Raw genomic sequence first — 56,400 nt, forward strand, 5'->3', positions numbered from 1 at the left:
TCAATCCCATGCGCTCCGCCACGGTATGCATGTCCTTGTCGCCACGGCCCGACAGGTTGGCCAGCACGATCTGGTCTTTCGGCAAGGTGGCCGCCAGCTTGGCCGCGTAAGCCAGTGCGTGCGACGATTCCAGGGCCGGGATGATGCCTTCGATATGGCAGCAGTCGTGGAACGCCTGCAATGCCTCGTCATCCGTGATGGACACATACTGCGCGCGGCCCGAGTCTTTCAGCCACGCATGTTCCGGACCCACGCCCGGATAGTCGAGGCCGGCCGAGACGGAATGCGTCTCGATGATCTGGCCGTTGTCATCCTGCAGCAGATAGGTGCGGTTACCATGCAGCACGCCCGGGAAGCCGGCCGTCAGCGAAGCAGAATGCTTGCCGGTGTCCAGTCCTTCGCCAGCCGCTTCCACGCCGATCAGTTTTACATCTTTCTGGTCGATATACGGGTAAAAAATGCCCATGGCGTTCGAGCCGCCGCCGATGCAGGCCAGCACGTAATCGGGCTGGCGGCCCGTCATTTCCGGCATCTGCACCAGGCATTCCTCGCCGATCACGGACTGGAAGTCGCGCACCATCATCGGATACGGGTGTGGGCCGGCCACGGTGCCGATGATGTAAAAAGTGTTTTCAATGTTGGTGACCCAGTCGCGCATGGCTTCGTTCAGCGCATCCTTGAGGGTCTTGGAACCGGATTCGACGGGCACGACGGTGGCGCCCAGCAATTTCATGCGGTACACGTTCTGCGCCTGGCGCTTGACGTCTTCGCTGCCCATGTAGACCACGCATTCAAGACCGAAGCGGGCGCAGATGGTGGCCGTGGCCACGCCATGCTGGCCGGCGCCCGTCTCGGCGATGATGCGCGGCTTGCCCATGCGCTTGGCCAGCAAGGCCTGGCCGATGACGTTATTGATCTTGTGCGCGCCCGTGTGGTTCAAGTCTTCGCGTTTAAAGTAAATTTGCGCGCCGCCGGCCAGCTCGGACCAGCGCTTGGCGTGGTAGATCGGCGATGGACGGCCGACGAAGTGTTTCAGCTCGTAGCGGAATTCTTCGAGGAACTCCGGATCGACGCTGTAGCGGGCGTAGGCGTCTTTCAGCTCGGCCAGCGCGTGCGTGAGCGTTTCGGCAACGAAGGAGCCGCCGTAGGGGCCGAAGTGGCCGCGCAGGTCGGGAAACGGGTAATCGGTGGCGTGGAACAATGCGGCGGCTGCGCCGGGCGCTGTGGTGTGGTCATTCATGGTTGTTTCCTCTGGCAATGATGGCATCGGCATCCTGCACCGCGGCGATAAACGCGCGGACACGGGACGCGTCCTTGATGCCCTTGGACGCTTCGACACCACTGCTGATGTCGACGGCGTAAGGGCGCACGCGCACCACTGCGTCAGTCGCGTTTTGTACGCTCAAGCCACCACTTAAAACGACCCGAGGCGCGAGTTCTTTTGGAATGAGGGACCAATCAAATACCTTTCCTGCACCGCCATAGGCATCCACATAGGTATCGAGCAAGAGGCTGGAGAACAAGGGACTGGCGGCGCGATAGCGCTGTTCGTATTCTAGCAAATCTTCAAAGGAGGTGTCGGGTTTGACGCGGAACACTTGCGTAAACGGCGTATTCACGGCGCCAGCCAGCGCGGCGCTGTGTTCCGGCGTCTCGTCGCCATGAAATTGCAGCAGAGACAAAGGCGCCACGGCCTTCGTTGCCCGCACGTCTTCCACCGTGGCGTTGACGAACAGGCCCACCGTCGTCACGTAGGGAGGCACGGCGGCGATCAGGGCAGCTGCCTGTTCGGGCGTCACGTAGCGGGGACTTTTCGGATAGAACACGAAACCGATGGCGTCGGCGCCGGCCGCCACGACGGCCTGGATGTCTTCAACGCGGGTCAGGCCGCAAATCTTGATGCGTGTGCGAGGCATGGCAATCCTTTACTTGATTTGATGCAGATCAAAACCAGGGCAAAGCGCTGCTGCTGTCCTGCGGCAATGCCCATTTCGGATCGTAATCGATCTGCGCCAGGTACAGGCCGTCCGGCATGAAGGTGGGTGCGGCAGCGTGGCGGTCCTTGCTTTCCAGCAGATGCCCGAGCCAGTCCGGCTTTTCCCGTCCCGTACCGATGTAGACGAGCGAACCGACCAGGTTGCGCACCATGTGGTGCAGGAAGGCATTGGCCGTAATCGTAAAAATCACGCAATCGCCGCGCCGCTCGATGCGGATGTCATGCATGAGCTTGACAGGCGACTTGGCCTGGCATTGCGCGGCGCGGAAGGCCGTGAAATCGTGCCAGCCCAAGAGCGGCTGCACGGCCTGGCGCATCAGTTCCACGTCCAGCGGCCGAAAAAAGAAGCCGGCACGCCCTTCCACCAGCGGCGAACGGGTATCGTTGTTGTACAACACATAATGATAGGTGCGTGCGCGGGCGCTGAAACGGGCGTGGAAGAAGTCATTGACCGTCGGATCACCTTCGAGTTCCTTGGCCCAGCGCACGGCGATGGATTTCGGCAGGAAGGCGTTGACGCCGCGCACCCACGAGTGCACGTCGCGGTTCAGGTCCGTATCGAAATGCACGACTTGCTCGAGCGCATGCACGCCCGTATCCGTGCGGCCGGCGCAGGTGGTGGCCAGGCGCACGCGGGCAAATTGCTCCAGCGCGTTTTCCAGCTGGTCCTGCACCGTTTGCCCGTCTTCCTGCTTCTGGTATCCGTGCCAGGCCGTGCCGTCGTACTGCAGGCCGAGGACGATACGCTTGAGTGGCGTTGCTGTCGTAATATTTTGCATCGAAGCATTATACCGGCGCGGCAGCCTGCCGCGCCGGCGGGTATTGCTAGCTCAGCAAAGCGCGCATGGTATTCGCCTTTTTCACTTGCTCTTCGCTGCCGCCCTTGATGACCTCATCGATCAGCTCGCGCGCGCCTTCCTTGTCGCCGATTTCCTGGTAAGCGATCGCCAGATCCAGCTTGGTATCCATTTCCATGTGGATGGCCGACAGCGGGTCGTCCACGCCCACGCTGGCCGCCTTGCCATCGTTGAGGTCCAGGTCGATGCCGGACAGGTCGAACTCCTGTGCCGGCGGTATGGCTTCCGGCAAGGTGGCGGGCGTTTGCGCATCGTCGAACAGGTTGTCGATGGAAGGCTCGGCCGCCGCGACCGGCGCGGCAGCGGGCGCCACCGGCTCGTCGAGGTCGAAATGGGCCAGGTCGACATCTTTCAACGGATCAGGCAACGGCGTCAAGCCGGCACCCACGCCATTCACAGGACCGGCTGGCGGCTCCAGATCCAGGCCGAAATCCATGCTGGCGTCATACTGCGCATCGTGCGCGGCGGAGACGGGCTTGCTGTCCGGCCCCGGCATGACGATCGGATCGCTGGTGGAGACGGGCTCGAAATCGAGGCTGTCGAGGTCAAAATCGAGGGGATCGCGCGCATCGCGGGCCGCCACGGACGACACCGGCTCGGCCGGCGCCAGCTCGGCCAGCGGTGCGGGCGCAGGAGTCGACAAGTCGTCGGACAAGTCCATGCTCTGGCCGTGCAAATCGTCGCCAACACCCTTGCTCAGGCTGACGACGGCGTCGTCTTCCGTATCGCCATACAGGGGATTGGTGGGATCGAGCGCCAGGCCCAGCGCGGCCGCCTGCGGCCACTCTTCGCCCTGGCCGCGCGTCAGGCTGTACAGCTCGCTAGCCTGGTCTTCAAATGCGCGCACGTCGTTGCGGGCCGAATAGATTTCCAGCAACTTCAAACGGGCGGCATGGCGCTCCGGATGGATGCGCAAGGCTTCCTTGAGGATATCTTCCGCCTGGCCATCGCGGCCGTAGGCGATATACACGTCCGCTTCGGCGACCGGGTCCGTTTCATTCGCGTCGAGCATGCTGGCGCCCGCTGCGACGGCCACGCCGGCAGCGGCCGCACCCGTGCCGAACAGGTGGTTGCTCGCTTCGGACTGCTGGTCTTCCGGCGCCAGGCCGGTCGTCGGCGGCGCCACGGGCGCTTCCGGCTCCAGCACGGGGGCGATAGCTTCCGCGGGCGGCGGCGCGTCCTTGCGGCGGCGCGCAATCACCAGCGCGGCCACGGCGGCCAGCAGCGCGGCCAGGCCGATGCCGATGGCGCCCAAGTGGTCGTTGACCTTGTCGGCGAAGGTCGGTTCCAGCGGCGATGGTTTTTTCACCAGCGGCACGGGTTTCGCCTTTGGCACGGGCGGCTGGCCTTCGGCCGGTGCGCTGGCAACGGCGCTGGCAGGCGCGCTGACCGATGCGCTGGCAGCGGCCTCGGCCGGCTTGGCGGGCGCAGGCGCGCTCTTGTCCGCCATGGCCTTGCTCTTGACCGCCATCAACTTTTCCAGGTCGCTGACGTTCTTTTCCAGCTCCTTGACGCGGGCAGCCGCTTCATCGACCTGTTTCGCCTTGGCGATCTTGTCTTCCTCGCTGGCAACGGCGCTCTTGCCGGCCGACTTGGCCGCCGGCTCCGCCTTCGACAGTTTCAGCTTGTCTTGCGACTCGCTCACGGCCGTCGGCTTTTCCTGCACCTTCGTGGCGCCGATCTTGCCAGCCGTGCTTTGCGTCGCTTGCGCGGCCTTGGCCGGCTTGCTTTGCGACACCTGGCCCGCCAGCTTGTTGCGGTAGGCGTCGAAATCGATGGCGTGCGCCGTCACGATGCCCTTCGCTTCGGCCGCGCCAGTGGCGCGCACGGTGTCCGCGCCCGGCACGGCCAGGATGCGGCCGGCCTGCATGCGGTTCATGTTCTCGCCCTTGAAGGCGTCGGGATTGGCGCGGTACAGGGCGACGAGCATCATGTCGAGCGAAACGCCCGATGGTTTCAATTCGCTGGCGATGCGGCTCAGGGTGTCGCCCGCCTTGACCTTGTATTCACCTGCCGCCTTTTTCGCGGCCGGGGGCGCAGTATCGGCGGCAGCGGCGGCCGGCTTGGCCTTGCCCGGCTCGACTGGCGCCGTCACTTGCGCGCCGCGCGTCTGGCGCGCTTCGGGCGTGTCGAGCACGAACGCATATTCGCGCACCTGGCGGCCGCTCTTGCTGCTCAGTTCCAGCAGCAGGTCGACCATCGGCTCGGCCACCGGTTGCGCCGAACTGATGCGGATGAAAGACTTGCCGTTGCGGTTTTCCACGGCAAACGTCAAGGCGTTCAGGGCCGGATTGAATTCCACGTTGGCCTGGCGGTAGGCGTCAGGCGGCGCCAGCTTGGCCAGCAGGCTGGTCGCCTCGCCTGGCTTGACGGCCGATAATTCGACCTCGGCGCGCAGCGGCTGGCCGGCGGCGGACAGCACCGTGATCTTGCCCAGCTCGGCTGCGGATACCGCCGGTGACAATAACACCGCGCAGGCGACAGCGCTGCTGAGTGTTTGAATGGCAAGGGAGGCGACCCGGGGACGAGTGTGTACAGGCATAGTTGGCGGCATCTTAGTTGACATGGGAAAACTGTTACTTTTCCAGAGGTATCAACATATCATCATGCCCAGAGCTATGCAAGCTCCGCATGGTTGAGCCTTGACGGGCTCAGGACGAAAAAAAAGCCGGGAAAACAGCCCCGGCTTGATCTTGATCAGCAATTTGTGACGCTTACGCGTCGAGCAAAATACGCAACATGCGGCGCAGCGGCTCGGCCGCGCCCCACAGCAACTGGTCGCCCACGGTGAACGCGGACAGGTATTCGCCACCCATGCTCATCTTGCGCACGCGGCCGACAGGAATCGTCAGGCTGCCCGTGACGGCTGCCGGCGAAAGGTCGCGCACGGACGCTTCGCGCGTGTTCGGCACGAATTTCACCCATTCGTTGTTGCTCGCGATGATGTCGTTGATTTCATCGAGCGGCACGTCTTTTTTCAGCTTGATGGTTAAGGCTTGCGAATGGCAGCGCATGGCGCCGATGCGCACACACAGGCCGTCGACAGGAATTTCCTTGGTGCCAAAGTCGATGCCGCGACCGAGAATCTTGTTGGTTTCCGCGCCCGCTTTCCACTCTTCCTTCGACTGGCCATTGCCCAGGTCCTTGTCGATCCACGGGATCAGATTGCCGGCCAGCGGCGCGCCGAACTGCTTGATTTCATCCGGGGAATAGCCGTGCTGGGTGGCCAACACCTGGCGGTCGATTTCCAGAATGGCGGAAGCGGGGTTGTCCAGCAGCGCCTTGACGGAACCGTTGATGGTGCCAAATTGCGTCAGCAGTTCGCGCATGTGCTGCGCGCCGCCGCCCGATGCCGCCTGGTACGTCATCGACGTCATCCAGTCGATCAAATCGTGCTGGAACAGGCCGCCCAGGCCCATCATCATGCACGACACGGTGCAATTGCCGCCGATGTAATTTTTGACGCCCTTGCCCAGCGCATCCTTGATGACGTGCAGGTTGACGGGGTCGAGCACGATGACGGCGTCTTTTTCCATGCGCAAGGTCGAGGCCGCATCGATCCAGTAGCCATTCCAGCCCGCTGCGCGCAGCTGCGGGAAGACAGCGCTCGTATAGTCGCCACCCTGGCAGGAAATAATGATGTCGCACTTGGACAGTTCGGCGACGTTGTTGGCATCCTTGAGGATGGTTTCATTCTTCGCCATGGCCGGCGCCGAGCCGCCCGTGTTCGACGTCGTGAAAAACACCGGTTCAATGTGGGCGAAATCGCCCTCTTCCTGCATGCGCTGCATCAGGACCGAACCGACCATACCGCGCCAACCTACCAAGCCAACTAATTTCATTACCATTCCTCAAGATGAGACGGCGACTGCCGTCATTAGACTATTTTATCCCAGAGCTTTTACAACTGCATCACCCATGGCCTCGGTACCGACCAAAGTCGTGCCCGCCTCATGGATGTCGGCCGTGCGCAAGCCCTGCGCCAGTACGTGCTTGACGGCTGCCTCGATGCGGTTTGCCTGCTCTTCGCGGTTCAGCGAATAGCGCAGCATCATGGCGGCAGAAAGAATCGTCGCCAGCGGATTGGCGATGCCCTTGCCGGCGATATCGGGTGCCGAGCCGTGCGATGGCTCGTACAGGCCCTTGTTGTTGGCGTCCAGCGAGGCCGACGGCAGCATGCCGATCGAGCCCGTCAGCATGGCGGCCGCGTCCGACAAAATGTCGCCGAACATGTTGCCGGTCACCATGACGTCGAATTTCTTCGGCGCCCGCACCAGTTGCATGGCCGCGTTGTCGACATACATGTGGTCAAGGACCACGTCCGGGTATTCCTTGTGCACGTCGATGACGATGTCTTTCCAGAACTGGAAGGTTTCCAGCACGTTCGCCTTGTCCACGCTGGTGAGGCGCTTGTCGCGCTTTTGCGCGGCCTGGAAAGCCACATGGGCGATGCGGCGGATTTCGCCTTCCGCATAGCGCATGGTGTCAAAACCTTCGCGCTGGCCCTTGAACGGACCGTCCGGGCACTCGCGCACGCCGCGCGGCTGGCCAAAATAAATGTCGCCCGTCAATTCGCGGATGATCAAAATATCGAGGCCCGACACCACTTCCGGCTTCAGGGTCGAGGCGCCCGCCAGTTCCGGATACAGAATCGCGGGACGCAGGTTGGCGAACAGGCCCAGGTTCTTGCGCAAGCCCAAAATCGCCTGCTCGGGACGGAACTGGCGCTCCAGATTGTCATATTGGTAGTCGCCCACGGCGCCGAACAGCACGGCATCGGCCGCTTTCGCCAGGGCAAGAGTACCTTCGGGCAGCGGGTGACCATGGGCCGCATAGCCGGCGCCGCCCACGGGCGCCGTTTCCAGCTCGAACGATTCGCCCAGCACATTCAAGACCTTGACGGCTTGCGCGACGATTTCAGGACCGATCCCGTCGCCGGGTAAGATTGCAATTTTCATGGAATGATCTTTAGATAACGTTGGCCAGCCAAGGCTGATTGGTCAGATGCCGTTCTTCGAAGGCGCGGATATCGTCGGCGTGGCGCAGGGTCAGGCCGATATCGTCAAGGCCATTCATCAGGCAATATTTGCGGAAGGCGTCGATCTCGAACGGATACGACACAGAACCGTTGCTGGTGCGCACGCATTGCTGTTCCAGGTCCACCACCAGCTTGAAGCCGGGGAACGCCTTGACTTCATTGAACAGGTGCTCGACCTGGCTTTCCGACAGCACGATGGGCAGCAAGCCGTTCTTGTAGCAATTATTGAAGAAGATGTCGGCGAACGAAGGCGCGATGATGGCGCGGAAGCCATATTGATCGAGTGCCCACGGCGCGTGTTCGCGCGAGGAACCGCAGCCGAAGTTCTTGCGTGTCAGCAAGATCGACGCTCCCTGGTAGCGCGGCTCGTTGAGCACGAACTCCGGGTTCAGCGGGCGGCGGCTGTTGTCCTGGCCCGGTTCGCCATGGTCGAGATAGCGCCATTCGTCGAACAGGTTGGGGCCGAAACCGCTGCGGTGGATCGATTTCAGGAATTGCTTCGGGATAATCGCGTCGGTGTCGACGTTGGCGCGGTCCAGCGGGGCGACCAGGCCTTCGTAAATCGTAAATTTATCCATGCTGTTTCTACTCGGTAGGACGCGCGGCGCAGGGCGCCGGCACGTCGCGGTTTATTTTCCGCCGGCGCCAGTGACGACCTGGCCGACTTTCTGCACATCGCGGCCGATGCCGGAGACGGTGTTGCAGCCAGACAGGATCACGGTGGCGATGAGGAGGGCGAAGAGTTTTTTCATGATGAGTTCTCGATAAGAAAGATGGGACTGATACCGCTAGTGTAAACCAGCGGCGCCAGTCCCTGCCGTCATCGCAATCCCCGCACGTCGACAAAGTGGCCGGCGATACCCGCCGCGGCCGCCATCGCGGGCGACACCAGGTGGGTACGGCCGCCCTGGCCTTGCCGGCCTTCGAAGTTGCGGTTCGAGGTGGACGCGCAGCGTTCGCCCGGCTCCAGGCGGTCCGCATTCATGGCCAGGCACATGGAGCAACCGGGCTCGCGCCATTCGAAGCCGGCATCCTTGAAGATGCGGTCCAGGCCTTCGCGTTCGGCCTGGTCCTTGACGAGGCCGGAACCGGGCACCACCAGCGCCAGGGTCACGTTGGAGGCGCGGTACTTGCCGCGCACCACGGCGGCGGCCGCACGCAAATCCTCGATGCGCGAATTGGTGCAGGAGCCGATGAAGACCTTGTCGATACGCACATCGGTGATCGGCGTGTTCGGTTTGAGGGCCATGTAGACCAGGGCTTTTTCGATGGCGTCGCGCTTGACGCTGTCTTTTTCATTGTCCGGGTCTGGCACGCGGCCATCGATGCCGATGACCATTTCCGGCGACGTGCCCCACGTCACTTGCGGTTGAATTTCTTGCGCGTTGAGCGTGACGACGAGGTCGAAGCGGGCGCCAGGGTCCGAATGCAGGGTGCGCCAGTAGGCCACGGCCCGTTCCCAGTGTGGACCGGCCGGCGAAAACGGGCGGCCCTTGACATAATTGATGGTGGTGTCGTCCACGCCGATGATGCCGGCGCGCGCGCCCGCCTCGATGGCCATGTTGCACACCGTCATGCGACCTTCCATCGACAGCGCGCGGATGGCCGAGCCGCCGAACTCGATACAGTAGCCCGTGCCACCGGCCGTGCCGATCTTGCCGATGATGGCCAGCACGATATCTTTCGCCGTCACGCCGGCCGGCAAGGCGCCATCGACTTGCACCAGCATGGATTTGGATTTCTTTTGCAGCAAGGTTTGCGTGGCCAGCACGTGTTCCACTTCGGACGTGCCGATGCCGTGCGCCAGCGCACCGAAGGCGCCATGCGTGGACGTGTGCGAGTCGCCGCAGACGACCGTCATGCCGGGCAGGGTCGCGCCCTGTTCCGGGCCGATCACGTGCACGATACCCTGGCGCTTGTCGTTCATGTTGAAGTAGGTCAAGCCGTAGTGCTTGGCGTTCTTGTCCAGCGTTTCCACCTGCAGGCGCGAAACGGGGTCTGCAATGCCGTCGACCCGGCTGGTGGTCGGCACATTATGGTCGGCCACGGCCAGGTTGGCGGAAATACGCCACGGCTGACGGCCCGCCACGCTGAGGCCATCGAAGGCTTGCGGGCTGGTAACTTCGTGCAGCAGGTGCCGGTCGATATACAAAATTGTCGTGCCATCATCTTCGGCCCGAACAACGTGGGATTCCCAGAGTTTGTCGTAAAGCGTCTTTATCATGATATATGCAGCGTTGCCACAGCCTGTTTAAGTGATCTGTCGTACTGATCGAAGGGATCGGCAATGATTATGCCATATATTGTGCAATGCAGAACCAAAAGCCGCCCCAGCGTCGGATGGGCGATACAAAATTCGGTGCGCTTTGCGGATATGGCGAAAAAATTGCTGATACGAAAATCCGCCAAAATGCCGGCGGGGCGAATAAAAATCGAAAAAAGCTGAAAAAAAAGCCCGCTGCAGAGGTCTGCAGCGGGCTGGATGTGAACTGGCCTGTGTTGTTAGGCAGCCATGCGCACACTTCCCCTGCAACCATCCATCAGGAACGATAGGCCCACGACTAGCACCAGCTCGCCTTCGGCCGAGCGGGCAGTACCGGTAATGCCTTCCACGGTGATGGCCGTCATCGGCTTGATCACGAGGTCGGCCGTGCCATCGACGGCTTCCACGGCGAGAATGTACGGCTGTGGCGCAGCGACAACAATACCGACGCGTTCGCTGCACGATTCATAGCCCAACGAGCCGGCCAGCGAGCGCACGGGCAATGGACGGCCCTGGTCTTTCAGCACCGGCGCGCCGCCCACTTCCATGAAGGTTTCCGGCAATTCGACGACGCGCTGCACCACCGCCATCGGCAGCGCCAGCGCGGCGCCCGAGGTCGACACGAGCATGGTCGGCACGATCGACAGTTCGATCGGCAGGCGGATGGCAAATTTCGTGCCCTTGCCCAGCGTGGATTCGATGTGGATGGCGCCGCGGTTTTTCTCCACGGCCGTTTTCACCACGTCCATGCCCACGCCGCGTCCGGAAACGCTGGAAGCGACTTCCTTGGTCGAGAAGCCCGGCAGGAACACCAGCTGGAAGCATTCGTCGTTGCTCAACTGCGCGTTTTCGCTGATCAGGCCCTTTTGCTGGGCCTTGCTGCGCAGGAAGACCGGGTCCATGCCCTTGCCGTCATCCTGCAGCACGATCATGACGCTGTTCGCTTCCTGCCATGCTTTCAGTGAAATATACGACTTGGCGGGCTTGCCGGCGGCCAGACGCGCTTCCGGCGATTCGACGCCATGGTCGAGCGAGTTGCGCAGCATGTGCACGAGCGGATCGTACAGGCTGTCGACCACCACCCGGTCGACTTCCGTCTCCGCGCCTTCGATGGTCAGTTCGACATCCTTGCCCAGGTCTTTCGCCAGTTCGCGCACGAGGCGCGGGAATTTCTGGAACAGGCGGCCGACGGGCTGCATGCGCGTGGCCAGGGTGGCCCGCTGCAGTTCGGTCGAGTAGCGCGAAGCGCGTTCCAGGGTTTCCGCCAGGGTCGCCATCAGGGTGGCGGCTTGGCCTTCGAATTTGAATTGCAGCAAGCGTTCGAGCAGCACGGCAGCCTGGTTGGCGGCCTGCACGGATTCACCGGCCACTTCCAGCAGCGCGTCGAGCTTGACGGCGTCCACGCGGATGCTGTCTTCCTTGACGGGCGCGGCATGGCGCACTTCCGGACGCTCTTCGCGGCGTTCCGCGCCATCCCAGGCCTTGCCGGCCGGTTTGGCGGCGGCAGCGGCAGCAGGCGCGGCGGCCACGGCGGCAGGTGCGGCGGCGACGGCGGACACCGGCGCGGCAGCGATCTGGCTAGCGGCCGGCACGACGGCGTTGTACATGGCTTCCCAGTCCAGGCCATCGGCGCTGGCCGTGGACACGGCGGCGGCAGGCGCGGCCGCGACAACTTCGGCGGCCTGGGCGACCGGTGCAGCCACTTCCGCCACCACGGCGGCGGCAGGCGCATGCGCATCCATGCCCTTGCCTTCGATGGCGTTCGTCAGGATATGTTCCAGCTCTTCCGGCATGGCCGGCAAGCTTTCCGGCGCGGCGCCATTCGCCAGTTCCGTCAGCTGGTCGGCGACGAAACCGGACGCTTGCAGCGCCGCCTCGATGGCGATCGGCGTCACGGGCGCGGCGCCCGTGCGCAAGGCGTCAAACAGGTTTTCCGTCAGATGGCAGGCCGCCACCAGCGCGGGCAAGCCCATGAAGCCGGCGCCGCCCTTGATGGTGTGGAAGGAACGAAACACGGCATTCAGTGTTTCCTTGTTGTCAGGATCACGCTCGAGGCGCAATAAGTGCTCTTCAACATTAACCGCAAGATCCATCGCCTCAACGACGAAATCCTTGAGCATATCGTCCATTAGAATCCCAAATCCGCAAGAAGGTCGTCTACATTATCCTGGTCCAGCGCCACCGACGGCACGGACGGGCCCTGCATCAGCGGCACCGGCTTTTGCGCCAGCTTTTCGCGCACCTCGGCCGGCGCGTTGTCGCGCAGCAGCTGAGCCAGCTCGTTTTCCACCGTCTTGGTGATGTTGACCACTTTTTTGATCAGCTGGCCCGTGATGTCCTGGAAGTCCTGGGCCATCATGATTTCCAGCAAGCGTGCTTTTTCCGCTTCCGTCGCTTCGGCAACGGCTTGCGCGAACTGGCGCGAATCGCCGGCCAGGGCCTTGAATTCTTCCAGGCTCAGCTTGCCGTCGAACAGGGCCGTCCAGCGGCCGTCCATGTCCTTGGCTTTTTTCGACAGCACGTCCTGCGCCGGCATGCCTTCGTCGAGCGTGTTGAGTACCTTGTTGGCGGCCTGTTCCGTCAGGGTGGCGACATATTCCAGGCGGTCCTGGGCGTCGACGATCTGCGACGACGCTTCCGTCAACGCCTTGTCGTAGCCCAGTTCGCGCAGCGAATCGTGCAGCAGGCGCACGATGCCGCCCAGGCGCTCGAACATCGGCTTGTCGGACTGGTCGACCGGATCGGCCGCTTCGCCAGGCGCGTCGGCGCTGGCCACGGGGGCCGCAACCGGCTCGGCGGCCGCCGGCACGGCGGTGCTGGCCGACACGGAATCGAACAGCGCGTCAAAATCGTCATCCGCGATCACGGCGGGAGCAGGCGCGGCGGCAGGCGCCGGCGTGGCTGCGGCCGCGCTTTGCGCGGATACTTCATCGAATAATGCATCGAAATCATCAGCGGCGTTGGTCATATCCCTGCTTCTCCATAATTTGTCAAAATTCCGCCTGAACTGTGCGTTTTACAGACTGATACCCACAATTTCTCGATTAAGATGATTTGAGGCAATACCGCTGCGATGGTGCGAGTGTAGCAGGGCGCCGCCCTGTTGGTAAATCTCAAAACGCGCTTCCTGGTGCAAAGCAGGCCCACAAGAGCTTTTCCGCCAGGAAATAAGTGTTCCTGCTGTTGTATTTTGAAATACTACCATTGGCGTGCGTGCTAGACCACGCGCGACACAAGAAATCCTGCCTGCGGGCGCCTGCGCAACAGCCCTGCTCGGCCATCGTTGCAGCTAAACACGATCTTTCTGCCAATGTTGTCTATACTGAAGGTGCAGTAGTATTGATAATTATCAAGTCTTTACATGAATACAATGCTGCCGCCGCGTCTACAATAAGAGGCGTTGCGCGCGCTGAGTCACTGCCAAAGGACCTGCCATGTATAAGAAAATTCTGATCGCCACGGACGGCTCCACCGTCTCCAACTTGACGGCCTGTGCCGGCGTTGCCTTTGCCGAACAGATGCACGCCGACATCCTTGCCGTGTACGTGGCGCCCGAATACCAGTACCCTGTGTACATCGAAATCATTCCACCAAGCTATCCCAGCGAGGAGGAATACCGCATCGCCATGCGCAAGGCGGGCGCCGACCACTGGCAGCCCATCCTCGACGCGGCCGCCAAGCGGGGCCTGCAGGCGACAGGCCTGACGGCATTTTCCGACAGCCCCGCCCTGAAAATCGTGGAAGTGGCGCAACTGCAGCAATGCGACCTGATCTTCATGGGCTCGCATGGCCGCAGCGGCTGGGGTCAGTTGCTGCTGGGCAGCGTCACCAATAAAGTGCTGTCGCACTCGAAATTGCCCGTGCTCGTGCACAGGCTGATCAAGGAACCCGCGGCAAAATAAAAGGTCACATGGCCACGGGGCCAGCGCCATTGCCGGCACACCAAAAAAAAGGCAAAGGCGCGACCGCTTCAGTTAAAATGACAACGTTTCTCGTTTCTTAACATTTGATTGTCCGGTGACGGACAGAGCAGATTACACGCCACCAGATTGCCCGCCTATGATACGTATTGTGATTGCCGACGACCACACCATCATGCGTGAAGGATTAAAGCGCATCCTTGACGGCGCGCCGGATATCGACATCGTGGGTGAAGCCATCGACGGCTTTGAAGTCCTCAACCACGTGCGCCAGGGCGGCTTCGACCTGTTGCTGCTCGACCTGTCGATGCCGGGCCGCAGCGGCGTCGACCTGATCCGGCAAATCCGCAGCGAGGCGCCCAAGCTGTCGATCCTGATCCTCACCATGCACGAGGAAGAGCAATATGCGGTGCGCGCCATCCGCGCCGGCGCGCAAGGCTATCTGACCAAGGAAAGCGCGGGCACCCAGCTCGTGGGCGCCATCCACAAGGTGGCGTCCGGGCGCCCCTACATCAGCGCCGAGGTGGCGGAGCAACTCGTGCTCAACATCATGATGCCGAATGAAAGCTTGCTGCATAAACAGTTGTCGGACCGCGAATTCGAAGTTTTTTCCCTGCTGGTGGCAGGCAAGTCGATCACGGAAATTGCCAACAACCTGCACCTGAGCGTCAAAACGGTGAGTACGCACAAGACGCGCATCATGCAAAAGATGGGCATGAGTTCGCTATCCGAAATGGTCCAGTATGCCGTCGCGCACCGCCTGCTATCGCCCTTCAAGACGTGATCCTCCTGGCGCGCGCCCGCGCGCCAACTGTAGGAACAATCCTACCTCACCTACCACAGCTCCTACTGCCATATTCAGCCACTGCTGATATTAATTGCATACGGTTGTTGGCATACTGAAACCAGTAATCAAGTTGCTGGAAAGTTATTTCATCACACAGCAAGTCTTCAGCGAATTGAGCATTACCTGCCTGGACGCGCGCCGCCGACCCTTGCCTGCCCGCCGCCCCGTGCACCCCGTCATTCAACTCTGAACTACCTGTCACCAGGAGATGAACATGCTGTCCACGCAAACGCCCGACACCCGCGCTGCCTCACCATCGCTGGCCCCCTCTTCTCCAATGGAAGCGGGGCGCCAGCGCCAGGGCCGGCTCTGGTCGAACCTGAAGGAGGTGTGCGACCTGCTGCATATCTCCAGCGCCTGCACCATCGCCGCCGACGAACTGCTGTTCCAGCACGTGCAATTCAAGACGGGCCAGCGCGTGCACACGATCGGCCAGCCGTTCGACACCCTGTACATCGTCAATTCGGGCTTCCTGAAAACCGTGCTCATCGATGAATTCGGCAATGAACAGGTACTGAGCTTCCCCATGAAGGGCGACATGCTGGGCGTTGACGGCATCCACTCGCGCCATTACTCCTCGGAAGCGGTGGCCCTGTCCGACTGCGACCTGATCCTGCTGCCGTTCAAGAAGCTGACGGCGCTGGGCAGAGTCCACCTGGAACTGGAAAACGTCATGTACGGCGTGATGAGCCGCGAACTGGTGCGCGAGCAAGCCATGATCGGCATGCTGGGCGCACTCAGCGCCGAAGCCCGCGTGGCGCGCTTCCTCGTCTCGCTGGCCGACCGCTTCGCGCAGATGGGCTACTCGAGCAAACTGTTCAACCTGCGCATGACGCGCCATGAAATCGGCAGCTACCTGGGCCTGACCCTGGAAACGGTCAGCCGCACCTTGTCCGCCTTCAATGAAATCGGCCTGATCACGGTTGACCAGCGCACCATCGGCATCAAGGATCCGGACGCCCTGAAAACCCTGCGCCGCCTGCCGCCGTCGCGCTCGCGCGCCAAGCAACTGGCCGCCGCCAAGCTCAAGGCCGATACCACCGCCGCCGCCAGCGCCTCGGCGCAATTGCTGGCTACCATCTAGCTTCATCCCGATTTCCTCAAGCTTGGCACAGGCTTGACCCGGCCAAGGCGCACAACGCCTTGCCGGGTCTTTTTTGCCGCCCCCGCCTCCCGCGCCGCTCCTGCGGCCTGCTTTGCGCAGCACGATCGTCCACGCTGCCATGTCACCATAAAAAAGCGCGGATTCCGCACAAATAAGCCTTGCTTTTCGGGCCACATTCAACAATAATGCAAATACGAATCATTCTCAACTGAGATAAAGAAAGCCCAACATGCAAAGCTCAAAACCAGCCTTGATCCAGGATGCCGCTACCGCCCACGTCCGTCCTCCCGTCAGCATGGCCCAGCCGGCACGCCGCATCACCAGCGAAGCGCTGCTGCAGCAGGGACGCGAAGTGGAGATTGAGCACAGCGGCAAGATCTATCGCCTGCGCGTCACCCAATTGAACAAGCTGATCCTGACTGCCTGAAGCAGCACGGCAGCCAGTCACCACACTCGCCAGCCAGTCGCGCCCCGCGCGCGCAGCCAGCCAAACCACCGCACAGGAGTGTTTGATGGCGAACGACCGACCTTCCCCGATGTTTCCTTCTCCGCAAGGCCAGCAGCCTGAATTGCTGCTGTCGGCCGTGCTGCACCTGATGTCGCACTACCATGCGGGCAGTCCCTGCGAGAAACTGGCCGGTGTCATCGAACGCCATCTGCAAGTGCTGTCGGGTTCGCCCGGCCTGGGTCCCGTGCTGCAAGCAACTTGCCAGCAACTGTCGCAACAATGGGCCGCCCTGGTGGCGCTGCACAAGCCGGCACCGCCCAGGAGCACCTTGCTCGATCGCCTGGCACGCATGCTGAGCGCCAAGCGCCCTGCCTCGCCCCTGCCGCAATAATTTCTTTTCCATCCCCACCGTCCAACAGGATACCGCCATGTGTGACAAAGACCAGTCCCTGCCCGTCATCAGCAATTGTTCCAGCGACGGGGCCGAAACGGCCGCGCTCGCTTCGCGCCGCCGCCGGCTGTGGGAACTGTCGCACACCTGCCATTGCCCGCTGGTCGGCGTGGGCTTGCCCTTGGGCTACCTGCGCAAGCTGGTGGGCAAGATGACGGGCGGACGCGTGCTGGCCGACGACTATGAAGTGCACGTGGGCGCCGTGACGGAATGCGGCGCGCGCAACCGCCTGTCCGAAGCGCTGCAAAAGGAACTCGAACGCCGCTACGCCCCCGTGATCCTGCGCTTTCGCGGCGCCAAGACCACGGAGCAAGTGGCCGAACTGTGGCGCACGGCCGTCGCCAACGGCGACGTGTCGGGCGCTTTCTGGGCCGGCCTGACGCACCCGCGCTGCGATGCCGAACTGGAAGAGCAGATGTGCCGCGACTTGCACATGATCCAGCACCAGGCCGGTGCCTGCGTGCGCGCCGACATGGGCAAATTTACGGCCTTGCAGGAAGAAAACGCCCGCATGGCGCACGAACTGGCCAAGCTGCAACAACGCAGCCAGGCCGCACTGATGGAAAAAACAGGCGAGCTGGAACGCCAGGAAGCCGTGCTGCTGCGCACGCGGGCGGAATCTATCGGCAAGGATAGCGTGATCGACGGCTTGCGCGCGGAACTGGCCCAATTGCAAGCGGCCATCCCGGCGCTGGAATCACGCACCCGCCTGGTCGAACGCCTGGCGCAAATGGATGAGCGCGAGAAGGAATTGCGCCAGCAAATCGCGGAATTGAAGCAGGCCCAGCCACGCCCAGCCGCTGTCGTACCGCCACCGGCGCCGAAGCTGGAAGTGCCGACCGGCGGCAAGCTGAAAATGCCGATCCGCCTGGTCGATCAAAGCGTCTTGTGCGTGGGCGGACGCAGCGGCAATGTCGCCACCTACCGCGCCCTGATCGAGCGGGTCGGCGCGCAGTTTGCCCACCACGACGGCGGTCTGGAAGACAATGCCAACCTGCTCGATTCGAGCCTGGCGGCGGCCGACCTGGTGATTTGCCAGACGGGCTGCATCAGCCACAGCGCCTACTGGCGCGTGAAGGATTATTGCAAGCGCACGGGCAAGCGCTGCGTCTTCATCGACAACCCCAGCATTTCCAGCCTGGCGCGCGGCTTGCAGGAAGTGAGTGGCGAAATGGAGCCGGCCGCGCTGGACGCCGCCGACTAGAGCCTAAGCCTAAGCCTGCAATTCGCGCGCGATGGCCTCGCGCAAGAGTGCATCATCGACCGTGGTGTCGGGCGCGAAACGCCCCACCACCTTGCCGTCCTTGCTGATCAAAAACTTCTCGAAATTCCACAGCACGTCGCTCGGCTGCTCCTGCGTGATGCCGTAGCCGGCCAGCTTGGCGCGGAAATCGCTGCCCGGCTTTTCCTGCGCCCGCGGCTGCTCCTGTACCAGGCGCTGGTACAGCGGATGCTGGCCCGGACCCTTGACGACGATTTTCTCAAACATGGGAAATTGCACGCCAAACGTGCCACGGCAAAAGTCCGCGATCTCGGCATTGCTGCCCGGCTCCTGCGCGCCGAATTCATTGGCGGGAAAACCGGCCACCACCAGACCCTCGGCCTGCTTGTCGGCGTAGAGTTTTTCCAGGCCTTCGTACTGCGGCGTCAAGCCACAGGCGGAGGCGACATTGACCACCAGCACGACCTTGCCACGGTACGCGTCCAGGCTGGCGGGCTCGCCATTGATGCGTCGCAAGGGAATGTCGTAAATGCTGTCGCTCATGATGTGTCTCCTTGAATGAAACAATCATGATAGCCGTGCGCGCGCGAACGCGCTGGCGGCGTCAAAAACTCAGTAGACGTCGCGCCGGTAGCGTCCTTCGGCTGCCAGCGCGTCGAGCGCGGGCCGCCCCAGGATTTCCTGCAGGGCCTGGTCGACGCCGCCCGCCATGCCGGCCAGGCTGCCGCAAATATAGATGGCCGCGCCCTGTTCCAGCCACAGTTTCACCTCGTCGGCATTGCCGCGCAGGCGGTCCTGCACGTAGGTCCGCTCGGCCTGGTCGCGTGAAAACGCCAGGTCCAGGCGCGGCAAGTCGCCGCTGGCGTGCCAGCCCTCAATTTCTTCGCGATAATGGAAATCGTGGGCCGCATTGCGCTCGCCAAAGATCAGCCAGTTGCGCCGCTGTCCTGCCAGCACACGGCTTTTCAAATGCCCGCGCAAGCCGGCGATGCCGCTGCCGTTGCCGATCAAAATCAATGGCCGCTGGGCATTGTCTTCCAGGCGGAAGCGTTTGTGCCGCCGCAAGCGCAGCTGCACCACGTCGCCCACCTTGGCTTGCGCCGTCAGCCAGCCAGAGGCCAGGCCCAGACTGCCATCGGGATGCGCATGCTGGCGTACCAGCAAGTGCACGCCGCCATCGCGCGGGATCGAGGCGATCGAATATTCGCGCGGCTGCGACGGGTCGGCAGGCGCCGTCACCTGCACCAGGTCGCCCGACTGCCAGTCAGGCAAAGCACCCGCTACGGGCGCCAGTTCCACGTGATAAATGGCGCCGCCGGCGCTGCCAGGGTTGAGGTGGCGCCGCTGCCTCAAACGCCAGTCGCCAAAGGCGGGCGCGCTCCAGTCCGGCGCATCGCTGGTGCCGGCCAGGTGGCTCAGGTGCTGGAACCATTGCTCGATGGCCACGCTGGCGCTGCGGTCGACTTCGATGCGCTGGAACAGGCGCGACGCGCCCTGCCCCGCCAGCCAGGCGTCGAGCGCGCGGCCGAAGCCGCAGAACTGGCCATAGCTGCGGTCGCCCAGGGCCAGCACGGCGTAATGCAATTGCGGTAGCGCCAGCTCGCCCGTCATCAGGCGGCCCATGAAGGCGGCCGCATTGTCGGGCGCGTCGCCTTCGCCATACGTGCTGACCAGGAACAAGGCCCGTTCCGCTTGTTGCAGATCAATCGCCGTGAGTTCGGCCAGCGCGCACAGGCGCACGGGAATGCCGGCCAGTTGCAGGCTCTGTGCCGTTTGCGTGGCCAGTTCCTCGGCATTGCCCGTCTGGCTCGCATACGCCACCAGCCAGGCGGGACTGTTGGCGAGGGCAGCCTTGGCGGCCTCGGACGCGCGGCGCTTGGCGCGCGCGCGCAGCCAAGGCGCCAGGCACACGCCCGCATAACTGAGGGACAGGGCGGCCAGCAAGGCCAGCCGTGTCGTATCGTGCGTAAAAATCATGGATTAATCGTTCATTCGTCGAGCATGGCCAGCATGTGGCTGCTCAGCGTTTCGTGGTAGCCGTCGCCGTCGCGCTGCACGAAGCGCGCGGCCAGGCCCTGCTCTTCGGCCAGCGCCATGCCGGCCTCGACACCCAGCACGGTCAGGGCCGTCGACCAGGCGTCGGCCGCCATGCACTGCTCGTGCACGACGGTGACGGAAGCGAGTTGATTGGCGATCGGCATGCCGCTGCGCGGATCGATGGTGTGTGAGAAACGCACGGTGCCATCCTGGAAGAAACGCCGGTAGTCGCCCGAGGTGGCCACGGAGAGGCCGTGCAGCGCCAGCAACATTTCCGGCGGATGCTGCGCATGATCGGCACCATCGGCGCCATCGACCTGTTCCAGCATCACCCACCACGGCTGGCCGTCGGGCTTGCTGCCGGTGCCGCGCAGCTCGCCGCCCACTTCGACCAGGTAATGATGGATGCCCTGGCTCTCCAGGTAGCGGGCCAGGCGGTCCACGCCATAGCCCTTGGCGATGGCGGACAAATCGAGCTGCAAGCCGCCTGGCTGGCGCGCGCGGCGGGCCGGCAAGTCCAGTTCCAGGCGGCGGCGCTGGCGCTGCGCCAGCAGCAAGGCCACGCTATCGTCTTTCGGCGGCAGAAAACCGGGCTCATCGTAACGGTGGCGGGGGCCGAAGCCCCACAGGTTGACGAGTGCGCCAGCGCACGGGTCGTACGCGCCGCCGGACGCTTGCGACACGTGCATGGCAAAACCCAGCACCTCGCAAAAGGCGGCGGGCAGGCTGTGCCAGCTGCCCGCCTCGGCCCGGTTGAAGCGGCCCAGGTCGGACTCGTCGCTCCAGTGGCTCATTTGCGCCACGACCAGGTCCAGCTGCTGCTGCAAGCCCTGCTGCAAGTCGGCGCTGCCCGCACGTCCCGGCATGGCGGATTCGAGCAGGCGCACCGACCAGCTGGTGCCCATGGTCAGGCCGCGCAAGTCCCGGATCGCGGCGCCGGGCGGCGCGACCTGATCGGAAATATGCTGCGGCAGCAGGACCCGGCGCATCGGCGCTTTCGTGACGATGCCGCCGCTTACTGCGGCAGCACTTCCACGGTGGCCGCGTACGTCATGCGGCGCTCGGGCATGGCGGGCGGCTGGCCGGCCACGGCCGGGGCGGCCGCTGGCCAGGTGCTGCTCAGGTAATACATGCCGGCCGCTGGCACCGTAAACGTGATCTCGCCCTTGGCATCCGTGCTCTGGCGGATTTCACCGAGCACGCCACGGTAGCGCACGCCACCTGGCACCAGGCTGAACGCCTGGTTCGCCGCCGGCTTGCCATCGATCAGGAAGCGCCACGTGGCTTTCTCGCCCGCGCGCAAGTCGTTCGGGTGCGTCACTGGCACGAATTCCAGGCCCACACCGGTCGGTTTGAACACTTCCGTGCTGGTTTCGCCATTGCTGAAGAAAGTTTCCAGGCGCGCTGCCGTGCGCGTGATTTTCAACTCTTGCGCATCGGCCGGCACTTCCTTCTTGAAGGTCTCTTCGTTGCCGCGGAAACGCTTCTGCTCGCCGTTGAGCTTGTAGCTGCCCATCACGTTTTGCGACACGATGGCCGCCTTGTACGTGCCCGGCTTTTCCATTTTGACGTCGAAGACGCTGCGCAAACGGCCCGTGACCGTGTTCGCCGGCGTGACTTTGGCGCCGTCCGGACCGATGACTTGCAGCGCGTCCAGGCGCAGCGGCTGGTGGTCGATCTCGAACAGGCCGTCGGAGACGGCCGCGTCCACCGTCACCCAGGCGTCCTTGCTTTCCACCATCGTGCTCGATGGCACCATCCAGCCGCGGTGGGCGTGGGCGTTCATGGCCAGGCCGGCCAGGGCCAGGGCGATCAGGGATTTGTTGAATTGCTTGAACATGGTGTGCGCCTTAGGGTTTGAGTTGGACGACGACATTGCCGAGTTCTTCCTTGCCTTTGACAGGCACGGACTGGGCCGACTTCAGCGGCCACTGGAACGGCACGCGCACCAGTTCGCGTCCACCCGCTTCGCGCGCCGCTTCCACCACCACCTGGTATTCGCCGGCCGGCAGCTTGTCGAGCAAGGCCTTGGCGCCTGGGAACGTCAGGGTGTGTTCGCCCGGCGCACGCGTGGCGCCGCTGACGCCGTCAACCGGCATGGCCAGATCGCGGCCGCTCTTGCGCCACCATTGACGCATGTCCTTCAGCCACTTCTCGCCCGCCTTGTCTTTCTTTTTCACGTCATACAGCACCGTCAGGTTGCCGACGACCTTCTGGTCCGCCGTTTCCAGCCACGCCGCCACGTAGGGACGGTGGTATTCCGCTACGTTCAGTTGCGGGATTTCAATCTTGAGGGCCAGGTCGGCCGCCATCGCCGACGTACCGATCAGGGGAAGGCCAAGCGCCAGGGAGTAGCGTAATTTCATGGTGTGCCTGTAAAAAGGAAAAATAAAAACGATCAATGGATAAACAACAAGGCGATCGCGCAAGGTATCAAGATACCGAGGCCAACCATCGGCCAGGTAAATGGCCGGTTGACCGCGTGGAATTTCAAAATCAACAAACCCGTCAGGCAAAACACGATGCAGGCGCCGGCAAAAATGTCGATGAACCAGCTCCAGGCCACGCCCGTGTTACGGCCCTTGTGGACATCGTTGAGCCAGGACACCCAACCCCGGTCCGTCAATTCATATTCGGCGGCCCCGTCTTCCAGGCCGATGCGCACCCAGGCGTCGCCGCCCGCCTTGGGCAGCGGTAAATACACTTCGTCGATCGACCATTCGGCGGGACGGCCGCCCGCGTTGAGCGACCACTGCTGCTTGAGCCAGGCTTCGGCGGCGGCCGGCATCGGTGCGTTGGCGCCATCGTGCTTGGTGGCATAGGCGGCCAGTTGCGTGACGAGGGGTGCCGGCAATTCTGCCTTCTGCCGCGTGATGGACGGCTTGGCTTCGATCTGGCCGGCGTGGTTCAGGGTGATGCCGGTAATGGCGAACAGAAACATGCCCAGCAGGCAGAGCGCCGAGCTGATCCAGTGCCATTGATGCAAATTCTTCAGCCAGACGGCGCGGCTGGCGTTGTTCTTGGCCTTGTCTGCGGCGCCCGCATTACCCATCGAGCGCTCCCGGCAAGGAGCGGGCCAGGTGGCGCGACAAGTCAGTGTGCTTCATTCCCATCCTTCAATCAAAGTGCATGCTGATATTTTCAAACAAATGATAATGATTATCATTTATTAAGTCAATACATGGGGCGCCCCGCCGGGCCAGCGTTTTGTAACAGCTTTGAAACAAAGCTGGCCTGCTACGTAAGCTGCCGTACAGAGCCGCGCGCCGCGCCCGCCTATGCTGTTGTTCAGGACAATCAAACAGGAGCAAGCACATGCAACAGTATTCCAGCGAACAACTGGCCAGCATCGCGGCCAAGATCAAGGACGTCAAATTCGGCATGCTGACCACCAGCGACGACATGCGCACGCTCACCAGCCGGCCGCTGACGCAGCAGCAGGTCGATAGCGAAGGGCACATCTGGTTCTTTGTCTCGGACGAGGCCGCCTACACGCGCGACTTGCTGAACAATCCGCAAGTCAATGTCAGCTTCGTCGACACGGGCGACAGCCTGTATGTCTCCGTCTGCGGCCACGCGCAATTGCTGAAGGACCGCGCCAAGGCGGAGGAGTTGTGGAGCCCGCTGGTGAAAGCCTGGTTCCCGGGCGGACTCGACGATCCGAAGCTGTCGCTGATCAAAGTGACGATACAGTCGGCCGAATACTGGGATAGCAGCGCCAGCAAGATGATGCAATTCTATGAGATGGCCAAGGCCGCCATCACGGGCGAGCCGCCGAAGGACCTGGGCGAACACGGCCGGGTCGATCTGTAGCCTAGCCTTCGTGATTGACCCGCGCGCACGCAGGCATGGCCAGCCGGCGTGCGCGAACACGCTTTGCGGCTGGCCCTGTGGGGATGATCAAACAGTCAGGAAGGAAAGTTCAGACGCCCGTACTGCCCGTGGTGTCCGGCGCATCGTCGGCGCTCTGCCGGCTCTGTCCGGCGACGCCGGACTGGTGATGGGGCAAGCGGTCGGCGCGCCGTACTTCGCCGATGGAAAACAGATCGTCGCCGATATCGAGGCCTTGCTCGCTATCGACCAGCACAAAGTTTTCGGCCGAATCGGCCGTGCTTTGCTTGCTGCCCGCCGTGGATGGCGTGCCGCCCTGGCTATTGCCCGCGTGCGGCGTATTCGAGTTGCCCATTATCTTCTCCCTGATCGTGAGTGAGTACCTGAGTGCAAGTTGACTGCAAGTTGACTGCGAGGTGATGGCACGGTGATTGCACCTTGCCAGCCCAGCTCATTCATCATAGTCCATGGCTGCTGCATTGCATCAAAATTGTGCGGCAAGCGGACAGATGCGACATGACCAGCGGCGCACCTGCCTGCCGCTGGTCATGCTCACTTGCTACTGCTTGCTACTGCTTGCTACTGCTCGTGACTACTTGTTACCGCTTCTTACTGCTTGTTGCGCGACCCCGAACTGGATCCCGAACCACCGCTTTGCTTGTTGCCACTGTCGCGGTTGCCATCCTGGTTCATGCTGGCATTGTCGCGCGTCCCGCTGGAACTGGAAGCGCTTTGCCGGTTGGCATCGTTCTTGTGGCTTTGGCTGCCTGCACGGCGTGCCTCTTCCGACGTGAATTCATGCGCCGTGCCTTTTTCATGCGCGGCACGTCCGCCTTCGCTGGCGATTTCACGCTGCTGGGCGGGATCCATGGAAGCGAAACCCCGTTTGCTGGTATCGCTTTGCTTGTTGCCGCCGCTGCCGCTACTGGTTTTATTACCTTGCTGTTTATTGTCGCTCGATGTGGCCATGATGATCTCCTTGATCGATGGAATCAGAAACAATGCAAAAAACAATGCAAACCATGCAATTCTTCCCCCTCGCATGGCAAGGGAACCGTCATCTTAGTGCGCACATGGGGCACAAGAAATAGGAGGATGGCAAGAGCGCATGTAGGATGAGTCCCGCCTACGGTAGCGTAGTTACTTTTAGTTTTCCACCAAAAGTACCAGACACTCAGCAGTTAGCGGGTAGTGCGAAAATCGCCGCGTCGGCCGTCACGTAGACACGTTCGCCAGCGGCTGGCAGCACCGCATGGCCGCCCGTAAATGCGCCAAACGAGGGCAAGATGACGCGCTGCTGGCCCAGCAGGAAACACGGCAGGCGTAAGCCGCCTCTTTCAGCGCGCAAGTGAAACACGGGATGCACGTGGCCGGCCAGCACATAGCCGGGCGCGGCGGTGTCCGGGTGATGGCAGAACGACAGCTTGCCCACCTGGTGCGGTTCATCGACCATGCAGATCCCCAGCGCGGCGGCCGGGTCGCCCGCATGCGCATCGTGGTTGCCGCGCACCACCGTCAGGCGCACGTCCGGATGGCGCGCGCGCCAGGCCAGCATGGCGGCCACGGTGGTGGGCGCATGCGCGGCGCGCGCATGCAAAAAGTCGCCGAGAAAGACGATTTCCTCGCAAGCGTAACTGGCCAGCAAGGCGTCGAGCGCCAGCAGGTTTTGCGTGGTGGTGCCGCGCGGCACGGGCACGCCCAGCGCGCGAAACGCAGCCGCCTTGCCGAAATGGATGTCGGCGATGACCAGCATCTTGCGCGCCGGCCAGTACACGGCCTTGTGCGCCAGCAGCCATAGAATCTCGCCGGCCAGTTCCACCACGCAGTGCGCCTGCCGCGACTCACTCATGCGGCCGCCTTTTCCAGCGCGCTGACCAGCCGCGCCACCCGGTCCGACAGTTTTTCCGTCGTCAGCTGTTCGCGGAAGCGCTCGACCATCAGGCCGAAGGCAAAGGGCGAGGCCCGCTCCAGCGGCTGCAGGGAAATGCGCCGTCCATGCAGCTCGCGCAAGGTGGCGCGCAGGCGCGTCAATTCCAGTTCCTGTTCCAGCACTTCGCGCTGCGCCTGCGTGAGCAGCAAGTTGGCCGCATCGTGCTTGCGGAACACTTCAAAAAACAGCGAGGACGAGGCCTGCAGCTGGCGCGCGCTTTTCGGCTGGCCTGGATAGCCCTGGAACACCAATCCCGCGATGCGGGCGATTTCGCGGAAGCGCCGCTGCGACAATTCCGTCGCGTTCAGGCTGGCCAGCACGTCCTCGAGCAGATTGTCCGTGCTGAACAGGGCAAGATCGGCGCCGCTGGCGCCCCTCAACAGGGGCGCAAAATCGATCTCGTCCGCGCCCAGCAATTCAAAGCCGTAATCGTTGACGGCGATCGACAAGGTCGCCGGCTGCACGCGCGCGATGCGGTAGGCCAGCAAGGACGCCAGGCCCAGGTGCACGGAGCGGCCCGCAAACGGATACATGAACAGGTGGTGGCCTTCGCGGCTGGACAAGGTTTCCAGCAATAAGGTCGCGCGCGTGGGCAGGCTCGACCATGCCTGCTGGATGGCCAGCAGCGGCGCCAGCGCGCGCATTTCCGGCCCGCTGGCACGGCCTTCCTGCGCCAGTTGCAACTGGTCGAGCACGGCATGCGCGAGTTCCGACGACAGCGGCATCTTGCCACCCTGCCAGCGCGGCACGGCGCCGCGGCTGCCTGTGGCGCGCCGCACGTAGGCCGTCATTTCGTGCACGCGCACGAATTCCAGGATGCGCCCGCCAAACAGAAAATGGTCGCCCGACTTCAGGCGCGCGATGAACGATTCCTCGATGCTGCCGATGCGGCCGCCACCGAGGAACTTGACCTGGATCGCCGCCTCCGACACGATGGTGCCGATGCTCATGCGGTGGCGCCGCGCCAGCGCCACGTCCGGCACGCGGTACACGCCCTCCTCATCGGGCAGCACCCTCCGGTATTCCGGATACACGGTGAGGCTTTGCCCGCCGCGCGCGACGAAATCGAGCGCCCATTGCCACTCGTCCAGGGTCAGGTCCCGGTACGACCAGGCGGCGCGCACTTCCGCGTACAACTCGGGCGACGCAAAACCACCACCCAGCGCGATCGTCACCAGGTGCTGCACCAGCACGTCGAGCGGCTTGTCCGGCACGGGCCGCGCTTCCAGGTGGCCTTGCGCCAGGGCGGCCCGGGCAGCAGCCGCTTCCAGCAATTCCAGGCTGTTGGTGGGCACCAGGGTGACGCGCGAAATGCGCCCCGGCGCATGGCCGCTGCGCCCGGCCCGCTGCACCAGGCGCGCGATGCCTTTCGCGCTGCCCACTTGCAGCACGCGCTCGACGGGCAGGAAATCGACGCCCAGGTCCAGGCTGGACGTGCACACGACGGCTTTCAGTTCGCCCGTTTTCAGGTGCTGCTCGACCCACTCGCGCACTTCGCGGTCCAGCGAACCGTGGTGCAGGGCGATCAAGCCGGCCCAGTCGGGCCGCGCATCGAGCAGGTGCTGGTACCACAGCTCGGCCTGCGAACGCGTGTTGGTAAACACGAGGGTGGTGGCGCTGCCTTCGATCTCGGCGATCAGCGGTTGCAGCATCTGAATGCCCAGGTGGCCGCCCCAGGGAAAGCGCGTGGGGTTGGTGGGAATCAGGCTGTCGACGAGGATGCGTTTTTTAATTTTCCCTTCCACCAGCACGCCGGCGTTTTCCTCGCCCAGCAAGACGTCCTGCGCCTGCCGCAAATTGCCCAGGGTGGCAGACAGGCCCCACGTCATCAACGTATCATTCCAGCGGCGCAAGCGGACCAGCGCCAGCTGCACCTGCACACCGCGCTTGCTTCCCATCAATTCATGCCACTCGTCGACGATCACGGTTTCCAGCAAACTAAAACGTTCGCGGGCATCCGCCTGGCTCAGCATCAATGACAGGCTTTCCGGCGTCGTGACGAGCACCTCGGGCCAGGCCTTCGCCTGCCGTGCGCGCTGCGCGGCGCTCGTGTCGCCCGTGCGCGCCTCGATGCGCCAGCCGGGTGCCAGCTCCGCGCCAGACGCTTGCAAGGCGCGCACGGTGTCGGCCGCCAGCGCCCGCATGGGCGTGATCCACAGCACGCGCAAGCCCTGTTTTTTACCTTTGCGCGCCAGCCGCTCGGCGCGCAGCAAGGCGCCGAACCAGACGGCATAGGTCTTGCCCGAGCCCGTGCTCGCATGCAGCAGACCGGACTGGCCCTGTGCAGCCGCACGCCAGACGGCGCGCTGGAACGGGAATATGGACCAGCCGCGCATGCCGAACCAGGCATCGATGCGCTGCGCCAGCGCGCTGTTGCTCATCGCTTGCTCATGTGGTCTGGGCCAGCATGGCCTTCAAGGTGGCCAGGGTATCCGCGTCGGCGATGGCCTTGTCTTCGCGCCGGCGCAGGATGCGGGGAAAGCGCACGGCGATGCCCGCCTTGTGCCGGCTGGACGCGGCGATGCCTTCGAAGCCGATCTCGAACACCATCGTCGGCTTGACGCTGCGCACGGGGCCGAATTTTTCTATCGTCGTCTTGCGGATGGCGGCATCGACTTGCCCGATTTCCGCATCCGTCAAACCGGAATACGCCTTGGCGAACGGCACCAGCTTACGTTCCCCTTCCTCAACGTCATCCCACACGGCAAACGTGTAATCCGTGTACAGCGACGCGCGCCGGCCGTGGCCCGCCTGGGCGTAGATCAGCACGGCGTCGACGGCATACGGGTCGATCTTCCACTTCCACCAGGTGCCCACATCTTTCGTGCGGCCCACGCCATACGCGGCCGACACGGCCTTGAGCATCAAGCCTTCCACCCCGCGCGCCCGCGATTCGCTGCGGATGGCCGCCAGCGCTTCCCAGCTTGCCGCCGCTATGCGCGGCGACAAACGCAGCGCGGGAGAGTTCACGCCGGCCACGACGCTTTCCAGCAGCGCGCGGCGCTCGAGCTGGGGCAGCTGGCGCACGTCCACGCCATCGAGTTCCAGCACATCGTAGGCCACGAGGACGGCCGGCAACTCGGCCAGCAGCTTGGACGAGACGCTCTTGCGGCCCATGCGCTGTTGCAAATCAGCAAATGGCGCCGGCACGTCGCCCGGCTGCCAGATGAGGATTTCGCCATCAAGTACGGTGCCTTCGGGCAAGGCCAGCTGCGCCAGTTCGGGAAAGCGCTCCGTGATCAATTCCTCGCCGCGCGACCACAGCCAGTTCACGCCCTCGCGGCGCAGCAGCTGGGCGCGCATGCCGTCGTATTTCCATTCGACCAGCCAGTCGCCGATGTTGCCGAGACTCTGCGGCTCCGCCTGCAAGGGATGGGCGAGGAAGAACGGATACGGCTGGCCGCCGCGCAGCGCATGTTCGCCATCGGACTGCGCGGCGATCAGTTTGAGAAAACCCGCGCCCGTGGGGCTGACCTTGCCATCAGTCCAGCCCATCAGGCGCTGGGCGATCAGCTTGCTGTCGACGGCGGCAATGGAGGCCAGCGCGCGCGTCACCAGCAGTTTGGAGACGCCCACGCGAAAGCCGCCGCCGATCAGTTTGATCAACAAAAAACGTTCGCGCGTTTCCAGCTCGTCCCAGTAGGCCAGCAAGTCGGCGCGGATGGTGTCGGGCGGCGCGCCGCGCAACGACGCGATGCGCTGCTCGACCCACTCGGCCAGGCCGATGTCGCTGCGTTTGGTGGGCGCGGGCAGGATCAGGGCGATGGTTTCGGCCAGGTCGCCCACGGCGTGATAGGCCTCGTCGAACAGCCAGGCGTCAAGGCCAGCCCGCTCGGTCGCATACTCGCGCAGCAACTTGGTGGGCACGGCCTGGCGCGGCTTGCCGCCGGCCAGGAAGTACACGGCCCAGGCCGCATTCTCGGGCGAGGCGCCGCGAAAATAGGCTTGCAGGGCCGCCAGCTTGCGGCTGGTGGAGGTCGTCTCGTCGAGTTCCGCGTACAGCCGGGCAAAGTCACGCATGGGGCGCTGCCTCCTGTTGTGCCACTACGCCGTCTTCCGCCTCGTCGTCGCCATATTCCGTCTCAAAGCCGCCCGCCTGCCAGCCGTTCTGCTGCAGCCAGCGCACCATCACGGGAATCGCGCCATGCGTGACGATGATGCGTTCAGCCCGCGTGGCCGTGATCGCTTGCATCAGGCCGGGCCAGTCGGCATGGTCGGACAGGACAAAACCCCGGTCCACGCCGCGCCGCCGGCGCGCGCCGCGCAGCAGCATCCAGCCGCTGGCGAACGCATCGCTGTAGTCGCCGAAGCGCTTCATCCATGGCGAACCGGCGGCCGACGGCGGCGCGATCACCATCGCCGTTTTCAAGGCCGCCTTGTCCGTCACGTCGCTCACCATGACGGTGGCGGGCAAGGCCACGCCCGATTCGCGGTACACCTGCGTCAAGGCCTGCGCCGCGCCATGACAGATGATGGGACCGATGGAAGAATCGAGCCCGGCCAGGATGCGCTGCGCCTTGCCGAAGGCATAGCAGAACAGCACACTGGTGCGCCCTTCGGCCGCATTCCTGCGCCACCACTGGTTGATGTCATCATTGATTTCCTGCGGCGCCTGCCAGCGGTAGATGGGCAGGCCGAAGGTCGATTCCGTAATAAAAGTATCGCAGCGCACGGGCTCGAACGGTGCGCAAGTGGGGTCGGGCTGCAGCTTGTAGTCGCCCGACGCCACCCACACTTCACCGCCCACTTCCATGCGCACCTGGGCCGAACCCAGCACGTGGCCGGCCGGATGCAGCGACACGCGCACGCCGTGATGGTCGATGGTCTCGCCATACGCGAGGCCCTGGATGGACACGGCGCCCAGACGCGCGCGCAGCACCTGCTCGCCGGGCGCGGCGCACAGGTAATGCCGGTGACCAACTCTCGCATGGTCGGCGTGCGCATGCGTGATGATGGCGCGCTCGACGGGGCGCCACGGGTCGATGTAGAACTGCCCCGGCACACAGTACAAGCCCTCCTTGCGTACCACCACCATGTCTGCCATGCCCTGCTCCCTGCCTTGAAAAAAGCGCGTTGGAATGGGCTGATTCTAGCGCTCTTGCGCCAAATCACTGTTCGGCAGCGCACCATGGCTTCACGCGGGAACGACGAACTCCGCCATGAAGGTACGCGTGGTGTTTTCCGGAAAGGCAATCGTGACCTGGTCGCCCGCCACGGACAGCACGGTGCCGATCTGGTAGCGCGGTACGCGCACGCGGCTGCCGACGGCGATCTGGGGCGCCGGCGCGGGCGGCGGCGCTTCAGCAGGCGCGGGAGGGAACTCGTCGAGGGAGATGGGCGCGGCCAGCGCGGGCGGCGACAGGCAATTGTCGCAGGTGCAGCAGCGCTCAAAATCGTCCGCATCGCCGGCATCGCCAAAGTAATCGAGCAGCAGTTTCCAGCGGCACAGGCCGCTTTGCGCATACGCCACCATTTGCTCGAGCGCCTGCTTGTCGCGCTCCTGCTTGTCGACGTAGACTTGCGCTAGCTGCGCATACGAAGGCGTGGCGGACGACGGCGCTGTCAAGCGGTAGCCCAGCTTGCGGTCCTGGCGCAGCAGCTTGCCGTCCTTTAACAATTTCAGGCAGACCTTCAAATGGCCGTCGGAAAACTCGGGCAGGCTGGACGCCAGCGCAGCGAACGCAAACGTGGCCGGTAATTCTTGCGCGGCCGCCACGATGGCCGCCAGTTCTTCCGCCGTGGGATAGTGCTTGGCCAGAAAGAATTGCTGCACCCGCTTGTCTTCCTGGAAATACAGCAAGGTGCAGTCGGCGGGCAAGCCGTCGCGTCCCGCCCGGCCCGATTCCTGGTAGTACGCTTCCAGGTTGGCCGGCACCTGCAAGTGGATGACGAAGCGCGTGTCGGGCTTGTCGATGCCCATGCCGAAGGCGTTGGTGGCGACCATGATGCGGCGTTCGCCATTCATGAACAAATCCTGGTTGTGCTTGCGCTCGCGCGCCGCCAGCTTGCCGTGGTAGCACGTGACGCTCTCGCCCAATTCGCCCAGCCGCGCCGCCAGATCCTCGACGGCCTTGACGGTGGCCGCATACACGATGCCCACGCCGGCCGTCTCGCGCAGCAGGCGCAAGACTTCGTCCTGTTTCTCTCCGGCATTCGTGACCTGGATCACGCGGTAGCGCAAATTGGCGCGGTAGATGCCCGTATTGATGACCTGCAGCTTGCGCGCTTCCAGCTGCGTGTCGATATCGTCGATCACTTCTGCGGTGGCCGTGGCCGTCAGTGCCAGCACGGGCGGACGGCCCAGCGCGCGCAGGGCAGCCGCGATTTCCAGGTAGGCGGGACGGAAGTCGTGGCCCCACTGGGAAATGCAATGGGCTTCATCGATGACGACCAGGATGGGCGGCGCACTGGCCAGCAGGGACAGAAAATCGGCGCTCGCCAGACGTTCCGGCGTGCAAAAGATGATGAGCCTGCCGCCCTGGCTGATGCGGGCGATGGCCTCGTCCTCTTCCGCGCGCGACAGGCTGCTGTTGAGCTGCACGGCCGTGATACCCAGTTCATGCAGCTTTTCCAGCTGGTCTTTCATCAGCGAAATCAGCGGCGACACGACCAAAGTGGCGCCCGGCAATAGCGCGGCGGGTAGCTGGTAGCACAGCGACTTGCCGCTGCCGGTGGGCATGATGGCCAGAGTGTCGCGCCCGGCCAGCACGCTGTCGATGACGTCTTGCTGGCCCGTGCGCAGCCGCGTCACGCCAAAGACCGTGCGCAGCAGACGCTGTATGTGCTTGCCGGACTTGCCGGATTGGTTCGCAGTAGCCTGCATGATTGCCATCCCAAAAGTAAAAGCGCCATGCCGGCGCCCTTGCGCCTGGCTGCAGTTACTTTACGGCCGGGCCTGGCGCGCCGCCATAGGACGGCTGCCACAGCCCGTGTAGGACTTCAAGAAGTAAACAGGATGGCCCAGAACAGCATCAGCAAGCCGGCTATCGACACGCACCACACGAGCGTGCGCACGACGGGCACGCCAAACGCGTACAGGGGTAAATACAGCACGCGCGCGGCCAGGTACAGGGCGGCGCCATACAGGGTGAGCGCGCTTTCCTGCGCCGTCACGTGGGCGATCAGCACGGCGGCGGCGAACAGGGGCAAGGTTTCGAACAGGTTCGCCTGGGCCCGCCGCAAGCGGGCCGTGATCTTGCCCACGGGCGGCCCGTCGCCGTCGCGCGCGCTCACGTTATAGGCCGTGCCCGTTTCGCGCGTGCGAAACAGCGCGGGCAGGAGGATTTGCACCAGCGCCAGCACCAAAGTACAAGCCAGCATCGTCAGTTCAGGAGTCATGCCTTACCTCTGCGGGTGAGACGGGCAAGCCATGCCGGCGCGTGCCCGTCAGGGTTGGTCGAGTGCCGCTTGCAACTCCATCAAATCATAAGGCTTGCGCAAGACGCTGGCGGAAAAGCCCAGCTCATCCATCGATTCCTTGCCATAGCCAGTGGAAAAGATGATGCGCATGTCCGGTTTGTCGCGCAGCACCATGCGCGCCAGCGCGATGCCGGACATGCCGGGCAGGCTGACATCCGTAAACAGGATATCGAAGTCTTGCTCGTTGAGCAATTCCCACGCCGCTTCGCCATCGGACACGCCGCTGACCGTGTGGCCCAGCATGCCCACCAGTTCGCACACCATCAGCTGGGAATCGAGATTGTCTTCCACCACGAGTATTTTCATCGATGTCGGCATGTCACCCTGCGGTGTTGGCGCATGGCCCGTCAAGTCCAGCCCCGGCGTGCCGCCGCCCAGCACGCTGGACGCCGTGCTGCCGTCCGCCTGAATGCCGGCCACCGGCGCGCCGGACCGCTCAAACTGGCGCGCACGCATTTGCTGCTGGCGATTGGCCAGCACATGGCGCAGCTTGCGTGCCAGCTCTTCGCGCCGGTATGGTTTGCTGAGCAATTCCACTCCCGCGTCGAGCCTGCCTTCGTGCACGATGACATCCTGCGCGTAGCCCGACGTAAACAGCACGGCGATATCGGGCTGCAATTGGCGCGCCTGCAGCGCCATCTCCGTGCTGCTGACGGGACCGGGCATGATCACGTCCGTAAACAGCAAATCGATCTGCGCGCCGCTGTGCAGCACGGCCAACGCGCTTTCGCCATCCTCGGCCTTGAGCACCTGGTAGCCCAGCGCCCCGAGCATGTCGACCACGGTGGTGCGCACACCGACGTCGTCTTCCACCACCAGCACCGTTTCCGTGCCGCCCGTGACGACGCCGCTCAATTCCAGTTCCTCGTCCGCTTCCGCCATCAGGGAGCGGGGCAAATAGATTTTGACTCCCGTGCCCACGCCAGGTTCACTGTAAATGCGGATATGGCCGCGGCTTTGCGTGACGAAGCCATACGCCATCGACAAACCCAGGCCCGTGCCCGCGCCTTCCGGCTTCGTCGTGAAAAACGGCTCGAACGCGCGCTGCAGGACGGCGCCGCTCATGCCGCGGCCCGTGTCCGTCACCGACAGCATCACGTACTGGCCGGCCGGTACATCGACCAGGTTGTGCACATACTGTTCGTCGAGCACGACATTGCCCAGCTCGATGGTCAGCTTGCCCGCGCCATCCATGGCGTCGCGCGCATTGATGGCCAGGTTGAGGATGACGTTCTCGATCTGGCTGCGGTCGACCAGGGTATTCCACAGTCCGCCGCCGCCCACCAGCACGATGTCGATCGCTTCGCCCAGGGCGCGCCGCAACAAGGCATCCATGTTGCGCACCACGCGCGCCAGGTCGGCCACCACGGGTTTCAAGGGCTGGCGCCGCGCAAACGCCAACAGATGCGACGACAATTTGGCGCCCCGCTCGACGGCGGCGATCGCCGTGTCCAGGCGCTGGCGCATCAAGCCATCCGTGCCCGCCAGATGATGCAACAAATGCAAATTGCCGGAAATGATTTGCAGCACATTATTAAAATCGTGCGCGATCCCCCCTGTCAGTTGCCCCACGGCTTCCATCTTTTGCGCCTGGCGCAAGGCGTCTTCGGCCTTGGTGCGCTCGTTGACTTCCTGTTCGACCCGGTGCTCGAGCGTTTCGTTCAATTCATGCAGCGCTTTTTCCACGCGGCGCCGGTCCGTGATGTCCGTCTTGACGGCGATCAAGGAACGCGTATGACCTTGCTCATCGACCAGGCGGCTGACATTGCTCGACACCCACACTTGCGAACCATCGGGTTTCAGGTAGCGCTTTTCCAGCGAGAACGACTCGCCCGTTTCCACCAGGCGCTGGAACAGCACGCTGTTACCAGGCACGTCCGCCGGATGCATGATGTCATTCATGTTCAGGCTCAGCAGTTCTTCGGCGGAACGGCCCAGCATGCAGCACAGGGCGCCGTTAACGCGCTGAAAACTGCCATCAAGGCCCAGCTCGGACAAGCCCACCGACGCCTGGCCGAAAATGGCGGCCATGCGCTCCTGGCTGGCGTTCAGTTCATCCTCGATCTGGCGCCGCTCCGTCACGTCGAACGACACGCCCACGTAGCGGCGCTGGCCCGGCACGCGGCCGGCCACCACCTCGCCCTGGCGCGCGATCCAGCGCAGCGCGCCATCGGCGGGACGGCGGATGCGGTACTCCACGTATTCGAGGGGATTGGGCGCCACAGCAAGCTTGCTGGGCCCGACCTTTTGCTGGTCACGCGCATCGACCAGGCTCACCAGCAGGCGTTCCGTCACTTCTTCCTCGTCGGCAATGCCCCACAGGCGGCGGAAGGTGGGCGACACCAGCATCGCGCCCGTCTCGGGGAACCATTCGAAGGTCCCGATGCCACCGGCCTGCTGGGCCAGGCGCAAGCGTTCCTCGCCTTCCATGCGCTCGGTGACGTCGATGCCTTCGACGAGGATACCCGTAACCGCGCCCTCGTCATCCTTGATGGGCTGGTAGACGAAATCGATCTGGCGCTGCCCCGTCTGCCCATCCGCCGTCTGCAAATCCACTTTGACCTGGCGCCCCTCGTAAGGTTCGCCCGTGCGGTAGACCTGGTCGAGCAGTTCGATGAAACCTTGCTCCTTGACTTCGGGCAAGGCCGCTTCGACTGTCTTGCCCAGCAGATCGCGGTGGCCCACCAGGCGCAGATAATGTTCATTCGCCAGTTCGAACACGTGCCGCGGCCCGCGCAGCAGAGCCATGAAGCTGGGCGCCTGCTGGAACAGGGCGCGCAGCAGCGCGCGCTCCTCGCCCAGGCGGCGGTTGGCCGCGCGCACGGCCTCGCCCTCGGCCTGCAAAGTGGTGTTGAGTTCGCCCAATTCGGCCGTGGCCAGCTTCAGCTGGCGCCCCTCTTCCATGCGCGCCGTCAATTCCAGCGCCGTGCACAGCACGCCATCGATCTGGCCGTCGGCGCCATGCACGGGCGTATAAAACAGGTCGAAACAGACGTCCGCGCGCTGGCCGTCGCGCAACAGCGGCAAACAGCATTCGCGGTGCACCTGCGTCTCGCCGCGCAACCCCGCGTCGAGGATGCGCGCGTTCCAGTCCCAGATCTCGGGCCAGACGGCCGGCACCGTATCGCCCAGCGCCGCCGGATGGCGCGCCCCGGCGATGTGGATGTAGTCGTCGTTGTAAATCATCACGTGCTGCGGGCCCCACATCAGCACCATCGCCATCGGCGAATGGAGCACGATGTCGACGCTGGTGCGCAAATGGGCGGGCCAGCCATCGAGCGGGCCCAGGCAGGTGGCGGACCAGTCGCGCTGGCGCACCAGTTCGCCCATGCTGCCGCCGCCGCGCGGCCAGGCTGGCGCGCTCATGTGGCCAGTCCCGCTTGCACGCGCACCTGGCACTGGCGCGGGATGCGCACGGTCGCCAGCGTGCCCTGCGCAGCCGTCGAAGTGAGCTCGACCGTGCCACCGTGGGCCTTGACGAACATGTTGACCGTGTACAGGCCCAACCCCAGGCCCTGCCCCGTCTTGCGCTTCTCGCCCGCCTGCTGGAACGGTTCGAACAGGGTCGGCAGCAAGGCGGCGGGGATGACGCCGCGATTGGCGATGCGCAATTGAATGCTGTCCGCGTCGCGTCCGTCCAGGGCCAGTTGCACCGGCGCGCCCTGCTCGCCATGCGTGAGGGCATTGCTTAACAGATTCGAGATGACTTGCGACAACAGGCCCGCATCGCAGAGCCCGTGCAGCTCGCCCACGCTGCTGACCTCGACAAGGGCGGCCTGGCCGGCCGTCTCGAACTCGTCGACGATGGCGCGCGCCAGCGCCAGGTAGTCGTGCGTGCTGCTGCGCAACTCCATCGTGCCGGAACGGATGCGCGCTAGGTCCAGCAACTGGTCGACCATGCGCGCCATGCGCTTGGCGCTGCTTTCGATGCGCTGCGCCGTGACGACCACCTTCGGGTGATCGCTCATCATCGGCAACAGCATGGCGCCATTCATCACCACCGACAAGGGCGTGCGCAAGTCGTGGCCCAGCACGGCCGTGAACAGTTCATTCAGGTGCAATGCATGCTTGAGCTCGTCGAGCTGGGCCGACAATTCGCGTTTTTGTTGGTACAACTGGACCAGCACGGCCACCTTGCTTTGCAAGGCTTTCACGTCGATGGGCTTGTACAGGAAATCGACGGCGCCCGCCTCGTAGCCGCGGAAGCTGTAGCTCGGTTCGCGCGACGCGGCCGTGAGGAAAATCAGGGGAATGCTGCGCGTGCGCTCGCTGCCGCGTATCAGCTCGGCCAGTTCGAAGCCATCCATCTGCGGCATTTGCACGTCGATCAGGGCCAGCGCCACGTCGTGTATCAACAGCAATTCCAGCGCTTGCGCGCCCGAGCTTGCCTTCAGGATGACAATACCGGGCCGTGCCAGCACGGCTTCGGCGGCGACCAGGTTTTGCGCGATGTCGTCAACGACGAGGATATGGATAGGTGCGGTCACGGGGTCATCTTCAGGCATCGCAACGGCAAGATGCCATCGTGTTTCGATATGGACATAAACATTGTTTCAATTCTCACATATATTACACGCACTGCACTATTTCGATTCACTTGTGTTCGCCATCGCCGAGCAATGCCAGGCTGGCAGCCATCTGCGGCAAATCGAGCACGCGGTCGGCGCCGGCCCGCTTGAGCGCGGCCGCCGGCATGATGCCACAACTGGCCCGCTGCGGGTCTTGCACCCAGGCACTGCCACCCAGTTGCCGCACGCGCGCCAGACCGGCCGCGCCATCGGCCGAGGCGCCCGTCAGGATGATGGCCAGCATGGCGCGCCTATAGGCCAGGGCCGCCGTTTCCAGCAGGACGTCGATGGATGGGCGCGAAAAATACACGGGCGCTTCCTGCGACAGGGAAAAACAGCCATCGGGTTCCACTTGCAGGTGGTAATCGGGCGGGGCGAAATACACGGTGCCGGCTTGCAGCGGTTCCTTGTCCTGCGCCTCGCGCAAGGGCAGCTGGCAACGTTCCGCATACAGATGCGGCAACTGGCTCGAGCGGCCCGGCGCCAGGTGCAGCACCACCACCACGGTGGCGCGGCAGGCAGCGGGCAAGGCGCGCAGCACGATGCCCAGCGCTTCCACGCCGCCGGCCGAGGCGCCGATGGCGATCAGGCGCAGGCCGGCGGGCGGTGGCGCCACGTCGCAGCTTGGCAGCATGTCAGGCACGCTGGAAGATGCGTTCAGCCGGGCTCAGCTCGTTGAAGCTGGCCGCATGGCGGCTGAAATGCAGGCTTTCCTTCATGCCCAGCCCCAGGAAACCCCGGTTCACCAGTGCTTCGTGGAACAGGCCCAGGCTGCGGTCTTGCAAGTCTTTATTGAAGTAAATCATGACGTTACGGCAGGAAACCATGTGCACCTCCGAAAACACGCTGTCCGTCGCCAGGCTGTGGTCGGCGAAGACGAACTGGCGCCGCAAGCGCCGCTCAAAGATGGCGCCCTTGTAGGCCGCCGTGTAATAGTCGGACAGCGAGCGCTTGCCGCCGGCCAGCTGGTAATTCTCGCTGAACTGGGCGATGCGCTCGATCGGATAAATGCCTGCCTCCGCGGCGGCCAGCGCTTCCACGTTGATGTCCGTCGCGTAAATCATGCTGCGCTCAAGCAAGCCTTCCTCTTCCAGCAAGATGGCCAGCGACCATACCTCTTCGCCGCTGCTGCAGCCGGCCACCCAGATCTTGATGGAAGGATAGGTATGCAGGATGGGCACGACTTTTTCGCGCAAGGCGCGGAAGTAGGCGGGATCGCGGAACATCTCGCTCACTTGCACCGTAAAAAACTGCAGCATCTGCGCGAACATGGCCGGCTCGTGCAAGATGCGGTCCTGCAATTGCGACAGACTGGCGCAGCCGAAGCGCTCCATGGCCTGGCGCATGCGCCGGCGCAGCGATGCCACGGAATAATCGCGGAAATCGTGCTGATAGCGCAGCAGTATTCCCTCAAGCAATAACTTCAGTTCTATATCGAAAATATCGTCATCTAACAACATCCACCTCATCGGATACCTGACCGTTGAACACAGTGCAACGTACACCATGCAGTCACTGCAAATGCTAGCAGATCACCGGCAATTATCCCGCAGAGAAAGTATCAGTTAGGTACGCTGGCGTACACTCGCACGTCTTTTTTCAGGCATCCACGCCCTTCATGCCCTCCTCCGTATAGCGCGCACCGGCCGCCATGCCCAAGGGAAAGGCGGCGTTCATCGCCGCCAGTTCCGCCCCGTCCAGCCGCACGGTCAGCGCGCCGAGGTTGTCGTGCAGATACGCGATGCGCTTGGTACCGGGGATGGGAATGACGTCATCGCCTTGCGCCAGCAGCCAGGCCAGCGCCAGCTGGCCCGGCGTGCAGCCTTTTGCGCGCGCCATGTCCCGGACTTGCGCGACGATGGCCTGGTTGCGCGCCAGGTTATCGGCCGCAAAGCGGGGATTGAAGTGGCGGAAATCATCTGCGTCCAGGCTGGCCGCATCGGCAATGGCGCCCGTCAGGAAACCGCGCCCCAGCGGACTGTAGGCAAAGAAACTGGCGCCCATGTCGCGGCAGGCGGCCAGCACGCCCTGCTCCGGTTCGCGCGTCCACAGCGAGTATTCGCTCTGCACGGCCGCCACGGGGCAGATGGCCGCCGCGCGCCGCAAGGTGGCGGCGCTCACTTCGCACAGGCCCACGGCGCGGATCTTGCCCTCTTGCCGCAGTTGCGCCAGCGCCCCCATCGACTCGCCCAGTGGCGTCTCGAGGTTCAGGCGGTGCAGGTAGAACAGGTCGATGCTCTCCACGCCCAGGCGCGCCAGCGACGCTTCGCACGCCTGGCGGATGTAGGCGGGGGAATTGTCGACGCGGCGCGCATAACTGCCCGCCTCGCGCGCCAGGCCGCATTTGGTGGCGACCAGAGCCTGGCCCCGGTGGCGCGTCAGGAAGCGTCCCAGCAATTGCTCGTTGTGGCCGAAACCGTAGGCGTCGGCCGTGTCGAACAGGGTCACGCCGGCCGCCAGGGCCGCTTCCAGTGTCGCCAGGGATTGCGCCTCGTCCGTGGCACCATAGAACTCCGACATGCCCATGCAGCCCAGGCCCAATGCCGAGCTGGTCAAGCCGCTATTGCCGATCCGTCGTTGTTGCAGTTGCATGTTGATCTCCCTCAAGTGTCAATGCGGCCAGTCTGGAGCACGCCGGCTGGCAAGGGAATGCCTGATTTCGTGATACCTTTATGGTATGAGAGCCCTCGATACCCATGCCCTGACCCTGTTTTGCGCCGTCGCCCGCTGCCTGAACTTTCGCCAGGCGGCGGAGCAATTGCACATGACCCAGCCGCCCTTGTCGCGCGCCATCAAGGGGCTGGAAGACAAGCTGGGCGCACGCCTGTTCGAGCGCGACACGCAAGGCGTGGCCTTGACGCCAGCGGGCCGCACCCTGCTGCCGCAGGCACTGCACATCCTCGATTTGCTGGAGACGGCGCAAGCGTCGCTGCAGCGCGATGCTACCCCCGCGCGCCTGCGCCTGGGCTTGACGAGCTCCGTGGCGGCCGGCCTGTTCCGTCCGCTGCTGGCGGCGCTGGAGGAGCAGCTGGGCAATGTCCGTCTGGAATTGACGGCGGCACCGTCGCCGCGTCTGGTGGCTAGCGTGCGCAAGGGCCAGCTCGATGCGGCCCTGCTTGCGCTACCCAGCGCCACGTTCGAACTGGCCGTGCAGCCGCTGGCGCGCCAGGCCATGATGCTGGCCCTGCCCGCCGGCCACCGGCTGGCGAAGAAGCGCAAGCTCAGCCTGGCCGACATTTCGATGGAATCCGTCTACTGGTTCGAAAGGGCGCGCCAGCCCGCCTTCTTCGACCATTGCCAGCAAGTGTTTCGCCGGCATGGCTTCGCGCCGCATTTCCTGCGTGAAGCGCCCGATCACCATGTGCTGCTCGGCGACGTGGCGGCCGGCAAGGGCATGGCCCTGCTGGCCGACTCCTTCCGCGCGCTGCGCCTGGACGGCGTGGCCTACCGAAAATTGGTGGAGGGCGAGGAATTGGCGGCCGGCATCGGCCTGGCCTGGCAGGCCGATACGGGCCATGCGTCCCTGCCCCTGTTGCGCCAACTGGCGCAAGAACATCTGAACATCAGTTGCCGGCCTTGACGGCGATGAATTCGCCCTTGCCGACGGTGGCCAGGCACGTCGTGTAGCGGCTGTCGGCGCGGATGGCCTCAAGAAACTCCGCCATGTCCGCGTAGTGCGAACTGGCGTTATCGACCACCAGCACGCCGCCGGCCGCCAGCGCGCGGTCCAGCTGCGGCCACCACTGCGCGTATTGCTGGCGCGCGGAATCGAGGAAGATGAAATCGTAGGCGCCGTCGGCCGCATCGCGCAGCACGTCGCCCGCGTCCGCCAGCAGCTGACCGATCACGCCTTGCAATTGCGCGCGCACAAAGTTGGCATGCGCCATGTCGAACTTGTCCTGCGCCTTTTCCACCGTCACCACCTTGCCGCCCAGCGCCTGCACGGCGCGCGCCAGCCACAGGGTGGAATAGCCGTTCGACGTGCCGATTTCCAGCACCCGCCGCGCGCCGCGCGCGTGCACCATCACGGCCAGCAATTCGCCCGTGTCGCGCGTGATATTGAGCATGCGGCTGGTCCGCTCCGCATGCGCCGCATCATTGCTATTGCCGAATGCTTCCAGTTCACTCAACAGTGTATCGATGCTGGGCATGGCGCCTCCTTGCTCAAAACACCAGCATAGCAAAAAAACTATGCCGGTGCGCGGCGCAACGGACGTTTCAGATACTGCACCATCACCACGCCCAGCAGGGTCACGCCGCCGCCGATCACGTCGTAGCTGTGCAGGGTTTCACCGAGGAACAGCATGGCGATGATCACCGTGAACACGGGCAGCAAGTTCATCAAGGTCGTGGCGCGGCTCGGTCCCAGCTTGGCCAGGCCATGCATCCACAAAAACGGCGCGAGGATGGAAGCGGGAATGCCGGCAAACAGTACCAGCGGCAAGCCGGCACTGGTGACGGGCGGCGCGGACTGGCTCAGGTAATACACGAACAGCACGGGCACGGCGCACCAGACCTGGATCAGCAAGGAATGCCAGTTATTCAGGGGAATCTTCCAGCGCTTGAGCAGCACGCCATAGCCCGCATATGACAGGCACGCCAGCAGCATCAGGGCGTCGCCCACGGCCGCGCCATGGGCCAGCAGGGCGGCCGGGTCGCCATGACTGAGCAGATAGCCCAGTCCCAGCAGCGACATCAGACCGCCGAACACGCCGCCCACGGTGGGCGCCTCACCCAGCAGCAAGACGGACAGGCCGACGGCCAGCAAGGGCATCATCGACGCCAAAATGCCCATATTGGTGGCCGTCGTCGTTTGCGCGGCGATGTAGGCGAGGCACTGGTACATGACCATGCCCAGCATGCCCAGCACAAACAGTTTGCCAAGGTAGGGCTTCACCACGGCCCGCTGCTTCCATACGGGACGGGCGAACACCAGCGCCAGCAGCACGCCGGCCAGCAGCCAGCGGTAGAACGAGATGGCGGCCGGATCGATCACGCCCACGGCCATCTTGCTGACGATGGTATTGATGGCCCAGATCAGCACGGCGATCACGGGTAACAGATAGTGCTTCACTTGCATGCGGCGTACTCCAGTATTCAAGACCGCCATTTTCGCATGGTCCGATTCCATGGATATAATGAATATCGGACAATCGATGCGAAGAACAGGACAAAAACACCATGGCCAGCAACCAGCATTTCCCCGCCGTTTCCGACACCCTGCCCCATCCCGTGTATTTCCGCCTCGACGATTACCGCGCGCACCAGCAGTTCGATTACCAGAGCCATCCTTGGGGACAGCTCACGTATTGCTCCACGGGCGTGATGGAAATCATGGTCGCGGGCCAGCGCTACCTGTCGCCGCCCCAGTACGCCGTGTGGATACCGCCCGAGACTTTGCACGACGGCTATATCCGCCAGGATGTCGTGTTTCACTCGGCCTACATCGACGCCAGCCTGTGCGCGCAGTTGCCGGCCCAGCCGTGCGCGCTGGTCATGAGCCCCCTGCTCAAAGCCATCCTCGGCGACTTTGCCGGGCGCCATGTCACCACGCCCGCCACCGAAGCAGACCAGCGCCTGGCGCAGGTGCTGGTCGACCAGCTGCAACTGGCGCCGTGCAGCCGCAACTACCTGCCCGGCAGCGACGAACCCGTCATCGCGGCGCTGCTGGCCGCCCTGCAGGCGGAGCCGGGCAGTAACCGCTCACTGGCGGAGTGGGCCGCGCAACTGCACGTGACCGAGCGCACCCTGGCGCGCCGCTGCCAGCGCGAACTGGGCATGCCGTTCGGCGAATGGCGCCAGCGCCAGCGCTTCCTGGCCGCCCTGCCCCTGCTGGAACAGGGAGACACCGTGCAGGCGATCGCGCTGGAACTGGGCTACAGCACGGCCTCGGCCTTCATCGCCATGTTTCGCCGCCAGAGCGGCGGCACGCCCGACCAGTTCCGCCGCGGCCTGCGCTGAAAAAGCGGATCCGCTTTGTCATGGTTTGTCATATGGGGATGCTAAAATTCAAACATCTTTCCAGAGAGCAAAAGGACGCGCATGAACCCCAGCACCGAGACGACCCATGAAACCCCAGGCAGCGAGGATGCGCCGCAGGTGACGGAGACGGTCGTGACGGCGCCAGCGCCCCTCCGGCTCGACAAGGAAGAGATACCCACGGTATTGGGCAAGCTGCGCACCCTGGTGCAGGACAAGACGCGTTTCGAGCCGCACGACATCACGCCGCTGGCCGAGGAAGACGTGCTGCAGGAGTTTTCCCTGCAAGCGAACTACGCGCTCGAAGCGCGCTTCGAACAGCGCGTCATCAATGGCTATTTCACGCCGGCGGGCAATGACTGCCGCTGTGGCTCCCACGAGGTGGGAGCGCTCGCTCACGCGCAGGAAAAGGAAAGACTGCGCCGCGCGGCGGGCAAGCTCGACAATGCCTTGCGCCAGGCAGGCCAGGCCTACAACGGCGTCGAAGCGGGCGTCTACCTGCCGCACGCCGTCAAGTACTGGCACCTGGACACCTGCAGCAACTGCACCGGCAAAGGCCGCATCGGCTGCCACACCTGTTATGGCGCGACGACGGAAACGTGCTGGAGCTGCCACGGCGGGCGCACCGTCAGCTGCGACGCGTATGGCTGCTACGGCAGCGGCAAGGTGTCGTGCTCGTATTGCAGCGGCAGCGGCACGGTGTCCGAGCAAGTCACCGATTACATCACGGTGCAAGTGCCCACTACCACCTACAGCAACGGCAGCTCGCACACCAGCTACCACAGCGAGACGCGGCCCCAGTACCGCACCGAATACCGTAATTGCTACCATTGCAGCTTCGGCAAGGTCAGCTGCAACACTTGCCACGGTTCCGGCAGCATCAATTGCGGCACCTGCCGCGCCAGCGGCAAGGTGACTTGCCGCACCTGCAGCGGCGTGGGCGACTTGCGCTGCAACCCGTGCGACGGTTCCGGCAAGGTGGGCAAGGCGGCCTGGGTCGACGTGCACGTGGCGCCCGGCTACAGCGTCAGCCTGCCCAAGCAGGCGCCCGACGATGCGCGCCGCATCCGCGACAAGGAGAGCGTGCACTCACTGGCCGCCATTGCCAGCAGCCTGGCACTGGCGAAAGTGAGCATTTACAATGAAGACCAGCCGCAGGAAGTCGACGCACTGTATGCGGGCAAACTGCGCATCGTGCGCCTGGACGCATCGTGCAACGCCGAAAAGCACCACCTGGTGGCGTACGGCACGGATCTGCGCTGGCTGACCCTGGACGACATCGTGGAAAAGCTGCTGCGCGGCGACCTCAAGGCGCTCAGCGATGCGCTGGCCGGCAGCGCCGACGACGGCCTGTTCTCGGCCCATGTGCAGGGTTTGCTGACGCCGCTGCGCGACGTGGCCGCCTCGGAACTGAACGCGGACGTGATTGAATCGGTGCTCAGCGGAGTAACCGACCACGCGCACGTCGACGTCGTCTCCGCCGAGTATGCGCAAAATGTGCGCACCTGCGTGCTGGGCGCCTTGCGCCAGGTCTACACGCGGCTGGCCAAGCAGTTCTGGTGGAAAAGCGCGCTGGCCGCCCTGGCCGCCGTCATCGCCACCTGGTTTTTCGCGGGACGCGGCGCGGCCGCCGTCGCCGGCCTGCTCGTCACGGGCGCTGGCTACTGGCTGTTCAACCGCAAGGTGAAAGCCGTACTGAGCGAAGCGCTGGGCGGCGAGCAGCAAGCCGAACGGGCCATGGGCATCGCCGGCAAGGGCCGCCGCAACCAGCTGGCGCACGTGCTGATCCTCGCGCCCGCCAGCCTGGCCGTGCTGGCCGCCAGTTATGGCTTGCCCGTGCGCGTGCGCCCGGTGTCCGCGCCGCCGCAAGCGGCCATCGCGTCGGCGCCCGTCGCGCCCCATGCGCCAGCCGTCGTGCCGCAAGATGCGAGCAGCGCCAAAGCCGTCAAGCTGTATGAAAATGGCGACAAGGTGCAGGCGCTGGCCATGCTGGAGAACCTGGTCGGCAAGGGCGACGCCGGTGCGTATGGCCTGTATGGCTGGATGCTGCTGATGGGCGAAGGCAAACCCGGCCCCGTCACGGCGCCAACGGCGCAGCAGCGCGCAGCGCGCCAGGTGGCCGCCAAGCCGCTGATCGGCAAGGGTCTCGTGAAGAACGACAGCTATGCGCTGACGGCGAAAGGCGTGATGCTGGCCGAAGGCTGGCAGGAGCCGCGCAACATGGCGCGCGGCCTCGACCTGCTGAAACAGGCGGCCGGCAAGGGCAATGCGCAAGCCATGCACTTATTGGGCCTGTACCACGTGCGCGGCTACCAGATCCCCGTCAACCACAAGGAAGCGCGCAAATGGTTCACCCTGGCCGCCGACAAGGGCAGCGCGGGCGACATCTACAACCTGGGACTGATGGACTGGGAAGGCGCGGGACTGAAACGCCCCGACCGCGCCAGCGCCATGCAGCGCTGGAAGATCGCCGCCGCCATGGGCGAAGAGCGCGCCATCAAGGCCGTCGCCCAGGGAAAACCCTAGAGCCCTGACAAAACCGTAGCGAGCGGAAGGAAGTTGTGGTCGAGAAGCGCAACTGTACGGAGGTACAGTGAGCATCGCAGGCCACAAATTACGACGCGCAGTAGGTTTTGACAGGTGCTCTTAAGCGGCCGCCGCCAGCGCCTGTAGCGCCATCGGATTCGGCGTCGGCTCGGCGATTTTCGTCAGCAGGTTGCGGTCCGTGTGGTGGAACGGTTCGTCCTTGCCGCGGATCAGCATGACCGTGTCCTCGTCGTAGCCCCACGTGCCATCGGCGTGAATATCGACCTTGATGCGGTATTCGACGGTGGTGAACGCGTGTTCGAGGAAGGGGTTCGAGCAGATGCCGTAGGCCGTCGAATCGCGCTTGGCCACCAGTTCGAAACTGCTGGCGTCCGCCGTCGTCGTGCCGGATGCCATGGCGATCTGGCCGCGCGGGATGGCCAGCGTCTGGATCACGGCGCCCGTGGCCGGCTCCCACAGCCAGTAACCCACCTGTTCATGATACGTCTTGACCTGATCCGGCTTGGTGATGTGGATGTAGTAGCGCAAGCCGTAGAACAGTTGCGGGCCGTTGGTGACGGGGTCGATCGGCTGCAGTTCGATGCGCTCGACGAAGGCCTGCTTGCGCGGGCCGTCCGCCTTCGGCTTGACGTCCAGGCCGCGCGTGCCCGTCCAGATGCCGGCCATGCCGGTCAAGGGGCCCAGGTTGTTCAGGGTGTGCACGTCGGCGGACGGCTCGGTGTAGATATCTTCGGGAAAATCGCTCATGCGGAAGTCTTCAAAATGGGGCAACAGTGCTTGCCGCCATTGTAAGACGCGCGCCCGCCGGCGGCAAAGCGCCAGCCGTCAGGGAAACTGCGTAGTGTGGCGCTCAATGAACAGCAGGGCCGCAGCGGCCAGCGCGGGGCGCTGCGTTTCAAACACAGCTTCATCGCGCGTTTGCAGCAGGTTGGCAGCCACCTCGGGCAGGTCCAATGCACCGGTGATGATCGCCGCCACCGCGTCGATATTCGCGTACAGGGCGCTGTCGAAACCTTCCCAGTCCACATAGACCAGCCACTCGGCCAGCAGCACCATGCCGGCGACGGGCGGCGCCAGGGCCGCGATGCGATCAAGGCGCAATACGCTGTCGCTGCGGATGTCTTCCTGCTGCAGCACGGCCAGCGCCACGTGCTGCAGCGCGTCTTCCGGATCGCGCCCGTATTTGTTCAGCAGGCGCTGCGTCAGCGTGTAGCGTTCGGCGTCGATGCCGCGCAGGGCGGCCGCCACGTCGTCGTCATGCAGAGCCAGGTGGCGCGCCGCGCAAGCGACATCCACGCCGGCTTTCGCGGCGACGATATCGGTGAGCTGCTGCCGGCGCGCCTCATCCATGCTTACACCAGCGGCTCGGTCGAACCGGTCAGAGTGAAGATTTCAAAACCCGTGTCCGTCACGGCCAGCGAGTGCTCGAACTGCGCCGACAGCGAACGGTCCTTCGTCACCGTCGTCCATTTGTCGGGCAAGACCTTGACCTGGTAGCTGCCCACGTTGAGCATCGGCTCGATGGTAAAAATCATGCCCGGTTCCAGCACGATGCCCGTGCCGGCGCGGCCATAGTGCAGCACTTGCGGCGTGTCGTGAAAGACCTGGCCCACGCCATGGCCGCAGAAGTCGCGCACGGAGGAAAAGCCCTGCGCCTTGGCCACCGCTTCGATGGCGGCGCCCACATCGCCCAAAGTCGCGCCCGGACGCACGGTGTGGATGCCGGCCATCATGGCGTCATACGCCGTGTTGACGAGGCGGTTGGCCAGGATGGAGACGGCGCCCACCTTGAAGGTGCGGCTGGTGTCGCCGAACCAGCCCTGGAACTTCGGCGTCACGTCGATGTTGAGGATGTCGCCCACTTTGAGGATCTTGGTCTCGGACGGGATGCCGTGCGTGACCACGTGATTGACGGAGATGCAGCTGGCGTGCTTGTAGCCGTGGTAGTCGATGGTGCCCGGAATGGCGCCGGCGGCGCGCATGAATTCTTCGCACAGGGCGTCGAGCTTGGCCGTCGACACGCCCGGTTTCACGAAAGGCGCGATGTAGTCGAGCGTGTCGGCGGCGATGCGGCCGGCCGCGCGCATGCCGATGAAACCTTCTTCGTCGTGCAGGGGGATTTTCTTGCCGTGTTCAAGCTGGGTGGAATAGCGCATGGTTTTCTTCTTGGTTAGTGTGTGGTGTGGGCGGCCCAGCCGCGCACGGCGTCGTGCGAGGCGCGCAGCATGGCGTCGACGCTGGCCGGTATCGGCCGCTCCTGGGTCAGGTAAGGCTTGACGACGGCCACGGGGGCATCGATCAGGACGAATTTGAGCAGCATGTGATCGAGGTCCAGCTCCGTGGTGGCGGGCATGGTTTCGGCGCAGCGCACAAAGCAGGCGTCGAGCGCGGCCTGCTCTTCTTCCACGGCGGCCAGCAATTCCTCGCTGAGGCCACTGCTGAAATCGGGGCTGTCCGCGCATTGCAGCAGAAAGCGCGCATACACGGGCTTGCGCCGGCACCAGTCCAGCAAGCCGTGCACGCCAGCCCAGGTGTCGCCGCCGAGCCAGCGGCTGGCCACTTCCTCCCGGAAGTCGCTTTTCACACGCAGCCAGGCGCGCGCCAGGATGGCGTTGCGCGAATCGAAGCGGTGATACACGGAGCCGATGGGCGCACCGGCCTTGACGGCGATGGCGGCCATCGAGACGGCGCCCACGCCGCACTGGGCGGCGACGGCGATCGCGCTGTCAATAAAGTTGTTTTCGTTGAATTTTGCGAGTCTGACCATTCAAATAGAATACAGATTCTATTTGAATCCGTCAAGCGGCCCCAGATGCGCCGACAAGAGTTGCCCCGCTGCCTTACAATGGTATGCACGAACCGCTACAAGGAGAATCCGCTTGCTTACGCCCCCCTTCATCGCCTCCTCCCGCTTCGACGATCCACGCCTGGCGCTGGAACAAGTGCAAGCCATTTACCGCAGCAGCATCGAACACTTGCGCGATGCGCTGCAGCGCTTTGTCGCCGGCGAAGACATGCACGAGCGCGTGCGCGCCTGCTACCCCTTCGTGCGCATCCAGACCGACACCGTGGCGCGCGCCGACTCGCCGCTGGCCTACGGTTTTGTCGCCGGCCCCGGCGTGTTTGAAACCACCTTGACGCGCCCCGACCTGTTCGGCGATTACTACCTCGACCAATTCACCCTGCTGCTGAAAAACCATAACAGCGGCCAGAAGGTGCACCTGGAAGTGGGCGTCAGCGCCCAGCCCATTCCCGTGCATTTCTCCTTCGCCGAGCATGACCATATCGAAGGCAATATGGATGCGGGCCGCCGCCTGGCCATGCGCGACCTGTTCGACCTGCCCGACCTGTCGGCCATGGACGACGGCATCGCCAACGGCACGCACGAACCGGCGCATGGCGAAGCGCAGCCGCTGTCGCTGTTCACGGGCCCACGCGTCGATTATTCGCTGCAGCGCCTGCGCCATTACAGCGGCACGTCGCCGCAGCACTTCCAGAACTTCGTCCTGTTCACCAATTACCAGTTCTACATCGACGAATTCATCCGCCTGGGCCACGCCATGATGGACCGCGCGCCCGACGCCGCCGCGCCATCGGACGACGACGGCTACATCGCCTTTGTCGAACCGGGCAACGTCGTCACGCGCCGGGTCGGCCAGACGGTCGAGAGCGAGGATGCGCTGGGCGCCGCGCCGCCGCGCCTGCCGCAGATGCCCGCCTACCATTTGCTGCGCGCGGACGGCAGCGGCATCACCATGGTCAATATCGGCGTCGGTCCCGCCAATGCGAAGACCATCACCGACCATATCGCCGTGCTGCGCCCGCACGCCTGGCTGATGCTCGGTCATTGCGCCGGCCTGCGCACCACGCAAAGCCTGGGCGATTACGTGCTGGCGCATGCATATGTGCGCGAAGACCACGTGCTCGACGAAGACTTGCCGCTGTGGGTACCGATCCCGCCGCTGGCGGAAATCCAGCAGGCGCTGCAAACGGCCGTGGCGGAAATCACCCAGCTGACGGGACATGATCTGAAACACATCATGCGCACGGGGACCGTGGCCAGCACCGACAACCGTAACTGGGAACTGCTGCCACAGCGTACGCCGGAGCGCCGCTTCAGCCAGAGCCGCGCCATCGCGCTGGACATGGAAAGTGCGACGATCGCCGCCAACGGCTTCCGTTTCCGCGTCCCTTACGGCACCCTGCTGTGCGTCAGCGACAAGCCGCTGCACGGCGAAATCAAGCTGCCCGGCATGGCCAACCACTTCTACCGTGAACGGGTCGACCAGCACCTGCGCATCGGCATCCGCGCCGTGGAACTGCTGCGCCGCCAGGGCGTGGACCGACTGCACAGCCGCAAATTGCGCAGCTTTGCGGAAGTGGCGTTTCAGTAAGCGTGCGTCAGGGGAAAAAACGGGGATCGTAGCTCCACCGCCGGACGGTGCTGGCGGTGACCGCCGCGGCATCGGCATGGCGGGGGTTGAGCAGGACATTGTATTCGTCGGGCACGATCACGGAAGGCACCAGCAGCAAGGCGGATTTTCCCGCTGCAATCCAGCCATCGCCAGCCCGCTTGCCCGCCAGGCCGGCCGGTATGGCGTCCCAGCCGCCGGGAAATGGGTCGAGTACCTGGCGCGCATTCCATACGCCATCGGGAATGGCGATACGCACCAGGTAACGGTTGAATGGCAAGCCGCCGCCGCGCAGGTAATGCACGGTTTCCAGGGTGGCCAGGGCGATACTCGTCGAGCAATACACGACGGGCGCGCCCTTGCTGTTCCAGCGGCCACCCGTGATCCTGGCGCCGGTGCCGCTCAGGTCACTGGCGGCATAAGCTGGCGTCTCGACGGCAATACGCCAGAGCACATTCATGCATAGGCCCCGCTCTGCGTCATGGACAGCAATTCCGCCACCAGTTTTTGCCCCTCGAAGGTGTCCATGTAACTGGCCGGCGTGGCACCCGCCAGCGCAGGCAGCGGTTTGCTCAGCCAATCGGAGACCCAGCGCGCCGCGTCAAAACCGGCGGGATCGCCCGATTGTTCGACCATCGCCTGCGCCATGCCAATCAGGGTTTCAATCCCCAGCACGCGTTCCGATTCATCCTTCGACAGCAAGCTGGCGTCTTTTTCCTTGCGGCTGATGGTGGCGCGCGACAGTCCCAGGCTGGACAACAGGAATTCCTTGCTCATGCCCATGCGCGCGGACAGGCGGCTGATCGTCGAGGCTGGAATACCCCGCCGTATCAGCGCAATGCGCGCATCAGTATCAAAACCGTACAGAGTCATGCCTTCGTACAGCGTCCTCGCTTGCTGAGCCGGGACGGGAGCATCAACGTGTCGTTCCATAGCCACCTCCTTTAAGACGGCAGTATAGCTCAAATGAGGCAACCCACAAGGAAAGCACAAGGTCAAAAAAAATGCCGCTCAGCGCAAGCTGAACGGCATGAGCGGCGGCGCCGCACCACATTCCAGGAGGTTTTTTACAGGAAGCGATCCAAAATCTTGCGCGTCGTCTTGTCGATATTGAACATGTCGCGTATCAAAAAGTGGATGCCGTGGTTATCGGCGATCAAGAGCGACGCGGCGCCGATGCGGCGGATGTCTTCCTCGCCTTTCAGCACGAACTGCGTCTCGCCCCGGTCCGTGTCGACATGCCAGGTGCATGGCGTGGCGAAGCTGGACACGCTTTTCACGCGCGCGATCTCGGGCATGAATTCGCGCCCTTCCAGCTCTTCCTGCAACAGGCTGCGCGCCGGTTCCGGCAAGGCGTCGATGTGGTCGATCCACGCCACTTCCTTGCCATTGCCCAGCACCAGCGAAATGCCTTCGTCCGGCGACTGGATGGGGAAGGCGCGTACGGGCGCCACGCCTTCAAAGACCTGGCCGTCCGCGTCCGTCATCACCAGCTTGCCGAAGGTGTCGCGGCTTAATGTAAAAGTTGTACTGGCCATGCTTATTCCTTGTCATCCAGGGCGAGTTCGTTGTTGCGCGCCTGTGCTTCGTAGAGGCGGAAATAGGCGCCCTCTTTCGCCATCAGTTCATCGTGACTGCCCACTTCGACGACCTGGCCGCGGTCCAGCACCACCAGGCGGTCGGCGCGGTGCAGGGTCGACAGCCTGTGCGCGATGGCGATCGTCGTGCGGCCCTGCACCAGGTTATCCAGCGCCTTCTGGATTTCCTTCTCTGTTTCCGAGTCGACCGACGATGTCGCTTCGTCCATGATCAGGATGCGCGGATCGATCAGCAGGGCGCGGGCGATCGAGATGCGCTGGCGTTCGCCGCCGGACAAGCCCTGGCCACGCTCGCCTACCATTGAATCGTAGCCTTGCGGCAGACGCAGGATGAATTCGTGCGCATGCGCGGCGCGCGCGGCGGCGATGATGTCCTGGCGCGTCGCGTGCGGCTTGCCGTAGGCGATATTTTCCGCGATGGTGCCGAAGAACAGGAACGGCTCCTGCAGCACCAGGCCGATGTTGCGGCGGTAGTCGGACACGGCGAACGAGCGGATGTCGACGCCGTCGAGCAAGATGGCGCCTTCCGAGACGTCATAGAAACGGCAGATCAGGTTGACCAGGGTGCTCTTGCCCGAACCGCTGTGGCCCACCAGGCCGATCATCTCGCCCGCCTTGATGTTCAGGGTGATGCCCCGATTGACGGCCCGGTTGCCATAGCGGAATCCGACTTCGCGCAAATCGATCCTGCCTTCGATCTTGTCCAGCTTCACCGGCTGCGCCGGTTCCGGCACGCTCGACACGTGGTCGAGGATGTCGAAGATGCGCTTGGCGGCCGAGGCCGATTTTTGCGTCACGGAGACGATGCGGCTCATCGAATCGAGGCGGCCATAGAAGCGCGTGCTGTAGGCGATGAAGGCGGTCAGCACGCCGACGGTGATCTCGCCGCGCGACAGCTGCCAGATGCCGAAGCACCAGATGACCAGCAAACCCATCTCCGTCAGGAAGGAAACGGTGGGCGAGAACAGCGACCAGACTTTATTGAGCTTGTCGTTGACGGCCAGGTTGTGCGCGTTGGCGTCGCGGAAGCGGGCCGCTTCGCGTTTTTCCTGCGCAAACGCTTTCACCACGCGGATGCCGGGAATCGTATCGGCCAGCACGTTGGTCACTTCACTCCACACGCGGTCGATCTTTTCAAAGCCCGTGCGCAGGCGGTCGCGCACCAGGTGAATCATCCAGGCGATGAAGGGCAATGGCGCCAGGGTCATGATGGCCAGCCACGGGTTCATCGACCACAGGATCACACCCGTCATGATGATCATCAGCACGTCGGAAGCGAAATCGAGCAAATGCAGCGAGAGGAAGACGCAGATGCGGTCGCTGCCGCTGCCGATGCGCGCCATCAGGTCGCCCGTGCGCTTGCCGCCGAAAAATTCCAGCGACAGCTTCATCAGGTGTTCATACGTGGCCGAGCGCAAGTCGGCGCCCATGCGTTCGGACACCAGGGCCAGCACATACGTCTTGCCCCAGCCCAGCAGCCAGGCCAGCAGGGCCGAACCGAGCAAGCCACTCATGTAGTACACCACCAGCCATGGGTCGATATGCTTGCCGTTCTGATACGGGATCAGCACATTGTCCATCAACGGCGCCGTCAGGTAGGGCGGAATCATATGCGCGGCCGTGCTCAGCAGCATCAGCATGAAGCCCAGGGCCAGCTGGCCACGGTAGGGATGGGCGAAGCGCCACAGGCGGAACAGGGTCCAGGTCGATGGCGGCGTGTGCAGCACCTTGGCGCAGATCGGGCATTCTTCCTGCTCCGGCTCCAAAGGCGCCTTGCAGCTAGGACAGACTTCCTGCTCCGCTTCCAGCACGGGCTGGCCCGTCAGGTGGCTATCGAGGCGCTCGACGAACTGTTCCAGCACGCGGATCGCATGCAGGTTCTGGCCCAAAGTAAAGCGCCACGACGCCAGGCGGCCGTGGTCATCGAACAATTCCAGGTGGCCGACACCGGCGTGGTCGTGGTGCGTCAGGCGCAGTCCGTGGCGGAAAGACCAACTTTTCCAGACGGTATCGCCCGGCGAACGGGCCAGCAAACGCTTCTCGGTGACAACTATTATGCCTTTTGTGAAACGTAATCGCGCATCGAGGTCAACCTCAACGCTACTTAAAACGTTCTCCCCTGGAGAAAGGTTGCTCTCCACTTCCGCCAGCCAGTGTTCAGGCAGCGATGTGAGGGGAATAGTTGTTGCAGGAACACTCAGTTCAGTTGTCATCGTAAAGCATACTCCGGCTCGAGGCCAAGCCCTTCAGGGCGGGATTTGGGGGATGGGGCAGACGCCCGATCAATGTTTGTGTACTGCGCGATGGCGAGGTGGATGCACCAGTGGCAATTTCCTGTATTGTATCGAATGGATGCCTGCCGGTAAGGAATGATGGCGAAACGGCGCAAAAAAATGGGCGTCCGTCGTACAGGAGCAAGTATACAACAGCCCGCTGTTGCGCAAATGCTCCAGCTTAGCCCAGAGTCGGTATCTTTATAACAAGTATGGCAACAATTAGTAACAATTAGAATGACAACACCAGCAGAATAAGGGCAGCAAACGCGACAAGAGGCCGCTAAAAGTGGCACACTGCGCATACCCGGGATAAAGAACCAAGCACGAGCCTGAAAAGACTCTGTAGAGCCAACATAAAGTATCTGGCGCCCAGACGCCTGGCTTGTTATCAAGAAACCACTTACATGATCAAGAAGAAGAACATCGAATTTGCCCGCGTCACCCACTTGCGCGGCCCCAACATCTGGACTTACCGCCCGGTGATTGAAGCCTGGGTCGACATCGGCGAACTGGAAGACTATCCATCCAATACCCTGCCCGGCCTGTACGAGCGCCTGGTGGCGTGGCTGCCCGGCATGATCGAGCACCGCTGCGGCGTGGGCGAACGGGGCGGCTTTTTCGAGCGCCTGCGCGAAGGCACGTGGTCGGCCCACATCCTCGAACACGTCGTATTGGAACTGCAAAACCTGGCCGGCATGCGCACGGGCTTCGGCCAGACGCGCTCGACCAGCCAGCGCGGCGTCTACAAGATGGCCTTCCGCACGCGTGAAGAGCACGTGGGCCGCGCCGCCCTGGCCGCCGCGCGCACACTGCTGATGGCCGCCATCAACGATGAAGCCTACGATCTGGAAGCGGCCCTGGCGCCCCTGCGCGACATGGTCGACTCTCGCTGCCTGGGCCCGAGCACGGCCAGCATCGTCGACGCGGCCACCGAGCGCCGCATCCCGTCCCTGCGCCTGAACGACGGCAACCTGGTGCAGCTGGGCCATGGCGCCGCGCAGCGCCGCATCTGGACGGCCGAAACGGACCGCACCAGCGCGATCGCCGAAGGCATCGCTAGCGACAAGGACCTCACCAAATTCCTGCTCAAATCGTGCGGCGTGCGCGTGCCCGAAGGCAGCCTGGTGCGCAGCGCCGAAGCGGCCTGGGAAGAAGCGCAGGACATCGGCGTGCCCGTCGTCGTCAAGCCGTATGACGGCAACCATGGCCGGGGCGTGTCGCTCAACCTGATGACGGAAGCGGACGTGAAGGCCGCCTACGAACTGGCCGCGCGCAAGGGCGACAGCTCGGCCGTGCTGGTGGAAAGCTTCATCACGGGCGACGAACACCGTCTGCTCGTGGTCGGCAACAAGCTGATCGCGGCTGCCAAGGGCGAATCGCTGTGGGTCGACGGCGACGGCGTCTCGACCGTGCTGGAACTGGTCAACGCGCAGATCAATACCGACCCGCGCCGCGGCGAAGGCGAAGATTTCCCGCTGGGTACCGTCAAGCCGCACGAATCGGGTGAAATCGTGCTGGAACTGCAGCGCCAGGGCATGACCGCCCTGTCCGTGCCGCAGGCCGGCCAGAAAGTGCTGATCCAGCCGAACGGCAACGTGGCCATCGACGTCACGGACGACGTGCACCCGTCCGTCGTGCATGCGGCCTTGCTGGCCG

The 56,400-nt window shown here is 63.7% G+C and carries 52 protein-coding genes (1 of these 52 only partly in view); 12 read left to right on the forward strand and 40 right to left on the reverse strand.

From position 1 onward, the window contains the following. The 11 genes from trpB to HWE17_RS12680 all read right to left on the reverse strand — a co-directional run. Window positions 1–1,240: tryptophan synthase subunit beta (gene trpB, locus HWE17_RS12630; protein WP_176388973.1), on the reverse strand; the 1,240-nt coding region annotated here is incomplete at its 3' end. Then, window positions 1,233–1,916: a phosphoribosylanthranilate isomerase gene (locus HWE17_RS12635; RefSeq protein WP_176388974.1), complete on the reverse strand. Its 684-nt coding sequence runs from the start codon at window positions 1,914–1,916 to the stop codon at window positions 1,233–1,235. The genes HWE17_RS12635 and trpB, both read right to left, overlap by 8 nt. Before the next feature lie 28 nt (window positions 1,917–1,944). Beyond that, window positions 1,945–2,775 carry a tRNA pseudouridine(38-40) synthase TruA gene (gene truA / locus HWE17_RS12640; protein ID WP_176388975.1) on the reverse strand — a complete coding sequence of 277 codons (831 nt, stop codon included), beginning with the start codon at window positions 2,773–2,775 and terminating at the stop codon, window positions 1,945–1,947. A 46-nt stretch (window positions 2,776–2,821) separates the two neighbouring features. Further along, window positions 2,822–5,323, reverse strand: a complete 2,502-nt coding sequence (locus HWE17_RS12645) for a FimV/HubP family polar landmark protein (RefSeq protein WP_369681729.1) — start codon at window positions 5,321–5,323, stop codon at window positions 2,822–2,824. Window positions 5,324–5,567: 244 nt separating this feature from the next. Continuing rightward, window positions 5,568–6,695 (reverse strand): aspartate-semialdehyde dehydrogenase, encoded by a 1,128-nt coding sequence (gene asd / locus HWE17_RS12650; protein WP_176388977.1) that lies wholly within the window; start codon window positions 6,693–6,695, stop codon window positions 5,568–5,570. A 45-nt stretch (window positions 6,696–6,740) separates the two neighbouring features. Continuing rightward, window positions 6,741–7,811, reverse strand: a complete 1,071-nt coding sequence (gene leuB, locus HWE17_RS12655; RefSeq protein ID WP_176388978.1) for a 3-isopropylmalate dehydrogenase — start codon at window positions 7,809–7,811, stop codon at window positions 6,741–6,743. Window positions 7,812–7,821: 10 nt separating this feature from the next. Further along, complete coding sequence (gene leuD / locus HWE17_RS12660; RefSeq protein WP_035821053.1) at window positions 7,822–8,469, reverse strand: 3-isopropylmalate dehydratase small subunit; 648 nt, start codon at window positions 8,467–8,469, stop codon at window positions 7,822–7,824. 51 nt (window positions 8,470–8,520) lie between these two features. Next, entirely contained in the window at window positions 8,521–8,643 is a 123-nt protein-coding gene (locus HWE17_RS12665; RefSeq protein WP_010400408.1) for an entericidin A/B family lipoprotein, read from the reverse strand. Window positions 8,644–8,711: 68 nt separating this feature from the next. Next, window positions 8,712–10,115 carry a 3-isopropylmalate dehydratase large subunit gene (leuC, locus tag HWE17_RS12670; RefSeq protein WP_176388979.1) on the reverse strand — a complete coding sequence of 468 codons (1,404 nt, stop codon included), beginning with the start codon at window positions 10,113–10,115 and terminating at the stop codon, window positions 8,712–8,714. A gap of 278 nt (window positions 10,116–10,393) precedes the next feature. After that, a complete protein-coding gene (locus tag HWE17_RS12675) occupies window positions 10,394–12,283 on the reverse strand; it encodes a chemotaxis protein CheA (protein ID WP_176388980.1) in 1,890 nt (629 codons plus the stop codon). Then, window positions 12,283–13,122, reverse strand: a complete 840-nt coding sequence (locus HWE17_RS12680) for a protein phosphatase CheZ (protein WP_035821059.1) — start codon at window positions 13,120–13,122, stop codon at window positions 12,283–12,285. Before HWE17_RS12680 ends, HWE17_RS12675 begins: the two co-directional genes overlap by 1 nt. A 466-nt stretch (window positions 13,123–13,588) precedes the next feature. Between HWE17_RS12680 and HWE17_RS12685 the strand changes: the two genes are divergently transcribed. The 6 genes from HWE17_RS12685 to HWE17_RS12710 all read left to right on the forward strand — a co-directional run bounded on the left by HWE17_RS12685 (window position 13,589) and on the right by HWE17_RS12710 (window position 18,129). Then, window positions 13,589–14,056: a universal stress protein gene (locus HWE17_RS12685; RefSeq protein ID WP_035821061.1), complete on the forward strand. Its 468-nt coding sequence runs from the start codon at window positions 13,589–13,591 to the stop codon at window positions 14,054–14,056. Window positions 14,057–14,213: 157 nt separating this feature from the next. Then, on the forward strand, window positions 14,214–14,858 hold the full coding sequence (locus HWE17_RS12690) for a response regulator transcription factor (protein ID WP_034783426.1): 645 nt from the start codon (window positions 14,214–14,216) through the stop codon (window positions 14,856–14,858). Between the two features lie 340 nt (window positions 14,859–15,198). Continuing rightward, the gene (locus tag HWE17_RS12695) at window positions 15,199–16,005 is read left to right on the forward strand and encodes a Crp/Fnr family transcriptional regulator (protein WP_035821063.1); all 807 of its coding nucleotides are present in this window, start codon (window positions 15,199–15,201) and stop codon (window positions 16,003–16,005) included. Between the two features lie 250 nt (window positions 16,006–16,255). Then, window positions 16,256–16,453 (forward strand): hemin uptake protein HemP, encoded by a 198-nt coding sequence (gene hemP / locus HWE17_RS12700; protein WP_034750559.1) that lies wholly within the window; start codon window positions 16,256–16,258, stop codon window positions 16,451–16,453. A gap of 85 nt (window positions 16,454–16,538) precedes the next feature. Continuing rightward, the gene (locus HWE17_RS12705) at window positions 16,539–16,865 is read left to right on the forward strand and encodes a hypothetical protein (RefSeq protein ID WP_099403647.1); all 327 of its coding nucleotides are present in this window, start codon (window positions 16,539–16,541) and stop codon (window positions 16,863–16,865) included. Between the two features lie 37 nt (window positions 16,866–16,902). Further along, window positions 16,903–18,129: a DUF2325 domain-containing protein gene (locus tag HWE17_RS12710; RefSeq protein ID WP_099403646.1), complete on the forward strand. Its 1,227-nt coding sequence runs from the start codon at window positions 16,903–16,905 to the stop codon at window positions 18,127–18,129. 9 nt (window positions 18,130–18,138) lie between these two features. Here HWE17_RS12710 and HWE17_RS12715 read toward each other — a convergent pair whose 3' ends face one another. From HWE17_RS12715 to HWE17_RS12740, 6 genes are all read right to left on the reverse strand, one after another. Further along, window positions 18,139–18,690, reverse strand: coding sequence for a glutathione peroxidase (locus tag HWE17_RS12715; protein WP_176388981.1), 552 nt, complete (start codon window positions 18,688–18,690; stop codon window positions 18,139–18,141). 69 nt (window positions 18,691–18,759) lie between these two features. Next, complete coding sequence (locus HWE17_RS12720; RefSeq protein WP_035821069.1) at window positions 18,760–20,124, reverse strand: sulfite reductase subunit alpha; 1,365 nt, start codon at window positions 20,122–20,124, stop codon at window positions 18,760–18,762. 11 nt (window positions 20,125–20,135) lie between these two features. Further along, window positions 20,136–21,173, reverse strand: coding sequence for an FAD:protein FMN transferase (locus HWE17_RS12725; RefSeq protein WP_176388982.1), 1,038 nt, complete (start codon window positions 21,171–21,173; stop codon window positions 20,136–20,138). Window positions 21,174–21,199: 26 nt separating this feature from the next. Continuing rightward, on the reverse strand, window positions 21,200–22,024 hold the full coding sequence (locus HWE17_RS12730; protein WP_035821073.1) for a DUF4198 domain-containing protein: 825 nt from the start codon (window positions 22,022–22,024) through the stop codon (window positions 21,200–21,202). Window positions 22,025–22,034: 10 nt separating this feature from the next. Beyond that, entirely contained in the window at window positions 22,035–22,550 is a 516-nt protein-coding gene (locus HWE17_RS12735; RefSeq protein ID WP_176388983.1) for a DUF2271 domain-containing protein, read from the reverse strand. Between the two features lie 32 nt (window positions 22,551–22,582). Beyond that, window positions 22,583–23,236, reverse strand: a complete 654-nt coding sequence (locus HWE17_RS12740; protein WP_176388984.1) for a PepSY-associated TM helix domain-containing protein — start codon at window positions 23,234–23,236, stop codon at window positions 22,583–22,585. Window positions 23,237–23,499: 263 nt separating this feature from the next. On the opposite strand from HWE17_RS12740, the gene HWE17_RS12745 reads away from it, so the two are divergent. After that, entirely contained in the window at window positions 23,500–23,997 is a 498-nt protein-coding gene (locus HWE17_RS12745; RefSeq protein ID WP_035821078.1) for a pyridoxamine 5'-phosphate oxidase family protein, read from the forward strand. A gap of 109 nt (window positions 23,998–24,106) precedes the next feature. Here HWE17_RS12745 and HWE17_RS12750 read toward each other — a convergent pair whose 3' ends face one another. From HWE17_RS12750 to HWE17_RS12810, 13 genes are all read right to left on the reverse strand, one after another. Further along, window positions 24,107–24,370, reverse strand: a complete 264-nt coding sequence (locus HWE17_RS12750; protein ID WP_035821081.1) for a hypothetical protein — start codon at window positions 24,368–24,370, stop codon at window positions 24,107–24,109. A gap of 254 nt (window positions 24,371–24,624) precedes the next feature. Continuing rightward, window positions 24,625–24,984, reverse strand: coding sequence for a KGG domain-containing protein (locus tag HWE17_RS12755; RefSeq protein WP_176388985.1), 360 nt, complete (start codon window positions 24,982–24,984; stop codon window positions 24,625–24,627). Between the two features lie 205 nt (window positions 24,985–25,189). Further along, window positions 25,190–25,864 (reverse strand): ligase-associated DNA damage response endonuclease PdeM, encoded by a 675-nt coding sequence (gene pdeM, locus HWE17_RS12760; RefSeq protein ID WP_176388986.1) that lies wholly within the window; start codon window positions 25,862–25,864, stop codon window positions 25,190–25,192. Then, a complete protein-coding gene (locus tag HWE17_RS12765) occupies window positions 25,861–28,326 on the reverse strand; it encodes a ligase-associated DNA damage response DEXH box helicase (RefSeq protein WP_176388987.1) in 2,466 nt (821 codons plus the stop codon). The genes pdeM and HWE17_RS12765 overlap by 4 nt, the downstream gene beginning before the upstream one ends. Before the next feature lie 7 nt (window positions 28,327–28,333). Continuing rightward, window positions 28,334–29,965, reverse strand: coding sequence for an ATP-dependent DNA ligase (locus HWE17_RS12770; protein ID WP_099403637.1), 1,632 nt, complete (start codon window positions 29,963–29,965; stop codon window positions 28,334–28,336). Continuing rightward, complete coding sequence (locus HWE17_RS12775; RefSeq protein WP_176388988.1) at window positions 29,958–30,989, reverse strand: ligase-associated DNA damage response exonuclease; 1,032 nt, start codon at window positions 30,987–30,989, stop codon at window positions 29,958–29,960. The genes HWE17_RS12770 and HWE17_RS12775 overlap by 8 nt, the downstream gene beginning before the upstream one ends. A 90-nt stretch (window positions 30,990–31,079) precedes the next feature. Beyond that, on the reverse strand, window positions 31,080–32,768 hold the full coding sequence (locus HWE17_RS12780; RefSeq protein ID WP_176388989.1) for an ATP-dependent DNA helicase RecQ: 1,689 nt from the start codon (window positions 32,766–32,768) through the stop codon (window positions 31,080–31,082). A gap of 116 nt (window positions 32,769–32,884) precedes the next feature. After that, a complete protein-coding gene (locus tag HWE17_RS12785; protein ID WP_176388990.1) occupies window positions 32,885–33,283 on the reverse strand; it encodes an MAPEG family protein in 399 nt (132 codons plus the stop codon). A gap of 48 nt (window positions 33,284–33,331) precedes the next feature. Continuing rightward, window positions 33,332–36,730 (reverse strand): PAS domain S-box protein, encoded by a 3,399-nt coding sequence (locus HWE17_RS12790; RefSeq protein ID WP_176388991.1) that lies wholly within the window; start codon window positions 36,728–36,730, stop codon window positions 33,332–33,334. Then, complete coding sequence (locus tag HWE17_RS12795; RefSeq protein WP_176388992.1) at window positions 36,727–37,851, reverse strand: hybrid sensor histidine kinase/response regulator; 1,125 nt, start codon at window positions 37,849–37,851, stop codon at window positions 36,727–36,729. Before HWE17_RS12795 ends, HWE17_RS12790 begins: the two co-directional genes overlap by 4 nt. Window positions 37,852–37,957: 106 nt before the next feature. Next, window positions 37,958–38,566: a chemotaxis protein CheB gene (locus tag HWE17_RS12800; protein ID WP_176388993.1), complete on the reverse strand. Its 609-nt coding sequence runs from the start codon at window positions 38,564–38,566 to the stop codon at window positions 37,958–37,960. Between the two features lies 1 nt (window position 38,567). Continuing rightward, complete coding sequence (locus tag HWE17_RS12805) at window positions 38,568–39,392, reverse strand: protein-glutamate O-methyltransferase CheR (RefSeq protein WP_200880276.1); 825 nt, start codon at window positions 39,390–39,392, stop codon at window positions 38,568–38,570. A gap of 139 nt (window positions 39,393–39,531) precedes the next feature. After that, window positions 39,532–40,524, reverse strand: a complete 993-nt coding sequence (locus HWE17_RS12810) for an aldo/keto reductase (RefSeq protein WP_217916769.1) — start codon at window positions 40,522–40,524, stop codon at window positions 39,532–39,534. An 85-nt stretch (window positions 40,525–40,609) separates the two neighbouring features. On the opposite strand from HWE17_RS12810, the gene HWE17_RS12815 reads away from it, so the two are divergent. After that, the gene (locus HWE17_RS12815; RefSeq protein WP_176388994.1) at window positions 40,610–41,512 is read left to right on the forward strand and encodes a LysR family transcriptional regulator; all 903 of its coding nucleotides are present in this window, start codon (window positions 40,610–40,612) and stop codon (window positions 41,510–41,512) included. On the opposite strand, the gene HWE17_RS12820 is transcribed toward HWE17_RS12815, so the two are convergent. Both HWE17_RS12820 and HWE17_RS12825 read right to left on the reverse strand, forming a co-directional pair. Continuing rightward, window positions 41,496–42,083: an O-methyltransferase gene (locus HWE17_RS12820; protein WP_176388995.1), complete on the reverse strand. Its 588-nt coding sequence runs from the start codon at window positions 42,081–42,083 to the stop codon at window positions 41,496–41,498. The two genes, HWE17_RS12815 and HWE17_RS12820, sit on opposite strands and share 17 nt — an antisense overlap. Before the next feature lie 38 nt (window positions 42,084–42,121). Beyond that, window positions 42,122–43,012: a DMT family transporter gene (locus HWE17_RS12825; protein ID WP_176388996.1), complete on the reverse strand. Its 891-nt coding sequence runs from the start codon at window positions 43,010–43,012 to the stop codon at window positions 42,122–42,124. A 101-nt stretch (window positions 43,013–43,113) separates the two neighbouring features. Here HWE17_RS12825 and HWE17_RS12830 point away from each other — a divergent pair, with 101 nt between their 5' ends. Beyond that, window positions 43,114–43,893, forward strand: a complete 780-nt coding sequence (locus HWE17_RS12830; protein ID WP_176388997.1) for a helix-turn-helix transcriptional regulator — start codon at window positions 43,114–43,116, stop codon at window positions 43,891–43,893. Window positions 43,894–43,974: 81 nt separating this feature from the next. After that, entirely contained in the window at window positions 43,975–46,437 is a 2,463-nt protein-coding gene (locus HWE17_RS12835; RefSeq protein ID WP_176388998.1) for a tetratricopeptide repeat protein, read from the forward strand. Window positions 46,438–46,557: 120 nt separating this feature from the next. Here the strand turns inward: HWE17_RS12835 and HWE17_RS12840 are convergent, their stop codons facing one another. From HWE17_RS12840 to HWE17_RS12855, 4 genes are all read right to left on the reverse strand, one after another. Further along, on the reverse strand, window positions 46,558–47,205 hold the full coding sequence (locus HWE17_RS12840; RefSeq protein WP_176388999.1) for an FABP family protein: 648 nt from the start codon (window positions 47,203–47,205) through the stop codon (window positions 46,558–46,560). Window positions 47,206–47,283: 78 nt separating this feature from the next. Then, window positions 47,284–47,808, reverse strand: coding sequence for a hypothetical protein (locus tag HWE17_RS12845; RefSeq protein WP_176389000.1), 525 nt, complete (start codon window positions 47,806–47,808; stop codon window positions 47,284–47,286). A 2-nt stretch (window positions 47,809–47,810) separates the two neighbouring features. Continuing rightward, a complete protein-coding gene (gene map / locus HWE17_RS12850; RefSeq protein WP_051958961.1) occupies window positions 47,811–48,614 on the reverse strand; it encodes a type I methionyl aminopeptidase in 804 nt (267 codons plus the stop codon). Window positions 48,615–48,628: 14 nt separating this feature from the next. Further along, complete coding sequence (locus tag HWE17_RS12855) at window positions 48,629–49,225, reverse strand: TetR/AcrR family transcriptional regulator (RefSeq protein WP_176389001.1); 597 nt, start codon at window positions 49,223–49,225, stop codon at window positions 48,629–48,631. A gap of 112 nt (window positions 49,226–49,337) precedes the next feature. Here HWE17_RS12855 and HWE17_RS12860 point away from each other — a divergent pair, with 112 nt between their 5' ends. Continuing rightward, entirely contained in the window at window positions 49,338–50,852 is a 1,515-nt protein-coding gene (locus tag HWE17_RS12860; RefSeq protein WP_034750639.1) for an AMP nucleosidase, read from the forward strand. 7 nt (window positions 50,853–50,859) lie between these two features. Here HWE17_RS12860 and HWE17_RS12865 read toward each other — a convergent pair whose 3' ends face one another. The 4 genes from HWE17_RS12865 to HWE17_RS12880 form a co-directional block, all read right to left on the reverse strand. Beyond that, window positions 50,860–51,330: an RES family NAD+ phosphorylase gene (locus tag HWE17_RS12865; RefSeq protein WP_176389002.1), complete on the reverse strand. Its 471-nt coding sequence runs from the start codon at window positions 51,328–51,330 to the stop codon at window positions 50,860–50,862. Then, a complete protein-coding gene (locus HWE17_RS12870) occupies window positions 51,327–51,803 on the reverse strand; it encodes an antitoxin Xre-like helix-turn-helix domain-containing protein (RefSeq protein ID WP_255206228.1) in 477 nt (158 codons plus the stop codon). The genes HWE17_RS12865 and HWE17_RS12870 overlap by 4 nt, the downstream gene beginning before the upstream one ends. A gap of 134 nt (window positions 51,804–51,937) precedes the next feature. Further along, on the reverse strand, window positions 51,938–52,408 hold the full coding sequence (locus HWE17_RS12875) for a DUF1854 domain-containing protein (protein WP_099379111.1): 471 nt from the start codon (window positions 52,406–52,408) through the stop codon (window positions 51,938–51,940). Window positions 52,409–52,410: 2 nt separating this feature from the next. Then, entirely contained in the window at window positions 52,411–54,681 is a 2,271-nt protein-coding gene (locus tag HWE17_RS12880) for an ABC transporter ATP-binding protein (protein ID WP_081922546.1), read from the reverse strand. Between the two features lie 467 nt (window positions 54,682–55,148). On the opposite strand from HWE17_RS12880, the gene cphA reads away from it, so the two are divergent. Further along, window positions 55,149–56,400, forward strand: partial view of a cyanophycin synthetase gene (gene cphA, locus HWE17_RS12885; protein WP_176389003.1) — the 5' portion only. The gene runs 926 nt beyond the window's last position; 1,252 of the gene's 2,178 nt are visible here — the first part of the coding sequence; the start codon lies at window positions 55,149–55,151; its stop codon lies beyond the right edge, outside the window.

This window comes from Janthinobacterium sp. BJB401, assembly GCF_013372745.1.
GTDB lineage: Bacteria > Pseudomonadota > Gammaproteobacteria > Burkholderiales > Burkholderiaceae_D > Janthinobacterium > Janthinobacterium rivuli.

What these genes read in the sequence shown, in the direction of transcription:
- HWE17_RS12635 (WP_176388974.1), bottom strand. Translation starts at nt 1,916, where the DNA reads ATGCCTCGCACACGCATCAAGATTTGCGGCCTGACCCGCGTTGAAGAC.
- truA (WP_176388975.1), bottom strand. Translation starts at nt 2,775, where the DNA reads ATGCAAAATATTACGACAGCAACGCCACTCAAGCGTATCGTCCTCGGC.
- asd (WP_176388977.1), bottom strand. Translation starts at nt 6,695, where the DNA reads ATGAAATTAGTTGGCTTGGTAGGTTGGCGCGGTATGGTCGGTTCGGTC.
- leuB (WP_176388978.1), bottom strand. Translation starts at nt 7,811, where the DNA reads ATGAAAATTGCAATCTTACCCGGCGACGGGATCGGTCCTGAAATCGTC.
- leuD (WP_035821053.1), bottom strand. Translation starts at nt 8,469, where the DNA reads ATGGATAAATTTACGATTTACGAAGGCCTGGTCGCCCCGCTGGACCGC.
- HWE17_RS12665 (WP_010400408.1), bottom strand. Translation starts at nt 8,643, where the DNA reads ATGAAAAAACTCTTCGCCCTCCTCATCGCCACCGTGATCCTGTCTGGC.
- leuC (WP_176388979.1), bottom strand. Translation starts at nt 10,115, where the DNA reads ATGATAAAGACGCTTTACGACAAACTCTGGGAATCCCACGTTGTTCGG.
- HWE17_RS12675 (WP_176388980.1), bottom strand. Translation starts at nt 12,283, where the DNA reads ATGGACGATATGCTCAAGGATTTCGTCGTTGAGGCGATGGATCTTGCG.
- HWE17_RS12680 (WP_035821059.1), bottom strand. Translation starts at nt 13,122, where the DNA reads ATGACCAACGCCGCTGATGATTTCGATGCATTATTCGATGAAGTATCC.
- HWE17_RS12685 (WP_035821061.1), top strand. Translation starts at nt 13,589, where the DNA reads ATGTATAAGAAAATTCTGATCGCCACGGACGGCTCCACCGTCTCCAAC.
- HWE17_RS12690 (WP_034783426.1), top strand. Translation starts at nt 14,214, where the DNA reads ATGATACGTATTGTGATTGCCGACGACCACACCATCATGCGTGAAGGA.
- HWE17_RS12695 (WP_035821063.1), top strand. Translation starts at nt 15,199, where the DNA reads ATGGAAGCGGGGCGCCAGCGCCAGGGCCGGCTCTGGTCGAACCTGAAG.
- hemP (WP_034750559.1), top strand. Translation starts at nt 16,256, where the DNA reads ATGCAAAGCTCAAAACCAGCCTTGATCCAGGATGCCGCTACCGCCCAC.
- HWE17_RS12705 (WP_099403647.1), top strand. Translation starts at nt 16,539, where the DNA reads ATGGCGAACGACCGACCTTCCCCGATGTTTCCTTCTCCGCAAGGCCAG.
- HWE17_RS12710 (WP_099403646.1), top strand. Translation starts at nt 16,903, where the DNA reads ATGTGTGACAAAGACCAGTCCCTGCCCGTCATCAGCAATTGTTCCAGC.
- HWE17_RS12715 (WP_176388981.1), bottom strand. Translation starts at nt 18,690, where the DNA reads ATGAGCGACAGCATTTACGACATTCCCTTGCGACGCATCAATGGCGAG.
- HWE17_RS12720 (WP_035821069.1), bottom strand. Translation starts at nt 20,124, where the DNA reads ATGATTTTTACGCACGATACGACACGGCTGGCCTTGCTGGCCGCCCTG.
- HWE17_RS12725 (WP_176388982.1), bottom strand. Translation starts at nt 21,173, where the DNA reads ATGCGCCGGGTCCTGCTGCCGCAGCATATTTCCGATCAGGTCGCGCCG.
- HWE17_RS12730 (WP_035821073.1), bottom strand. Translation starts at nt 22,024, where the DNA reads ATGTTCAAGCAATTCAACAAATCCCTGATCGCCCTGGCCCTGGCCGGC.
- HWE17_RS12735 (WP_176388983.1), bottom strand. Translation starts at nt 22,550, where the DNA reads ATGAAATTACGCTACTCCCTGGCGCTTGGCCTTCCCCTGATCGGTACG.
- HWE17_RS12740 (WP_176388984.1), bottom strand. Translation starts at nt 23,236, where the DNA reads ATGGGTAATGCGGGCGCCGCAGACAAGGCCAAGAACAACGCCAGCCGC.
- HWE17_RS12745 (WP_035821078.1), top strand. Translation starts at nt 23,500, where the DNA reads ATGCAACAGTATTCCAGCGAACAACTGGCCAGCATCGCGGCCAAGATC.
- HWE17_RS12750 (WP_035821081.1), bottom strand. Translation starts at nt 24,370, where the DNA reads ATGGGCAACTCGAATACGCCGCACGCGGGCAATAGCCAGGGCGGCACG.
- HWE17_RS12755 (WP_176388985.1), bottom strand. Translation starts at nt 24,984, where the DNA reads ATGGCCACATCGAGCGACAATAAACAGCAAGGTAATAAAACCAGTAGC.
- pdeM (WP_176388986.1), bottom strand. Translation starts at nt 25,864, where the DNA reads ATGAGTGAGTCGCGGCAGGCGCACTGCGTGGTGGAACTGGCCGGCGAG.
- HWE17_RS12765 (WP_176388987.1), bottom strand. Translation starts at nt 28,326, where the DNA reads ATGAGCAACAGCGCGCTGGCGCAGCGCATCGATGCCTGGTTCGGCATG.
- HWE17_RS12770 (WP_099403637.1), bottom strand. Translation starts at nt 29,965, where the DNA reads ATGCGTGACTTTGCCCGGCTGTACGCGGAACTCGACGAGACGACCTCC.
- HWE17_RS12775 (WP_176388988.1), bottom strand. Translation starts at nt 30,989, where the DNA reads ATGGCAGACATGGTGGTGGTACGCAAGGAGGGCTTGTACTGTGTGCCG.
- HWE17_RS12780 (WP_176388989.1), bottom strand. Translation starts at nt 32,768, where the DNA reads ATGCAGGCTACTGCGAACCAATCCGGCAAGTCCGGCAAGCACATACAG.
- HWE17_RS12785 (WP_176388990.1), bottom strand. Translation starts at nt 33,283, where the DNA reads ATGACTCCTGAACTGACGATGCTGGCTTGTACTTTGGTGCTGGCGCTG.
- HWE17_RS12790 (WP_176388991.1), bottom strand. Translation starts at nt 36,730, where the DNA reads ATGAGCGCGCCAGCCTGGCCGCGCGGCGGCGGCAGCATGGGCGAACTG.
- HWE17_RS12800 (WP_176388993.1), bottom strand. Translation starts at nt 38,566, where the DNA reads ATGCTGCCAAGCTGCGACGTGGCGCCACCGCCCGCCGGCCTGCGCCTG.
- HWE17_RS12805 (WP_200880276.1), bottom strand. Translation starts at nt 39,392, where the DNA reads ATGTTGTTAGATGACGATATTTTCGATATAGAACTGAAGTTATTGCTT.
- HWE17_RS12810 (WP_217916769.1), bottom strand. Translation starts at nt 40,524, where the DNA reads ATGCAACTGCAACAACGACGGATCGGCAATAGCGGCTTGACCAGCTCG.
- HWE17_RS12815 (WP_176388994.1), top strand. Translation starts at nt 40,610, where the DNA reads ATGAGAGCCCTCGATACCCATGCCCTGACCCTGTTTTGCGCCGTCGCC.
- HWE17_RS12820 (WP_176388995.1), bottom strand. Translation starts at nt 42,083, where the DNA reads ATGCCCAGCATCGATACACTGTTGAGTGAACTGGAAGCATTCGGCAAT.
- HWE17_RS12825 (WP_176388996.1), bottom strand. Translation starts at nt 43,012, where the DNA reads ATGCAAGTGAAGCACTATCTGTTACCCGTGATCGCCGTGCTGATCTGG.
- HWE17_RS12830 (WP_176388997.1), top strand. Translation starts at nt 43,114, where the DNA reads ATGGCCAGCAACCAGCATTTCCCCGCCGTTTCCGACACCCTGCCCCAT.
- HWE17_RS12835 (WP_176388998.1), top strand. Translation starts at nt 43,975, where the DNA reads ATGAACCCCAGCACCGAGACGACCCATGAAACCCCAGGCAGCGAGGAT.
- HWE17_RS12840 (WP_176388999.1), bottom strand. Translation starts at nt 47,205, where the DNA reads ATGAGCGATTTTCCCGAAGATATCTACACCGAGCCGTCCGCCGACGTG.
- HWE17_RS12845 (WP_176389000.1), bottom strand. Translation starts at nt 47,808, where the DNA reads ATGGATGAGGCGCGCCGGCAGCAGCTCACCGATATCGTCGCCGCGAAA.
- map (WP_051958961.1), bottom strand. Translation starts at nt 48,614, where the DNA reads ATGCGCTATTCCACCCAGCTTGAACACGGCAAGAAAATCCCCCTGCAC.
- HWE17_RS12855 (WP_176389001.1), bottom strand. Translation starts at nt 49,225, where the DNA reads ATGGTCAGACTCGCAAAATTCAACGAAAACAACTTTATTGACAGCGCG.
- HWE17_RS12865 (WP_176389002.1), bottom strand. Translation starts at nt 51,330, where the DNA reads ATGAATGTGCTCTGGCGTATTGCCGTCGAGACGCCAGCTTATGCCGCC.
- HWE17_RS12870 (WP_255206228.1), bottom strand. Translation starts at nt 51,803, where the DNA reads ATGGAACGACACGTTGATGCTCCCGTCCCGGCTCAGCAAGCGAGGACG.
- HWE17_RS12875 (WP_099379111.1), bottom strand. Translation starts at nt 52,408, where the DNA reads ATGGCCAGTACAACTTTTACATTAAGCCGCGACACCTTCGGCAAGCTG.
- HWE17_RS12880 (WP_081922546.1), bottom strand. Translation starts at nt 54,681, where the DNA reads ATGACAACTGAACTGAGTGTTCCTGCAACAACTATTCCCCTCACATCG.